A 50,397-nucleotide genomic window follows, 5' to 3' on the forward strand; every position below is an offset into this window, starting at 1 on the left:
GCGCGCGGGCCGCCACGACCTGGTGGTCTCGACCGTGCGGCCGCGCGGCCGCACCCTGACCGCCGTACCGCTGGGCGACGAGGAGTTCGTGCTCGTCGCCGCGCCGCAGTGGGCGCGGCGGATCGGCGCCGGGCACGTCGCCGCGGACGGCCCGGCCGCGCTGACCGGCGTGCCGCTGGTGACGTACGCCGAGGACCTGCCGATCGCCCGCCGCTACTGGCGCCACGTCTTCGGCCGCCGCCTCACCGGTGAGGCCGCGCTCACCGTCCCCGACCTGCGCGGGGTCCTGGCCGCCGTGACGGCGGGCGCGGGCTTCACCGTGCTGCCCCGCTACCTGTGCCGCGCCGACCTCGACGCGGGCCGCCTGGTCGCCCTCCTCGAACCCGAGGACCCGCCGATCAACACCGCGTACCTCGTCCAGCGCCCCGGCACCCCCGACAACCTCCAAGTCACCCGCGTACGCGACCACCTGCTGGCCGCCGCACGTCACTGGTGAGGGGACGCGGATAAATCAGTTGGCCGGGCTCGGAGCCCGGCGTTATGGTGACTGCGTTCCGTACGGCGGCCGTTGGCCGGCGTACTCCAGCCGTGAGACCGATCCGGGAGGTGTGAGCGATGGCTGTCATTGCGATGGGCGCTGCCCTCATCCAGAAGTGCATCAATTCCACTCCCGTGGCCACCGGCTGAACCCAACGCACCGCCGGGGCCGCCCTTGTGAAGGGTCACCCCTTGTCTTCCTCTTCTGCTTCGCAGCAGTCGTCCTCGCACCAGTCCTCCACCTCGCACGCCCTGTCTCCCTACGGCTGGGACGACGCCTGGGCCGCCGACTTCGCGCCCTACGCCGACCAGGGCCTGCTGCCCGGCCGGGTCGTCCGCGTCGACCGGGGCCAGTGCGACATCGTCACCGCCGACGGTCTGCTGCGCGCCGACACCGCCTTCGTCACCCCGCACGACCCGATGCGGGTCGTCTGCACCGGTGACTGGGCCGCCGTCGAACCCGTCGGCGACCCCCGGTTCGTCCGCGCGTATCTGCCGCGCCGCACCGCCTTCGTACGCAACACCTCCTCCAACCGGTCCGAGGGGCAGATCCTCGCGGCCAACGTGGACCACGCGATCATCGCGGTCTCGCTCGCCGTCGAGCTGGACCTCGGGCGGATCGAGCGGTTCCTGGCCCTGGCGTGGGAGTCGGGCGCACAGCCGCTCGTCGTCCTCACCAAGGCCGACCTGGTGCCCGACCCGGTCGGGCTGTCCTACCTCGTCCAGGACGTGGAGACCGCCGCGCCCGGCGTCCAGGTCCTGTCCGTCAGCTCGGCGACCGGCGATGGCGTCGAGGTGCTGCGCGCGATCGTGTCGGGCGGCACCAGCGTGCTGCTCGGCCAGTCCGGCGCGGGCAAGTCGACGCTGGCCAACGCGCTGCTCGGCGCGGACGTGATGGAGGTGCAGGCCATCCGGGACGTCGACGGCAAGGGCCGGCACACCACCACGACCCGCAATCTGCTCGTCCTGCCCGGCGGTGGCGTCCTCATCGACACTCCGGGGCTGCGCGGGGTCGGCCTGTGGGACGCCGAGAGCGGTGTCGGGCAGGTCTTCGCGGAGATCGAGGAGCTGTCCGGGCAGTGCCGCTTCCACGACTGCGCCCACGAGGCGGAGCCGGGGTGCGCGGTGATCGCGGCGATCGAGGACGGCTCGCTGGCCGAGCGGCGCCTGGAGAGCTACCGCAAGCTGATCCGCGAGAACCGGCGGATCGTCGCCAAGACCGACGCGCGCCTGCGCAACGAGATCCGCCGCGACTGGCGCATCAAGTCGGCCGAAGGCCGGGCGAACTACGCGGCCAAGCGGAGCGGCACCCGCTGACAGCCCCCGGGGATCCGGGCACGGCGCTCCGAGCGTCGTGTCCGAATCCCGCGAGTCGAACTGCCCGGCCTCGCGCACACTGGACGTGTGACCACGTACGAAGAGACCGACGAGACCCGGTACGAAGCCGTCAGCAGCCGTGACGCCCGCTTCGACGGCGAGTTCTTCTTCGCCGTGTCGACCACCGGCATCTACTGCCGCCCCAGCTGCCCGGCCGTGACGCCCAAGCGCAAGAACGTCCGCTTCTTCCCGACGGCGGCGGCCGCCCAGGGCCACGGCTTCCGTGCCTGCCGCCGCTGCCGCCCCGACGCGGTGCCCGGCTCGGCGGAGTGGAACGTGCGCGCCGACGTCGTGGGCCGGGCCGTCCGGCTGATCGGCGACGGCGTGGTGGACCGGGAGGGCGTCCCCGGTCTCGCGGTGCGCCTCGGCTACAGCACCCGGCAGGTCCAGCGCCAGCTCACCGCCGAGCTCGGCGCGGGCCCGGTCGCCCTCGCCCGTGCCCAGCGCGCCCACACGGCCCGGGTGCTGCTCCAGACCACCGGGCTACCGGTCACCGACATCGCCTTCGCGGCCGGGTTCGCCAGCGTGCGGCAGTTCAACGACACCATCCGGCAGATCTACGCCCGTACGCCCAGCGCCCTGCGCGGGGAGTCCGGGACGAAGACCGGCCGGGGCTCGGCCGCCTTCGCGGCCGGGATCCCGCTGCGGCTCGCGCACCGGGGCCCGTACGCGGCGCGCGCCGTCTTCGATCTGCTCGCCGAGGAGGCCGTCGCCGGGGTCGAGGAGATGACGGGCGAGCCGGGTGCGCGCACCTACCGCCGCACGCTGCGCCTGCCGTACGGCACGGGCATCGTGGCCGTCGACGAGGCGCGCCCGCGCCGGGGCGGCTGGCTGGAGGCCCGTATCCACCTCACCGACCTGCGCGACCTCACCACCGCCGTCCAGCGGCTGCGCCGCCTCTTCGACCTGGACGCCGATCCCTACGCGGTGGACGAGCGGCTCGCGGCCGACCCCCGGCTCGCCCCCCTGGTCGAGGCCCGGCCCGGGGTGCGCTCGCCGGGGGCCGCCGACCCCGACGAGTACGCGGTACGGGCGCTGGTGGGGCGGGCCGTCGCGGGGGAGCTGACCGAGGAGTACGGGAAGCGGCTCGACGTGCCGTGCGGCGCGCTCACCCACCTCTTCCCGGAGCCCGGCACGCTCGCCTCGCACCCGGATCCGGCCCTGGCGCAGCTCGCCGCCGCGCTCGCCGACGGCAGGCTACGCCTCGACGCGGGCGCCGACCGCGAGGAGGCGGTACGGGTCCTGCGCACCCTGCCCGGCCTCGACGCCCACACCGTGGCGCTGATCCGCGTGCGGGCGCTCGGCGAACCGGACGTGGGGTTCGACGCCGAGACGCGTCCCGCGGACAGCTCCGGCGACAGCGACGGCGAACTCTGGCGGCCCTGGCGCTCGTACGCCCACCGGCACCTGAGCGCGGCCGCCGCGCACGGCGCCGCCGCGTAGCCCGCGGACGGCGTCGGCCGACGGGCGCCCCCGCCGCCGTCTGGGAACGTCGGTACATGATCCGTCTCGCCCGCGTCCCCCTGGACCTGCTGGCGCGCGCCGGCCACCCCGTCTTCCAACTCGTCGGCCCAGGACGCCTGTCGGCCGCCGTGCGCGAGGCCCCGCAGACCACTCCGGCCTCCCGCAGCGGTCTTGAGCACGCCCTCGACCTCGCCGTCTGGTTCGACATGTACGCGCCGGGGATTACACTCGCCTGACCTGAATTCGGTGCGGGGGGCGGCGGACGGGCGATGATCATCGATGACGATGCGGCGCTGCAACTGGTGATCTCGCTCCACCGGCTGCTGCGCAGTCTGCGCCGGGCCGCCCCGGCCGACGGGATCCAGCCCACCCAGACAGTGGTGCTCTCGCTGCTCGCCGAGAGCGGGCCCGCCCGCATCGGTGAGCTCGCGGCCCGGGTGCCGTGCTCCCAGCCCACCGCCACCTCGGCCGTCGCGGGCCTGGAGGCGACCGGGCTCGTGCTGCGCGAGAGCGACCCCACGGACGGCCGGGCCGCCCGGATCGTCCTCACCGAACGCGGCGCTCGCGCCCTGGTGGACGCCGCCCGCGCCGAGGCCGAGGTGCTGGCCTGGCGCCTCGGCGCGCTCGGCGCCGAGGAGGCCGGAGCGGTCGTCGCGCTCGGCCCGCTGCTGCGCCGCCTCGCCGAGGCGGCCCACGACGGCTCCGATCCGGCGAGCCGGGCGTAGGGCCTCCGCCGGGGCGGGCCCCGGCCGCCGTCACTCCTCGTCAAGCCCCCAGCTGTGGATCTTTTCCGGGCGGATCCGGATCAGCTCCTCGCTGAAGTGCGGCCCCAACTCGTGCGGCCCGGTCAGCAGTTCGGCCTCGCCCCGGATCTCCACGCCCCGTACCCGCCAGGGCCGTACGCTCACCACGTCGTCCACGACCAGCGCGAGCCGCGGATTAGCCAGCAGGTTGCGCCACTTCTTCGTGGTGCCGAGCGCGTAGCCGCCGATCAGGATCGTGCCGTCGTCCTGCGGGAAGAACCCGACCGGGTTCGCCTGCGGCTGGCCCTTGGGGTCGACGGTCGCCAGCCGTCCCAGCCGCTGGGACCTCAGGTACGCGCGCTCGGCCGCGCTGAATTCGTTCATGGCCCCAGCCTCACACGCGGACCCGCCGAAGGTCATCGGCTCCGGGGACCAGTGCGCCCGGGTCGCGCGACCTACGTCCCCACCGGCCCGGGCCCGCCGGCTCAGGCCCAGATCACCACGCCCGCCCACAAGCCCACCGCCAGCAGACACGCGAACAGCTCGACCAGGACCGAGTACCCGCCGGATCGCAGCACCGTGCGGGCCGACGACCAGCCCGCCCCATGGCTGCCGAGCCGCATCCGCTCCGCCCCGTACAGCCCGCCCAGGAAGCCCACGATCCCGCCGACCACCGGGAGCAGGAAGAAGCCGGCGATCGCCGCGACGCCGCCGGTCAGCAGGGAGCGCCGGGGCGCGCCGGCCGTCTTCAGACGCCGGGGCGGCAGCACCAGCTTGACGGCCTGGGCGAGCAGGAGCAGGCCCGTCGCCCCGGCCAGGACCGCCCAGGCCGTGCCGGTGGCGTCGCTGAGGGCCCACCACGCCACGGCGGCCCAGACGATCGCCTGCCCGGGCACCCCGGGGACCAGCACACCGAGCAGCCCGAGGAGCATCACCAGGCCCATCACCAAGAGCAGCCACACGCCCACCTGCCCAGCGTGCGCCAAACGGAACGTTTCCGCAGGTCCGGGCCCGGCCCCCCGGGCCGGATTCCACCCCCCTGCCGTCCGCCCGCTACCGGGCCACCCAGCCGCGCTCGTACGCGTGCCACCCCAGCTGGAGCCGGGTGGTGACGCCGGTCAGCTCCATCAGCCCCTTCACCCGGCGCTGTACGGTCCGCAGCCCCAGGTCGAGCTGTTTGGCCACGCTCGCGTCGGTCATCCCGGCCAGCAGCAGCGACAGGACCTCCAGGTCCGTGGCGTCGGGGCCGGACGACTCCTCCCGTACCGCCGCGCCCGCGAGCCGCAGCGGCAGCGCGTCCCGCCACACCGCCTCGAAGAGGCCCATCAGGGACTCCAGGAGGCCGCTCGCGTGCACCACCAGGGCGGCGGGCTCCGCGTCCCGGCCGGTCAGCGGCACCATCGCCAGGCTGCGGTCGGCCACCACCAGCTTGGTGGGCACCCGCTCGACCGTGCGGACCTGCTCGTCGCGGCCGAGCGCCGCCGTGACCTCGACGATCCCGGCGGGCAGGGCGAGCACCTCGCGCTCGATGACCACCCGGTAGGCGACGCCCCGGGTCGCGGCCCGCTCCTCGGACTCGTTGTCCATGCCGGTCACGGCGATCGGATTGCCGGTGACCAGCGCGCACACCTCCTCGGCCGCGCCGAGCTGGAGCTGGTGGAAGCGGTGGGCGACGGCGGACGCGCCGGTCACCACCTCCACCAGGTCGTGCACGGCGGGCTCGGCGGCCTCCCTCCGGTACTCCTCGGCGAGCAGCGCGGCAGCCAGCTCCGCCTGCTCCAGCTCGTGGCGCTGCCGGGTGAGCAGGGCGCCGAGCGCGACGCCGGGCGGGGCCGCCACCCACCGCCCGGTCCGGGCCGAGGACTGGGCGGCCAGGCCCTGGCGCTCCAGGCGCCGCAGCGCCCGTTCCGTGTCGGGCTCGGGCAGCGCGAGCCGGTGCGCCAGGTCCGCGACCTCGGCCGCGCCCAGCGCCACCAGCGTCCGGTACGCCGACTCCTGCATCTCGTCCAGGCCTATCGCTCCGAGCACCCTCGTCCGCCCCTCTTGCGCCCGCTGTCCACGCGTGGCGGGAAACGGCCACGGCGCAAACCCGCCTCACAACATCATCCCCGCACCTTCCGTCGCTCTGCGAAGGTGGCGCAACCGCAGTACCAACAACCTTCGGCAACAAGGCATTTGTGCGCTTTGCGCGCGGAGTTTTTTGTTCCGGATTCGCCTGGGGAGAGCGATGCGTCCGATATCGCGCACGGCTCCGGGGGTGGCGAACGCCGCCGTCCTCGCCGTCACCGCCCTCTCGCCGTGCGTGGCCGCACCACCGGCCGCCGCGACCGCGAAGAGACGGATCACCGGCGGCGAGGCCGCCGCCCGGCAGCAGGGGCGGCCGGTCACCGTCACGGACGGGGTCGTCGCCCCGGTCGCCCCGCGCGACACCGAGGGCAAGGAGGTCCTCACCGCCGAACGGCAGGGCAACCTGATCGGCTTCGCAGCCGCGATGTGGGGCGACGGCGGGCACTACGCACAGCCCGGCTCGTTCGGTGACATCGGCGGCCTGGTCCTGCGCCGCGACGTCGAGGTGGTCGGTGAGAGCGGCCGGCCGTCCGGGGTCTTCGAAGTCCCGGCCCGGGACAGCGCGTACGAGCTGGAGCAGCGCATCGAGAAGATCGGCGGCCCGGCGAAGGTCCGGCAGCGGTCCACGAGCGTCCAGACGGTGTGGAAGTTCCGCTCGAAGCTCGACGAGAACGCCTACTCGCAGGGCCTCGGCATCCTCTTCCCGCGCTACTCCCTGCCGGAGGACGGCCTCAAGACCCTCCCGGCGGCGAACGGGCAGCGGATCGGCCTCTCCGTGGCGGGCCACGCGGGGTACATCCCGGCGGCCCTCACCTCGGCCCGCCTGTCGTACTCGTACGACGACGGCGCCACCTGGACCGAGGCCGCCGTCACCCACCGGGGCGACTCCTGGTCCGCCCTGGTCGACCACGCGGGCGCGGTCGGCAAGCAGGTCGCCCTGAAGGCCGAACTGACGGACGCCCGCGGCAGTTCCGTCACCCAGACCGTGACGCGCGCGTACGACGTGCGCTGAGCGCTCCGCTGGAAGTGCGGTGGTTCGGCTGCGGGCCGTCCGTGGCTGGTCGCGCAGTTCCCCGCGCCCCTTACGGGGCTGTGGCGCACCGGACTTCGACAAGACCGGTCAGTCACCGGCAGCTCGCCGGGCGGCCCTCTCGTGGGGGGGGGGAAGGGCCGCCCGGCGGAGGCACGTCCGCTCGCGTCCGCGTACGGGGTGCGGATCTGTGTGCTGACCACTTTTACCCGTTGCACCGTTTTCGTACGGCCCTTGCGGTGGACAATAAGGGCATGAGTCAGCAGGGGGAGAGGCGCACCTCGGACGACGACTGGTGGGCTCGCCTGTACGACGAGCCCGCCCCGGACAACTCGCCCGCAGCAGCGGGCGACACCCTCGACGACCGCTTCGAGTCCGTTGCGGAGGCGGTGAGTCCGCCCGTGCCGGACTCCAGGTCCGGGCCGCGGCCTCCGCGCCGCGCGCCGCGCGTGCCGGAGCAGTCGGCGCCGCAGGACCGAATCGATCCTGAGGGCACGGCCGGGCCCGTCGATGCACGGGCCGAGCCCGTGGACGTACGGGGTGATCCCATGGACGTGCCGCTCGAACCCGAGGAGATGCCGGGTGCGGTGCGGCCGCCCGCCCCCGCCGGGATCCCGCCCCGGGCGCCCTGGCAGCCGCGCGGCACCACGGCGCCACCCGGCTCCGGCCGCACGTCCGGGTGGTGGGAGCCCGCCGACTCCCTTGCGCCGCCGGCCCCGCCGCCGCCCGGGTACGAACCAGCCGTTCCCGCGCCGCCGGCGCAGCCGCCCGCAGCCCGGACCGCGGCCGGGCCGCCGGAGCCCCGGCCCGCCCAGCCGCCACCGGGCCCGCCCGATCCACCCGCCTCCGTCGCCGCCCCGCCCGGGACGGCCCCCGAACCGCCGCCGCCCCCCTCACCCCGGCCCCATGTCGGCCATGTGGGGGACCGGCCGCCCACCTACGACGCCGAGCCCACCGCGCTGCCGAACGCACGGCCCGACAGCCTGGACGAACTCGTCGCGGACACGGTCCTCGACGGCGCCCGGTACGGGGCGTACGTGCTGCGCGCCGCCTCCGTACGCGGCGACTCGGCCCGCTACCGGGGCGAGCCCCGGCGTGACGCCCTGCTCACCGCCCGGTTCGGGAACGGCGAGAACGCGCTGGTCCTGGTGGCCGTCGCCAGCGGTATGCGGGCCTTCGAGGGCGCGCACCTCGCCGCCGCCGACGCGTGCCGCTGGATCGGCGGCGCCATCGGGCGCAGCCACGCCCGGCTCGCCGACGACATCAGGGCCGGGCGCCGGGGCGACCTCAAGTCCGGGCTGCACCGGCTCACCGACCGCAGCTACGGCAGACTGCGCGCCCGCGCCGCCGAGCTGGGCGCGGAGCCCGAGGAGTACACGGCGGGCCTGCGCTGTCTGCTGCTCTCCACCGACCCCGGCTGCCGCACCCGGGTCTTCTTCGGGGTCGGGCCCGGCGGCCTGTTCCGGCTGCGCGCGGGCGTCTGGCAGGACATCGAGCCCGCCCCGCCCGAGCCGGGCGAGGTCAGCGGCGAGCCCGTCGTCGGGTTCGGCTCGCCGCCCTCCGAGACCCGGGAGGGCGACCGGCTCACCATGGACCTGCAGACCGTGGAGCCCGCCCGCCCGTACATCGACCCGCCGCCCCCGCCCGCCGAACCGTTCCGCTTCCGTGCCTCGGTCGCCCGCCCGGGCGACACCCTGCTGCTGTGCAGCGGCGGGCTCGCCGAGCCGCTGCGGGGCGAGCCCGCGCTGGCGAAGGAGCTGGCCGAGCGGTGGGCCGGGGGCGAGCCGCCCGGGCTCGCCGCGTTCCTCGCGGACGCCCAGCTGAGGGTGAAGGGGTACGCCGACGACCGTACGGCGATCGCCGTCTGGGAGGCGTGACGCGGCGGCCCGTGGATGAATGGGAGCCATGGCCAAACAGAACGTGGCGGAGCAGTTCGTGGACATCCTCGCCCGCGCCGGGGTGCGGCGGATGTACGGCGTCGTCGGCGACAGCCTCAACCCCGTCGTCGACGCCATCCGCCGCACCCCGGCCATCGACTGGATCCAGGTCCGCCACGAGGAGGTCGCCGCCTTCGCGGCCGGCGCCGAGGCCCAGCTCACCGGCACCCTCGCGGCGTGCGCCGGATCCTGCGGCCCGGGCAACCTCCATCTGATCAACGGCCTCTACGACGCCCACCGCTCGATGGCCCCCGTCCTCGCCCTCGCCTCCCACATCCCCTCGTCCGAGATCGGCCTGGGCTACTTCCAGGAGACCCACCCCGACCAGCTCTTCCGCGAGTGCTCGCACTACTGCGAGCTCATCTCCAGCCCGAAGCAGATGCCCCGGCTGCTCCAGACGGCCATCCAGCACGCGATCGGCCGGGGCGGCGTCAGCGTGGTCGCGCTCCCCGGCGACGTGGCCTCCGAGCCTGCCCCGGACAAGGCCGTCGAGCACGCGCTGGTCACCGCGCTGCCGTCGGTGCGCCCGGGCGACGCGGAGATCGAGAAGCTCGCCCGTCTGGTGGACGAGGCCAAACGCGTCACCCTCTTCTGCGGCAGCGGCACCGCGGGCGCCCACGCCGAGGTGATGGAGTTCGCCGAGCGGGTCAAGGCGCCGGTGGGGCACGCGCTGCGCGGCAAGGAGTGGATCCAGTACGACAACCCGTACGACGTCGGCATGAGCGGGCTGCTCGGCTACGGCGCCGCCTACGAGGCCACCCACGAGTGCGATCTGCTGATCCTCATCGGCACCGACTTCCCGTACAACGCCTTCTTGCCCGACGACGTCAAGATCGTGCAGATCGACGTCCGCCCCGAGCACCTCGGGCGGCGCTCCCAGCTCGATCTGGCCGTGTGGGGCGATGCCAAGGAGACCCTGCGCTGTCTGACCCCGCGCGTGAAGGCCAAGACCGACCGCCGCTTCCTCGACAAGATGCTGAAGAAGCACGCCGACGCGCTGGAGGGCGTCGTCAGGGCGTACACCCGCAAGGTCGAGAAGCACGTGCCGATCCACCCCGAGTACGTGGCCTCCGTACTCGACGAACTCGCCGACGACGACGCGGTGTTCACCGTCGACACCGGTATGTGCAACGTCTGGGCCGCCCGGTACATCTCGCCCAACGGCAGGCGCCGGATCATCGGCTCGTTCAGCCACGGCTCGATGGCGAACGCGCTTCCGCAGGCGATCGGCGCCCAGTTCACCGACCGGCGCCGCCAGGTGATCTCCATGTCCGGCGACGGCGGGTTCTCCATGCTGATGGGCGACTTCCTGACCCTGGTCCAGTACGACCTGCCGGTGAAGATCGTCCTCTTCGACAACTCCTCGCTCGGCATGGTGGAGCTGGAGATGCTGGTGGCCGGGCTGCCGTCGTACGGGACGAGCAACCTCAACCCCGACTTCGCGGCGATCGCCCGCGCGGCCGGTGCGTACGGTGTGCGCGTCGAGAAGCCCAAGCAGCTCGCGGGCGCCCTCAAGGACGCGTTCAAGCACAAGGGGCCCGCCCTGGTCGATGTGGTCACCGACCCCAACGCGCTCTCCATCCCGCCGAAGATCAGCGCCGAGATGGTGACCGGCTTCGCGCTCTCCGCGAGCAAGATCGTGCTGGACGGCGGGGTCGGCCGGATGCTCCAGATGGCCCGTTCCAACCTGCGCAACGTGCCTCGCCCGTAAGGCGGTTCAGAGAACCGTAGGGCAGATGTCCACCCGGTTGTCTGGCGATGGGGTGATCCTCCATGGTCAGCGCGTCTCCCGGCCCGGTGGTCGGAAGGCGGGCGCGACCGCGGGCGCGTCCGGCTGCGCCCGCGAGAATCCAGGGCCGGTGGCCCGCTCCACCCTGTGACTCACGTGTGGGTAAGGGGCGCTGCCATGGAGTGCCCCCCCCTCGCCCGCGATCGCCCCGCAGCCGGTCCGCGAGCCGTGGAACCGCTCCCGCCGCGAATTCCGTCGGTCGTTGAGGAATCACCATGCGTGACGGGGGGGCTGTGGGGCATGCATCCCGTGAGGGTGTTCGAGACGGAAAGGGACGTGACGACGTGCGGGTGGGGGTTATGACTGAGCGTCAGGGAGGGGGCGGGCCGGAGACGACCGGGGCGTTCCGCGGAACGGGAGCGCGTGCGGTGCTCCATGGGCAGCTGCGGCGCAGGGTGGGGCGGTCGGACCTCACGGCGGTTCCGGAAGTGCGGCGCGCGCTGCGGGAGTTGCTGGGGCACTGGAAGCACCGGGGGCAGGCCGACGTGGCCGAGCTGCTCACCTGCGAGCTGGTGACCAACGCGCTCATACACACGGACCAGGGGGCGGTGGTGACGGCCACGCTCACTCCGGCCGGACTCCGCGTCGAGGTGCACGACTTCACCCCGATGCTGCCCGGACCGTACGTACCGTCCGCCGACGACGGTACACACGGCCGGGGGCTCCTGCTGGTGCAGGTGCTCGCGGACGCCTGGGGCATGCGCGCGCACGAGGCGGGCAAGGTCGTCTGGTTCGAGCTCGGCAGCGGGACGGCGCAGAGCCTCTGACGCCGTCCGCACTCAGCCGAACTGCTGCTCCAGATCCTTGAGTTTGCGCTCCAGGTGGTCCAGGCGCGGCAGCGTCTGGGTGTCGTCCTCGGCCGTGAGGTCGACGGTCCTGGACGCCGTCAGGGACTCAGCGTCCGTGACGGCCTGAAGGGCGAGCCGGTTGCGAAGAGGCAGTGGTCCCGGCTCTGCTATGGCGGGCTCCGCGACAGCTTTCGGCTGCCCGGAGCCCGTACTCGGCGCCATGGACTGGACGTCGGCCTGGCGGCCGCCGGGCCGCCCCCGGCCCAGGTTCCGGCCCTGGCGGCTGAGCGCCTTCAGATGCGCCCGCTCCAGCTTCTCCTGCTCGCGCCGGCGCAGCCGGTTCTGCTCCTTGGCGCGCCGGTCCTCGCGTACCTCCTCGACCGCCTCGTCCAGCGTCCGCACCCCCTCCAGGAGCATCAGCGACCAGGCGCCGAACGTCTCCCGGGGGGCCCGCAGCCACCGTACGATCCGGATCTGCGGCAGCGGACGGGGCACCAGGCCCTGTTCGCGCAGCGCCGCCACGCGGGTCTGCTTCAGCGCGCGGTCGAAGAGCACCGCCGCCGAGAGCGACATCCCGGCGAAGAACTGCGGGGCGCCCGCGTGGGCCATGCCGCGCGGCGCGTGCACCCAGTTGAACCAGGCGGCCGCGCCCGCGAACGTCCACACCAGCAGACGTGAGCCGAGCGCCGCGTCGCCGTGGCTGGCCTCGCGCACGGCGAGCACCGAGCAGAACATGGCGGCGCCGTCGAGGCCGAACGGGACGAGGTACTCCCAGCCGTCCGTGAGGCCGAGGTTCTGCCGGCCGAAGCCGACCAGACCGTGGAAGGAGAGCGCGGCGGCGACGGCCGCGCAGCAGAACAGCAGCACATAGGAGGCGGTGCCGTAGATGGCTTCCTTCCGGCGGCGGCGTTCCTCGCTGCGTTCCCAGGTGTCGTCGCCGGAAGCGCTGTCACCGGAGCGCTTGCCGCGCGTGAGGACGACCAACGCCACGACGACCCCCACGATCATCACGCAGCCCGGAAGCAGCCAGTCCAGAGATATGTCGGTCAGTCGCATGCGGTGTCCCTTGAATCACGTAAGGCGTTCCGGGCGCCATAGTGCTCCTGCCGCACGGAGCCGCAGGCGTTTTCGGGGCAAGAGACCGCCATTGGCGGTCAGTGGCATACAAATAGGTGCGATGTGCTCGAACTGGCGTGGCACTGAACCGAGTTGGGTTCGAATCCGGCTCACCCGGACGAGTGGCGTGGATTCAGGACGCGGCACTCAGCTTGGCCACCCGGTCGGCGTCGTGGGTACGCGGACAGGTGACACAGGTGTCCTCGGGGCGCAGGGTGTAGAAGAGGCAGCAGCTGGCCCGGTCGCGGGTCGGCAGCGGCTCGCCCGCCGGACCGCTCAGCTCACGGAAGCCGGCGGCGCCGACGTACGGCTTGGTCGAGCCCGGCAGCAGCAGCTCCAGCTCGCCCATCGCCCGCCGCTCCTCGCCGAGCAGCGCCGCCACGTACCAGAGCCCCTCGACGACCTCGTCGGTCGCCATGCCCCACAGCGCCCGCCTGCCGCGCCGCATCCGGGGTCCGAAGCCGTCCAGCACCGGGCCCAGGTGTTCGGCGACGGCCGCGCGGACCTCGGCGCGCAGCGCCTCCTCGTCCGGGACGACCCGTGCGCCGGGCAGCGCGGCCGCGGGGTCCCCGGGCAGGCACGCGAACTCCCGCACCCGCACGGCCAGCCGTCCCAGCGTGCGCTGGAAGGAGACGTCCTCGACGGGTACGCGCGGCACCCGGCGGTGCAGAAACCACGGCACCGTGATGAGCAGACAGGCGGGCCAGGCGTAGCGGTGGAAGCCGAAGGAGGCGATGACGTCGGGGCGGGCCCGCTGCCCGTAGTCGCGCAGGACCTGCTCGTCGTCCCAGCCGAGGAAGGCGTCCAGGGCGTCCCCGCCGGTGGCGAGCTGGTCCGCGCCCACCCAGCCGGGGGAGCCTGGGACCTGCTCGCCGTCCGCGAGCTCGTGGACCCGTACGCCGGGGTAGACGTCGGCGAGGCGCGCGTAGGACGCGGCCAGGGGGCTCGGGAGCAGCGTGGACACAGTCATCCAGGGACCACCGAATCACGATCGTTTGCAGGTAAGGCTTACCTTAGCGGATGCGTGCGATGTTTGAACTGTCGCTTTGTCCGCCTATGGTGCTGGGGGAATACCGAGCGGTAGGAGGGCCTGGGGTGGAGCAGGGCAGAGCACGCGAGACGGCGGCGCCGCCGTTCGGGTCTCCCCGTGTGCCCGCACAGGCCCGGGTGGAGGATGATCCCTTCACGGTCGTACGGGACCGGGCGCCGGAGGCCGTACGGGGTGAGCACACCCACAGTGAGCCGCCCGCGCCCCAGGTCCGGCAGGTCCGCCGGCATTCCGTACGCGGCCAGATCCTGGAGGCGCTGCGGGCCGCGCTGGTCGACGGTGAGCTGGTGCCGGGCGAGGTGTACTCCGCGCCGGTGCTCGGCGAGCGGTTCGGCGTCTCGGCCACCCCGGTGCGCGAGGCGATGCAGCGGCTGGCCTCCGAGGGCGCCGTCGAGGTCGTCCCGAACCGGGGCTTCCGGGTCACCGAGCGCGGTCCGCGCGAGCTGGCCGAGCTGGCCGAGGTGCGCGCCCTGATCGAGGTGCCGGTGATGCTGAGGCTCGCCCGGTCCGTGCCCGCCGCCCGCTGGGCCGAGCTACGGCCGCTCGCCGAGGCGACCACCCAGGCGGCGGCGGTCGGCGACCGGGCGGGCTACGCCGAGTCGGACCGCGCGTTCCACCGCGCGGTCCTCGCGCTCGCCGGGAACCAGCAGCTGCTCCAGGTGGCCGAGGACCTCCACCGGCGCTCCCAGTGGCCGCTGACGGCTGCGCCGGTCGCCCGTCAGGGCGAGCTGGTCGCGGATGCGGCGGAGCACTTGGCTTTGCTGGATGCGTTGATCGCCCAGGACTTGACGGTGGTTCAGTCCTTGGTGCGGGAGCACTTCACGGGGTCTGCGCTGTAACGCTGCGTGGCGGGTGCGGGCCGGTGGGGGCTGATCGCGCAGTTCCCCGCGCCCCTGAGATGCGCCCCTTCGGGCCGCCCCCAAGGATGCCGCGCAGCGGCTATAAGGGGCGCGGGGGGCTGCGCGATCAGCCCAAGGTAGGCCGCAGACAACAACGCACCCTTTTCGGGGCGCGGGGAACCGCGCGATCAACCCCCACCGGCCCGCAGGCGAACACTCGGCGCCGTCAGGTAGCCGCCGGGGACGGGGTGAGGTGGCTCGCCAGCCACGTCGGCACCCCGCCCAGCAGCCGGAAGAGCCGCGCGGCCTCCGTGCGCAGGCGGGCCGCCTCCGGCTCCGGCTCCGCCTCGGCCAGGGCCGCGAGGGCCGGCGCCGTGCCGACCAGGTAGCCCAGCTCCTCGCGGATCCTCAGCGACTCCGCGAAGCCGTGCCGTGCCTCCGCCAACTCCCCGTCGCGCAGGGCGAGTCCGGCCAGATGGCGCCAGGTGAAGGAGAGCAGCAGCGTGTCGCCGTGCGCGGTGGCGCCCGCGTGGGCGCGGCGGTAGGCGGCGCGGGCCGCCTGCGGCGCGTCCGCCACGTTCTCGGCGAGCAGGCCCCGGCGGAAGTCGAGCAGCGCGCGGCCCCGCGCGGCCGGGGCGATCAGCGCGGCCGCCCGGCCCAGCGCCGAACGGGCCTCGTCGGCGCGGTCGCGCACCCCGAGCAGCGTGGACGCGTACGCGAGCTGGCCGCGCTCGCACGCGGCCGCGCCGCGCTCCTCGTCGTCCCCGGCCACCGCCTCGGCGCCGCGCAGCGCCTCCTCGGCCTCGGCCCAGCCGTCCCCGGTGTACAGACAGCGCTCGGTGAGCAGCGCGGCCCGCTGGAGCGCCGCGGCGGGCTCGGCGCCGTGCGGTTCGAGCAGGGCGGCCGCGTCCGTCCAGCATCCGCGTGAGCGCAGCCGCCATACCGCGGTCTGGAGCGGATCCCCGTTCTCTGCAGTCGTTCCGGAATCAGACATGGCGGAGTACGCCACGTTGCCCTCCCCGAGCGCGCCATTGAGCCGTTGAGTCCGAGCTGTTGAGTCGTGGGCGAATCTCAGCACGGATTGGCACGCCGGGCCAAGGGCCACGCGTGAATTCCTTCACAAACGGCGAATTGCGGCGCGTCGAGGTGGTGTTCCGGCCTGGTCGCGCCGCCCGCGCGCCCCCTCAGCTCATCCGCAGGGCCAGGAAGAAGTCCAGTTTGTCCTCCAGGCGCGAAAGATCACGACCCGTCAGTTGCTCGATCCGGCCGACCCGGTAGCGCAAGGTGTTGACGTGCAGATGCAGTCGCGTGGCGCAGCGGGTCCAGGAGCCGTCGCAGTCGAGGAACGCCTCCAGGGTCGGGATGAGCTCGGCCCGGTGCCGCTGGTCGTAGTCGCGCAGCGGATCGAGCAGCCGGGCCGTGAAGGCGCGGCGCACGTCGTCCGGGACGAACGGCAGCAGCAGGACGTGCGAGGCCAGCTCGTGGTGGCCGGCCGCGCAGACCCGGCCCGGGCGGGCGGCGGCGACCCGGCGGGCGTGCCGGGCCTCCTCCAGGGCGCCGCGCAGCCCCTCCGCCGAGTGCACGGCTGCGCTGACACCGAGTGTCAGGCGCCCGTCGTCGGCGAGGCCCGCCGAGAGCGGCGCCTGGACCGCGGCGAGCAGCGCGTCCGCGTGCAGCCCGGCGTCCGGGCCCTCGCCGACCGAGGGCAGCGGCACCAGCGCGATCGCCTCGTCGCCCGCGTGGGCGACCGCGATCCGGTCCGAGGAGTCGGGGCCCGACACGGCAGGGTCGACCAGTATTTCCTCCAGGAGCGCCTGGGCGACCGGGCCGCCCGCGACCTCCGCGGCGGTGGCCGCCGACTGGCTCCAGTCGACCCGGGCCACGATCACCTGCCAGTGCGGCGCCGAGCCGAGGCCGGGCAGCAGCACGGGGGCGGCGACCCGCAGCCGGGCCGCGATCTCGGCGGGGGCGGCGCCGGTCTGCACCAGCTCCAGGACCTCCTGGGCGAGCCGGCGGCGTACCGTACGGGCCGCGTCGCGGCGGTCGCGCTCCACGGCGATGAGCTGGGTGACGCCCTGGAGCAGATCGAGCCGGGCGGCGGGCCAGTCGGCCGCGTCCGCCTCCACGGCCAGCAGCCAGTCCGACAGGACCGTCTCGCGCACATCACGGGCGGCCGGGGCGGCCCCGCGCCCGCTGTGGCGGATCGGGAACAGCGAGTACGTGGTGCCGTGGACCACGGCCCGGTGCGGGCCCCGGCGGCCGGTGCGGGTCGCGCCGAGGTGTTCACCCGCCAGAGTGGCGCCGACGGCCGCGGGGAGCGGCTCGCCCGCGCCCGCGATCTGCCGGCCGGTGGGGGAGAGCACCCAGGCCCGCAGGTCCAGGTCGGAGCCGAGCAGGTCCAGGACGACCTCGGGGCCGCCGCCCGCCGGGCCGGAGGTCATCAGGCGCCGGTGCCGGTCGACCACGGCAGCCAGGTCCCCGGCCCGCTCGCCGGAGACCTGGCGCACCACGTGCTCGGTGATGGTGGCGAAGGCGACCGACTCGTTCACCGCGAACAGCGGCAGCCGGTGCTGTGTACACGCACGGATCAGGTCATCCGGGATCGCGCCCAGCTCGGCCTCGCCGGCCGCCAGGCCGACCACCCCGGCTCCGGCCAGGATCCGTACGAACGGCTCGGAATCGTCGGCGTCGCGGCGCCAGGCGAGGCCGGTGAGGACCAGCTCGCCGCCGGAGAGATAGCGGCTCGGATCGCGCAGGTCAGTGGTCATCACACCGCGTACGGTGCGGTCCAGCTCGTCCTCGCCGCCGAGCAGCCGCAGCCCCAGCGCGTCGGTCTCCAGAAGTGCGCGAAGCCGCATCGCGTGTCGCCGCCGATCTGTCTTGTTGTTGCCGGTGGAAAGCGGTGGGGTAACTGAGCACCGCCTTTCATACGAATCTACAAGACGTGGATGGAGACCAGCCAACTCCTTCATGGTTTCGGTGACTGCACCCCGCGGAGTGAGGCTTGTGTACTGGGGCCACACAGCGTCAACAGCACATGAACGACTTCATAGCCGAGGGCCGGCCGTCTCCGGGACCCGCGCGAACGACCCCGATTGAGAAGAAGAGAGCCACTCATGGACTTCCTTCGCCCCGCCAGCTGGGAGGAGGCGCTCGCCGCCAAGGCCGAGCACCCCACGGCTGTGCCCATTGCGGGTGGCACCGATGTGATGGTCGAGATCAACTTCGACCACCGCCGGCCCGAGTACCTTCTGGACCTGAACCGCATCGAGCTGCTGCGCGCGTGGGAGACCGGCGAGGAGACCGTACGGCTCGGCGCGTCCGTGTCGTACACCGAGATCATGGAGAACCTGCGGGCGGAGCTGCCGGGCCTGGCGCTCGCCTCGCACACCGTCGCCTCCCCGCAGATCCGCAACCGCGGCGGCGTCGGCGGCAACCTCGGCACGGCCTCGCCCGCCGGTGACGCCCACCCGGCGCTGCTCGCCGCCGGCGCCGAGGTCGAGGTGGAGTCGGTGCGCGGGTCCCGGCTCATCCCGATCGACGAGTTCTACACCGGTGTGAAGCGCAACGCGATGGCGCCGGACGAGCTCATCAAGACCGTCCACATCAAGAAGGCGGACGGCCCCCAGCAGTACTCCAAGGTCGGCACCCGCAACGCGATGGTCATCGCGGTCTGCGCCTTCGGCCTGGCGCTGCACCCGGAGACCCGCACGGTCCGCACCGGCATCGGCTCGGCCGCCCCGACCCCGGTGCGCGCCACCGCCGCCGAGGAGTTCCTGAACGCCGCGCTCGACGAGGGCGGCTTCTGGGAGAGCGGCAAGATCATCACCCCTTCGATCGCCAAGCAGTTCGCGGAGCTCGCCTCCGCCTCCTGCAACCCGATCGACGACGTACGAGGCACTGCCAAGTACCGCCGGCACGCCGTGGGCATCATGGCCCGCCGCACGCTCGGCTGGACCTGGGAGCAGTACCGCGGCACCGGCCGCTCGCTTGAAGGAGCTGCATAACCATGCGCGTCAATTTCACGGTCAATGGCCGCAAGCAGGAAGCCGACGACGTCTGGGAGGGCGAGAGCCTTCTCTACGTGCTGCGCGAGCGCATGGGTCTTCCGGGTTCGAAGAACGCCTGTGAGCAGGGCGAGTGCGGCTCCTGCACGGTCCGCCTCGACGGAGTGCCGGTCTGTTCGTGTCTGGTCGCGGCCGGTCAGGTCGAGGGCCGCGAGGTCGTCACCGTCGAGGGCCTGGCCGACTACGCCAGGCATCGGGAAGCCGCCCACCCGGGCGGCGCCTGCGCCGCCGGCTCCTGCGGCACCTCCGTCGACACCGCCCAGCGCTGGCAGGCCAAGCCGCCGGACGGCCGGACTGCAGAGGCGGGCGCCCTTTCCCCGATCCAGCAGGCGTTCATCGACGCCGGCGCCGTCCAGTGCGGTTTCTGCACCCCGGGCCTGCTCGTCGCCGCCGACGAGCTCCTGGAGCGCAACGCCTCCCCGTCCGACCAGGACATCCGCGAGGCCCTCTCCGGCAACCTCTGCCGCTGCACCGGTTACGAGAAGATCCTCGACGCGGTCCGCCTCGCGGCCGCCCGTCAGGAAGAGGCGGTCTGACGATCATGGCCACCACTGGTACTCCCACCAACATCACCCAGGGTTCCAGGACCAAGGGCGGCATCGGCGAGTCGACGCTGCGCCCGGACGGCACCCTCAAGGTCACCGGTGAGTTCGCGTACTCCTCGGACATGTGGCACGAGGACATGCTCTGGGGCCAGACGCTCCGCTCCACGGTCGCCCACGCCGAGATCAGGTCCATCGACATCTCCGAGGCCGTCGCGATGCCCGGCGTCTACGCCGTGCTGACCTACGACGACCTGCCGGCCGCGATGAAGAACTACGGCCTGGAGATCCAGGACACCCCGGTCCTGGCCCACGGCAAGGTCCGCCACCACGGCGAGCCGGTGGCCCTGGTCGCCGCCGACCACCCGGAGACCGCCCGCCGCGCCGCCGCCAAGATCAAGATCGAGTACGTGGAGCTGCCGGTCATCACGGACGAGGCGTCCGCGACGGCCCCCGACGCGATCCTGGTCCACGAGGGCCGCGACGACCACCACATCGGCCACGTCCCGCACCCCAACATCGTGCACCGCCAGCCGATAGTGCGCGGCGACGCCGACGAGGCCGCCAAGCGCGCCGACGTCATCGTCAGGGGCGAGTACACCTTCGGCATGCAGGACCAGGCCTTCCTCGGCCCGGAGTCCGGCCTCGCCGTGCCGTCCGAGGACGGCGGCGTCGAGCTGTACGTGGCCACCCAGTGGCTGCACTCGGACCTCAGGCAGATCGCCCCGGTCCTCGGCCTGCCCGAGGAGAAGGTCCGTATGACCCTCTCCGGCGTCGGCGGTGCCTTCGGCGGCCGCGAGGACATCTCGATGCAGATCCACGCCTGTCTGCTGGCGCTGCGCACCGGCAAGCCGGTCAAGATCGTCTACAACCGGTTCGAGTCCTTCTTCGGCCACGTCCACCGGCACCCGGCGAAGCTCTACTACGAGCACGGCGCCACCAACGACGGCAAGCTCACGCATATGAAGTGCAGGATCGTCCTGGACGGCGGCGCCTACGCGTCGGCCTCCCCGGCGGTCGTCGGCAACGCCTCCTCGCTCTCGGTCGGCCCATACGTCATCGACGACGTCGACATCGAGGCCATCGCGCTCTACACCAACAACCCGCCCTGCGGCGCCATGCGCGGCTTCGGCGCGGTCCAGGCGTGCTTCGCGTACGAGGCGCAGATGGACAAGCTGGCGGCGAAGCTGGGCATCGACCCGGTCGAGTTCCGCCAGCTGAACGCCATGGAGCAGGGCACCCTGCTGCCGACCGGGCAGCCGGTCGACTCCCCGGCCCCGGTGGCCGAGCTGCTGCGCCGCGTCAAGGCCCGTCCGCTGCCGCCCGAGCAGCAGTGGGTGACCGCCGGCGAGCAGGCCGACGTGCGCGCCCTGCCCGGCGGCCTGTCCAACACCACGCACGGCGAGGGTGTCGTACGGGGCGTCGGCTACGCGGTCGGCATAAAGAACGTCGGCTTCTCCGAGGGCTTCGACGACTACTCCACCGCCAAGGTGCGCATGGAGGTCGTGGGCGGCGAGCCGGTCGCGACCGTGCACACCGCGATGGCGGAGGTCGGCCAGGGCGGTGTCACCGTCCACGCGCAGATCGCCCGTACCGAGCTCGGCGTCACGCAGGTGACCATCCACCCGGCCGACACCCAGGTCGGCTCCGCCGGCTCCACGTCGGCCTCGCGCCAGACGTACGTCACCGGCGGCGCGGTCAAGAACACCTGCGAGCACGTCCGCGAGGCCGTCCTGGAGATCGGCCGCCGCAAGTTCGGTTCCTACCACCCGGCCTGGGCCACCGCCGAGCTCCTCCTGGAGGGCGGCAAGGTCGTCACCGACGGCGGCGAGGTCCTCGCGGACCTGGCCGACGTGCTGGAGGACGAGGCGGTGGAGCTGGAGCTGGAGTGGCGCCACCGTCCCACCGAGGCGTTCGACCTGCGCACCGGCCAGGGCAACGGCCACGTCCAGTACTCGTTCGCCGCGCACCGCGCGGTCGTCGAGGTGGACACCGAGCTCGGCCTGGTCAAGGTCGTCGAGCTCTCGGTCGCCCAGGACGTCGGCAAGGCGCTCAACCCGCTGTCCGTCGTCGGCCAGATCCAGGGTGGCACCATCCAGGGCCTGGGCGTGGCGGTCATGGAGGAGATCATCGTCGACCCGAAGACCGCGAAGGTGCGCAACCCCTCCTTCACGGACTACCTCATCCCCACCATCCTCGACACGCCGACCATCCCGGTCGACGTGCTCGAACTGGCCGACGCGCACGCCCCGTACGGGCTGCGCGGCGTCGGCGAGGCCCCGACCCTCTCGTCCACCCCGGCCGTCCTCGCGGCGATCCGGAACGCGACGGGTCTGGAGCTGAACAGGACCCCGGTCCGCCCCGAGCACCTGACGGGCACCGAGTCGTCCTGACCCCCTGAACCCTCCGGGCGGTGCGTGCCTTCCCAGGAACGTCACACTTCCGAACCGCCCGCACCGCCCGGAGCACAGAAGTACCGCACCGCTCGCGGTCCTTCACCACCGCACCACCGGCACCACCAGGCAGTACCGAACGAGCAGTACCCGAATGACCAGCACCATCCCGTACCGCGGTACCGGAACCGGTACCCCCGCAGTACGCGGAAACGTTCGTCTCGGGCCGTCCCCCGGGTCGTGCAGCCCACGCACCATCCCAAATCCCGCAGCTTGTCTGACTGAGATCTCAAGTCTTATGCGGGTGCCCCTGTGAACCTTGGGAGTAGGCACCATGACCCAGCAGTCTGTGGAGCCCAAGACCACCGCCGAGGAGGCGGGTTCCGGCTCGCGCGTCCCCGCCGGCAGGTCTTGGCTCGACCGGTACTTTCACATAACGGACAGAGGATCCACGGTCGCGCAAGAGGTGCGCGGCGGCATCACCACCTTCATGGCGATGTGCTACATCCTCCTGCTCAACCCGCTGATCCTCTCGACGCCCGACGTCGACAAGCACACGCTGGGCCATGCGGGCCTGGTGACGGCCACCGCCCTCGCGGCCGCGGTCAGCACGCTGCTGATGGGCTTCATCGGCAAGGTCCCGCTCGCGCTCGCCGCAGGACTGAACGTTTCCGCGGCCCTGACCACCCAGGTGGTCCCCAACATGACCTGGCCGCAGGCCATGGGTATGTGCGTCATGTACGGCGTGGTCATCATGCTGCTGGTCGTCACCGGCCTCCGTGAGATGATCATGAACGCCATCCCGCTGGCGCTCAAGCACGCGATCACCATGGGCATCGGCATGTTCGTCGCCCTGCTCGGCCTGGTGAAAGCCGGATTCGTCGGCAAGGGCCAGGGCGGCCCCGTCACCCTCGGCGCCACCGGCGAGCTGGTCGGCTGGCCGGTCCTCTTCTTCGCGGTGACCCTGCTCCTGATCTTCGCCCTCCAGGCGCGCAACGTACCCGGCGCGATCCTGATCGGCATTCTGACCGGCACGGTCCTCTCGCTCGTCGTCACCAAGGTGGGCGGTCTGACCGACAAGGACTGGGGCGGAGCCGCCCCCGGCCTCGACGGCAGCGCGGTCGCCAAGCCCGACTTCGGACTCTTCGGCCACGTCGAGTTCGGCGGCTGGGAGCAGATCGGCGCCATCGGCGTGGGCATGATCGTCTTCACCCTCGTCCTGGCCGGGTTCTTCGACGCGATGGCCACCATCATCGGCGTCGGCCAGGAGGCCGGGCTCGCCGACGACAAGGGCCGGATGCCGGGCCTGTCCAAGGCGCTGTTCATCGACGGCGCGGGCGGCGCGATCGGCGGCGTCTCCGGTGCCTCCGGCCAGACCGTCTTCATCGAGTCCGCGACCGGCGCCGGCGAGGGTGCCCGTACCGGCCTCTCCTCGGTCGTCACCGGTCTCTTCTTCGCGGCCTGCCTCTTCTTCACCCCGCTCACCCAGCTGGTCCCGGCCCAGGTGGCCGCGGCGGCCCTGGTCGTGATCGGCTCGATGATGATGAGCGCGGCGCGGCACGTGGACTGGAACGACCGCTCGGTGTCGATCCCGGTGTTCCTCACCGTGTCCCTGATGCCGTTCACGTACAACATCACCGCCGGTGTCGGCGCGGGCGTCATCGCCTACACCGTCATCAAGGCGTCGCAGGGCAAGTGGCGGGAGATCGGCGGGTTCATGTGGGCCCTGTCCGGCATCTTCCTCGTCTACTTCGCGCTCAGCCCCATCGAGAGCTGGCTGGGCGTCAAGTAGGCCACGATCAGGGCGTACGACCGACGCCCTCCACTCATCCGTTCCGTAAGGAGACCGAACATGCTGGACATCGCCGAAGAGCTCAACCGGTGGGTCGAGCAGGGCCGTGACTTCGCCGTCGCCACCGTGGTGGCGGTCGGCGGCAGCGCGCCCCGGCAGCCGGGTGCCGCCCTCGCCGTCGACGGCGAGGGCACGGCGATCGGGTCGGTCTCGGGCGGATGCGTGGAGGGCGCGGTCTACGACCTGTGCCAACAGGCGCTGGCGGACGGCGAGCCCGTCCTGGAACGCTTCGGCTACAGCGACGAGGACGCGTTCGCGGTCGGCCTGACGTGCGGCGGCATCATCGACATCCTGGTGACCCCGGTGCCCGCGGACTCACCCTCCCGGGCGGTGTTCGCCGCGGCACTGGCCACGGCGGCGCGCGGCGAGGCGGCAGCGATCGCCCGGATCACCGAGGGCCCGTCCGACCTGGTGGCCCGCCCGCTCCTCGTCCGTCCCGACGGTACGTACGTGGGCGCCCTCGGCGGCCACCCCGAGCTGGACCGGACGGTGGCGGGCGAGGCGCGGGCCATGCTGGACGCGGGTCGCACGGGCACGCTGACACTCGGCGCCGACGGCCGCCTGTGCGGGCAGCCGCTCACGGTCCTGGTCGAGTCGAGCGTCCCGCCGCCGCGGATGATCGTCTTCGGCGCGATCGACTTCGCGTCGGCGCTGGTACGGGTGGGCAAGTTCCTCGGCTACCGCGTCACGGTGTGCGACGCGCGCCCCGTGTTCGCCACGGCGACGCGGTTCCCGGAGGCGGACGAGATCGTGGTGGAGTGGCCGCACCGGTACCTGGAGTCGACGGAGGTGGACGCGCGCACGGTGCTGTGCGTCCTGACGCACGACGCCAAGTTCGACGTGCCGCTGCTGGAGCTGGCGCTGCGGCTGCCGGTCTCGTACGTGGGCGCGATGGGTTCGCGCCGCACGCACGAGGACCGCAACGCGCGCCTGCGCGAAGTCGGCGTCACCGACCTCGACCTCGCCCGCCTGCGCTCCCCGATCGGCCTCGACCTGGGCGCGCGCACGCCCGAGGAGACGGCGCTGTCGATCGCGGCGGAGATCGTGGCGAACCGGCGGGGAGGGACGGGTGTGTCGCTCACGGGCGCCCATACCCCGATCCACCATGACGGTCCGGAGGAGCCGCTGGGCCGGATCGGGTCGGTGGCCTGACTTCTCGGGGGCGTCGCCCCCGACCCCGCGTTTCGGCCGCGGCCCGAGGATCGTTTCCGGGGCTTCGCCCCTGGACACCATGCTTGTCTGCGGGTCCGGTGGGGGCTGGGCGCGCAGTTCCCCGCGCCCCTTTTGGGCCCGGGGTTTGGCTGCGGGTGGGCTGTGGTTGCTCGCGCAGTTCCCCGCGCCCCTGAAGGTGGAAGGGGCCCGGCCAAATTCAGCCCCGGCGGCGGGAAATTCAGCCCCTCCGGCGTTTGAGGAGCGGGGTCCGGGGCGGAGCCCCGAAAGCGGGGTGCAGGGGTCGCAGGCCCCGCAGCGGGTCCGGGGGCGCAGCCCCCGGGAACGAGCCTCCACCCCCACCCACCCCCGGAGGGTTCAGGGAAGGGGTGGGGAGGGGCTCACTCCTCCGGGGACGCGAGCGCATCCCCCACCCCCGTCCGGGCATACAGCACCACCCTCCCCGCCCGAGCCCGGCTCACCAGCCCCGTCCGATGCAGCACGGACAGGTGATGGGAGACCGCGCTCGGCGTGACGGCCAGTCGGCGGGCCAGTTCCGTCGTCGACGCCGGCCCGTCGAGGCAGCGGAGCAACGTCGCCTTGGGCGCCCCGACCAGCGACGCCAGCGCACCCGGCGGACGCGGGGGACGGGCTTCCCACAGCGTCCCGACCCCCCGCGCCGGATACGCGATGGTCGGCGGCTCCTCAGCCCCCACCGGACTGATCGTGTGCTGCGCGAACAGCGTCGGCACCAGCCAGAACCCCCGCCCGTCCACCGACGCGCCCAACTCCAGGTCCCGGTGGACGAACAGCGTCAGCTCCCCGCCCTGCCACACCGCCGTGGGATCCAGTGACGTGAGCAGCACCGCCGCGCCGTCGCGGGCCAGCAGCCGCGCCCGCCACACCATGTCCGCCTCCAGGACGGCCCGCATCCGAGGCCAGTGCGGCGCAATCGCCAGCTCCCAGTAGGCCTCCAGCACATCCGCCGTCGCGTCCCGCAACACGCGTGGATCCGGGGCAAGTTCGGCCAGGCGCGGCGGCAGTGCGCGCCCCGCGTACGCCGTCCGTACGTCCGCCAGCGCCTTCGACGGCGACGTCGCCCGCACCCGCCGCAGCTCGTCCCGTACCTCCGGCAGCGGCGAGTCGGGGCGAGGCGTGATGAAGTCCGGGATCCAGCCGCTGCCGCGCACCGTCAGCTCGCCGAGCAACTCCTTGTCCAGCCCGTCGGCAGCCTCCAGCGCCGCCCGCGTCCGCCGCACCCACGGCAGGTGCAGCGCGTACTTGTCGGCGCGCCGCAGCGCCCACAGGCTGGTCGCGGTCTCCAGGAGCGGCGAGCAGGCGAAGCGCATGTCGGCGAGGTCGTCGACGCCGAGTCGGTAGCTGAGCATTGAGCCCCAGCCTAAATGTCTGCCGCTGCGCGGCGGAAGGCCGTTGGCTGGGGGCATGTCCTCCGCCTCCTCCGGGGTGGCAGCCGTGCTGCCACCCCGCGGCCCGCTGCGCGCGTACGCCCTCACCACCCTCGTCGACTGGATTGGCAACGGCCTCTTCCACACCGGCGCCGCCCTCTTCTTCACCCGGGTCGTCGGGCTCGGCGCCACCCAGGTCGGCCTCGGACTGACGGTCGCCGCCCTGCTCGGACCCGCTGTGGCCGTCCCGGCCGGGCGGCTGGGCGACCGGTTCGGCCACCGCCGGGTCTATCTGGCCACCGTGCTCGTAAGGGCCGTCGCCTTCGCGGGATATCTGCTCGTCGACGGGTTCGCCGGCTTCCTCGCCGTCGTCTGTGCGATCGCCCTGGCCGAGAGCGCGTCGCGACCGGTCCGCAGCGCCTACCTCGCCCGTATCGCGGACGCCTCGGCGCTGGTCGCGGCCAGCGCGTACACCCGCGTGATGCTCAACATCGGCTTCTCGCTGGGCAGTCTGGGCGCGGGCGCCGCCCTGGCCGTCGACTCCCGTACCGGATACGCGGCCCTCGTCCTGGGCAACTGCGTCTCGTACGCGATCGTCGCCGCCATCGTGACCCGGATGCCGGACGACCGCCCGAGGCCCGTGCCGGAGGCCGCCGCTCAGCCCGCGAGCCGTCTCGGCGCCCTGCGCGACCGCCGCTTCCTCGCCCTCGCCGCGCTCTCCGGGCTGCTCTACGTCAACGCCGACGTCCTCAGCCTCGGCCTCCCGCTGTGGATTTCGGCCCGTACGCAGGCGCCCACCTGGTCGGTCGCGGTGCTGATGCTGCTCAACACCGCGCTGGCGATCCTGCTCCAGGTACGGGCGGCGCGCGGCAGCGACACCGTCGCCGGGGCGGCGGTCGCGGGTCGGCGCGCCGGCTGGGCGCTGCTCGCCGCCTGCGCGGTGACGGCCACGACGGCCGCGCTCCCGCCGGTGGCCGCCGTGCTGGTGCTCGCGGTGGGCGTGGCCCTGCTGACGGCGGGCGAGCTGCTCTCCTCGGCGAGCGGCTGGGGCATCTCGTACGGTCTCGCCGACCCGCACCGCCAGGGCGAGTTCCTGGGCGCCTGGAGCCTCGGCTCCGACCTGGCGAGGGCGGGCGGCCCGCTCCTGGTCGCGGCCCTGGTCACCCACGGGGGAGCCCCGGGCTGGCTCCTCCTGGGCACCCTGTTCCTGGCGGCGGGGACGGTCACCGTGCCGCTGGCGGCGCGCGCGGAACGCGGGGCGGCCGACCGCAGCCGGGTGACGGCCGGTTCGCCCGGCTGAGCCGCTCCCCCCGAAATACGGATGACTGTCCGATTCGGCGGGGTTAGTGTCGAAGAATGGATCAACTGCGCTTCCGTGATGTACCCGAAGCCCATGTCGACCGCGCGCTCGAACTCGGATACCTCGTCTTCCACGAACGCCCCGAGGACGAGGAGGTCCGCAAGTACCACCGCGAGGCACTCCTCGACTGCGACCGCGTGGGCGCCTACGACGGTGACGTCCTCGTCGGCTTCCTCGCCGCCTTCCGGTTCACGATCTCGATCCCCGGCGGTGAACTCCCCTGCCCCGGGCTCACGTTCGTCTCCGTGGCCCCCACCCACCGCCGCCGTGGCGTCCTCACCGGCATGATGGCCGAGCTCTTCCGCCGCAGCGCCCGCGAGGGGCGGCCGGTCGCCGCGCTCTGGGCCTCCGAGGCCGCCATCTACGGCCGCTTCGGCTTCGGTTCGGCCACCCACGGTGCCTCCGTGGAGATCGACTCCAGCCGTCCGCTCGCCCTGCGCGTCGCCCCCGACGAGCGCCCGCTGCGGCTGGTCGACCCGCTGGACGCCCCGGCGCTCCTCGGGCCGTACTACGACGCGACCCGCGCCCGCAGGCCCGGCCGGATCGCCCGCGACGCGGTCCGCTGGCGCAAGGAGTGGCTGGCCGACAAGGACGAGGACGACGACGAGCTGAGCCCGCCGAGGATCGTCGCGCTCGGCGCCCCGGACGAGCCGCTCGGCGGGTACGCGGTGTACCGCACCAAGGGCGGTGACGACGACGCGGGTACGCCCGGTCTGGTCCGCGTCGACGAGCTGGAGGCCGACACCCCGGCCGGCGCGGCCGCGCTCTGGCGTTATCTGGCCGCGATCGACCTGACCGGCCGGGTCCGTCACTGGGGCGGCGCCCCGGACGACCCGCTGCACCACTTCGCCGCCGACCGCGACCAGGTCCGCGTCACCCAGAGCTTCCCTGCGCTGTGGCTGCGCCTGCTCGATGTGCGCGCCGCGCTCACCGCGCGTTCCTGGGCGGCCCCGGCGGACCTGGTCGTCGAGGTGCGCGACGAGCGCGTACCGGCCAACGCGGGCCGCTTCCGGCTCACGGTCGCACCGGGACCGGACGCCGACGCGTACACCGCCTCGTACGAACCGACGGACGCCCGGCCCGACCTGGCCCTGGACGTGCGCGACCTCGGCGCCTGCTACCTCGGCGGCACCGACCCGCGGCACCTCGCGGCGGCGGGGCTGATCACCGAGCACACCCCGGGCGCGGCGGCGGCTCTGGGCGCGGCGCTCCGCACCGGCCGGCTCCCGCACACCGCCGACGAGTTCTGACCTCCAGATCCCTGCCTAGTCGGACTCGGGCGGGGTGTCGGACGTCGGTGAATACGGCTTGATATCGAGCACCGGTGTGCCATCGACCAGGTCCACGCCGTCGAAGTGGAGCACGTTGCCCTTCACCTCGCGCACGCGCACCAGGCTCAGGCCGATGCGGTTGTGCCGGTTGGGCGTACGGGTGGCGTAGACGCCGGTTGTGCGCCCGCTCCGCTCCCAGCCGCGCGGCACCACCTGGAGCGGTGCGGTCTCCTCCTCGGTCTGGTCGTGCAGCCAGGTCAGCAGCCATACGTACCAGCCGTCGGAGATGCCGTCGAGGCCCCCCGCGAACGGCTCGAAGACCACGACCTGGCCCTGGTCCCCGTAGGCCAGAGTCGCCTGCGGCGGCGCCTCCTGGGGGCGGGCGTACTCCGTCACTACATAGCCGATCGGCGACAGCGGCACGACCGCGTCGGCGCCGAGAGGGGCGGGCGGATGGGACACCACGTATCTCCTCACACTGGGGAACCACGTCAACCATGCAGAACGACGGTCCATGCTGAACGACACCCCCCTGCAGCCCTGGCGCGGACCGCCTGAAACACGCCGTATGTGCGCCAAATGAGAGACAGATGCCTGACAATCAATAACACTGACAATATAGTGGGCAGCCGGGAGGTACGGCCCGAGTCGACGGGCCGGTCCGAGGAGGCAGCCCCGTGAGACTGAGTCCGCCGTTACCCGAACCACCGGGCATAGCCGCCGCCGCGCTCTGGCTCCCGTCCCGCCGCATGGACACCGCGAGGGCGGTGGCGGCCGGGCGGCTCGACCAGGAGACCGCCGACCGGCTCGGCTACCGCGCGCTGAGCGAGAGCCCCGACCGGGCGGCTCCCGAAATGGCCGTGCTCGCGGCCCAGAAGGCGCTCGCCGACGCGGGCTGGTCGGGCGACGACCTCGGTCTGGTCGTCCACTCCTGGATCTACCACCAGGGCCACGACTTCTGGTCCGCGCCGCACTACGTGGCCCACGGCATCGGCGCCCGCCACGCCACCCCGATCGGGGTGCAGCAGACCTCCAACGGGGGTGTGGCCGCCCTGGAGGTCGCCGCCGCCCGCCTCGCCCTGGACCCCACGGTCAACCGGTGCCTGGTGACCACCGCCGACCGGTTCGTGGGGCCCGGTTTCGACCGCTGGGTCGGCGACATCGACGTGGCGTACGGGGACGCGGCCACCGCGCTGCTCCTCGACCGCGACGCGGGCCCCTACCGGCTGCTCGCCATCGCCTCCGTGAGCGTCCCCGAGTACGAGGTGCTCTACCGGGGTGACGACGCCTTCACCCCGGCGCCGCGCAGCGCGTACGACACGATCAGCGCCCGGCGCACCAAGCTGTCCTTCCGGGCGGGCGGCGGCTGGCCCAAGTTCGTCGCCGTACTGCGCCGGTCCGTGCAGCGCGTGGTGCTCGACGCCATCGCGGACGCCGGGCTCACCCCGGCCGACCCCCGGCTGCGCTACCTCGTCCTGCCGCGCCTGAGCACCGGCGCGCTCACCCAGTTCTACGCGCCGTCCGTCCAGGAACTCGCCCTGCCCCACACCGAGCTGCTCGACCTGGGCCGCGACACCGGACACCTCGGTGCCGGGGACCCCGTGGCCAACCTCGCCACCCTCCAGGCCGACGACCGGCTCGCGCCGGGCGAGGTGGCGCTGTTCCTGAGCGTCGGCAACGGCTTCACCTGGTCCTGCGTCGCGATATCCCACGAGTAGACCGGCGGGTGTCACACCCGGCGGCCGAGGAACGTCTTTCCGGTGCGGCATCCCCGTACGGCTCTCCTGAACATCTTCCACGACATCTTCCCCATGAAGAGGTGCAGTCCCATGACAGAGCGAAACGAGGCCCTGGTCATCGGCGCCGGTGTGGCCGGACTGACCACGGCGGTGTGCCTGGCCGAGCGCGGTTTCACGGTCCGGGTCGTCGCCGAGCGCGGGCCACGGCAGACCACGTCGGCCGTGGCCGGGGCGATCATCGGCGGCCCGGCGATCGCCGACGAGACCGAGGCGGAGGCCAAGTTCGCGCCGACGGCGATCACCCGGCCCTGGCACCAGTCGAGCCTGGCCGAGTTCGCCGCGCTGGCCAAGCAGCCGGACAGCGGCGTCCATCTGACCCGTGGCCGCCTGGTCAACCGGCAGGCCGCCGGCGGCCACGAGTGGGCCTCCCATCTGCCCGGCTACACGCCGTGCGGCGAGGACGAGAGCGGCGGGTTCCCGGTGGCGTTCCGCGTGGACCTGCCGACCGTGGACATGCCCGTATACCTGGAGTACCTGGCCTCCCGGGTCACCGCCGCCGGGGGCAGCGTCGAGGTGGGCGTGGTGGACTCCCTGGAGGCGGCGGCCGCCCAGGCGCCGCTCGTCGTCAACTGCACGGGCGTGGGGGCGCGCGCCCTCGCCAACGACCCGAAGGTCTTCCCGGTGCGCGGCCAGCACGTGATCGTGGAGAACCCGGGCATCGACGAGTTCTTCTTCGAGCAGAACCCCGGCCCGGTCTCGACGAGCTACTTCCCGCACGGGCGCCGTCTGGTGTGCGGCGGCACCGCCGAGCGCGAGGTGTGGAGCATGGAGCCGGACCCGGCGCAGACCGAGGAGATCCTGGCGCGCTGCATCGCCGTGGAGCCCCGGATCGCCGGGGCCGAGGTCATCGGCGTCGAGATCGGCCTGCGGGCCTCGCGGCCGCAGACCCGCCTCGAAGTGGAGCCGCTCGGCTCCGCGCGGGTGATCCACAACTACGGCCACGGCGGCATCGCGGTCGGCCTCTCCTGGGGCTGCGCCCAGGACGTACTGCGGCTGGCGCTCGGCGGCGCCACCGCCGAAGTCGTCTCATGACACCGGCCCCGGTGGACGGCCCGGGTCTGCAGGCTCTCTCGCCGGGCGCGACCGTCCTGCTGAAGCGGCTCGACGCGCTCCTGGAGGGCTGGGGGACCGGCAGCGGGGCGACCCCCATGATCATGCCGCCGCTGCTGCCGGTCGCCGCGCTCTCCCGCCTCGATGTGTACGACAACTTTCCGCACCAGGCGCTCGTGGTGAGCACACTGGACCTGACGCACCATCAAGAAGGCGCATCACGTGAGGAGTTCGCCCCGGGCACCCTCGAACCCGCGCTCTTCGGGCTGCCCTCGGCCGCGTGCTTCGCCGTCTACCTCCACCACGAGGGCCGCGCCCTTCCCGACGGTACGACGGTGACCGTGCTCGGGCGCTGCTTCCGCCGCGAGGAGCACTACGACGGGCTGCGGCGCCTCCTCGGCTTCCATATGCGCGAGATCGTGGCGCTCGGCTCGCACGACTTCACCCAGGAGCACCTGCGGCGGTTCGAGGAGCGGATCACCGCCCTCGCGGACGCGCTCGGCCTCACCCTGCGCAAGGAGGCGGCGACCGACCCCTTCTACGACCGGGGCGGCCAGCGCGCGCTGCTCCAGCGGCTCTCGCCCGTCAAGCACGAGTTCCTCGCCGACGACCTGGCGATAGCCTCGCTCAACGTCCACCGCAACTTCTTCGGCGAGCGGTGCGGGATCACCCTCGACGCCACCGGCCAGGCCGTGCACACCAGTTGCGTGGCCTTCGGCCTGGAGCGCTGGCTGTCGGTGCTGTACGCCAGGTACGGAAGCTGGGAGGCGGCGACGGAGGCCGTGGAGAAGGCGGCCGTGGTGTTCGGCGGCGCGGCCCCGACCGGCGGGGCCGCGCGGTGAGGGCGGCTGCCGCCGAGCTGGCGGAGGTCGTCGCCTGGATCGGCAGGCGCCACCCGGAGGCGGCCGGGCTCGGCCCGGACGACGACCTGATCGAGAGCCGGCTCATCGACTCGCTGGGCTTTCTGGAGTTCATCGTGCTGATCGAGCGGCTCAGCGGGCGGCCCGTCGACGTCGAGACCCTCGACCTCGACGACTTCCGCTCGCTGAACCGGATCGAGCGGGCGTTCTTCAGTGGGCCGGGCCCTCGGCCGTCGGATCGTAGCTCGGCGGGCTGATCAGCGGATACACCTCGAAGTCCAGGTGCAGTCCGGCGGGGCTGCGGTACAGCAGCTGCATCAGCTGCTCGTGCGACTCTACGTCGTAGATGTTGAGCCCCGCCGAGGCGCCGACCAGGATCCAGCGGTCCCTGATGAGCCCCTTCTCCTCCAACTCCTGGGTGTACCGGAAGCCCTCGGACAGCTTCTGCTGGAACTCCTCGATGCTGATGCCGACCGGGGCCCGCTTGGCTATCACCGCGAACAGCGCCATGGATGTCTCTCCTTCAGTTGAGTGTGTGGGGGGCTTCCTGGTCCACGGGCGGCCCGGCGGGCATCCGCATGGCACGGTCGGAGCGGGCGAAGCGCGCCCGTGCGAGGGTGCCGACGATCGACACCGGTACGGTCGCGGCGGCCGCGATGCCGAACAGCAACCCGAAGTCGCCGCGCCCCGCGAGCGGGCCGACGGCGGCCGTGCTGATGGCGGCGCCGGTGAAGACCGAGCAGGCGATGAGCGCGGTGGCGCTGCCGCGCACCTCGGGCGCGGCCGCCTCCAGGATCCACGCCTGGAGCGCGGACTGGCCGACGGCGAGGGCGAGTCCGGCCAGCGCGCTGGCGATCAGGATGCCCGCGACCGACTGGGTGAACGCGGCCGTGAGATAGCCGGTGAAGAGCAGCCCGGTGCCCCAGCCGAACATGCCCGCACCGGTCGCCCGGGCGTCGACGGCCCGGACCACCACACTGCCGCCGATGGCCGCCACGCCGTACGCGCTGGTCACCAGGCCCGACATCAGGACGCTGCTGCCGTGCTTCTGGAGGGCCGCGTTGAAGAAGTTGAACAGGCCCATCATCGCCGCGCCCTCGACGAAGGCGAACGGGATGAAGAACCGGAACCAGCCGTCCCCGAGCACCTGGGCGAACCGCTCCCGTACGCTCGGCCCCTCGACGTCCCCGACCCGGGGCGCCTCCGGCAGCCGGGTGTACACCAGGGCGAGCACCGGCGCCGCCACGGCCGGGATGAGCAGCGCCGAGCGCCAGTCGAGCAGTTCGGTGAGCGCCCCCGCGACGACGGTCGCGGTGGCGGCGCCGACCGCGCTGGAGGACATGATGGCCGCCATCGTGCGCTGGCGGCGCTCCATCGGGATGTGGTCGCCCACGTACGCGACGGTCACCGGGATCAGCGCGGCGGCGAAGCCGCCGGCGATCGCGCGGCCCGCGATCAGCAGCGCCGCATTGGGCGCCAGGGCCGCCGCCAGGTCCGCGAGGCCCAGCCCGAGGAGCGCGGTCCGCAGCACCCGCACCCGGCCCACCCGGTCCGAGAGCGCGCCGTGCACCGGCTGCATGATGCCGACCATCGCCAGATAGCCGGTGAGGGCGAGCGTGCTGGTGCCCAGACTGACGTCGAAGTCCTTGGACACGGGGACCAGGATCGGGTTGATGACGACGAGGTCGAAGTCGAGCAGGAAGAACCCGGCGCACAGGACGGCCACGACCGCGCGGTCGGTGAGCTTGCCGCCCACCGGCTGCGACGCTCTCATCGGGTCACCGCCCGGACCGCGACGCAGGACCAGCTGAACCCGCCGCCCAGGCTGAGCAGCAGCGCCACCTCGCCCCCGGCGAGCCGCTTCTCGGTGTGCAGGGTCGCCAGGTTGGCGGCGGAGTCCCCGGCGCCCAAGTGCCCCGTTCCGCCACCCAGGTTGAGGATCTCGGCGTGGCGCAGCCCGAGGCGTTCGACGGCCGGGTGGAAGAACTCCCGAAGCGGTCCGGCGCCGAGCCGGGGGAGCGTCAGGAACCGCACCCGTGGATCGTCCGGGGCGAGCCCCGCCTCGGTGAGGGCGGTGCTCACCACCTCGACCACGGCCTCGACGAGCGCCGCGTCGAACCCGGGCTCGGCCCCGGAGGCGACGAACGCGCGCTTGGTGCGGCGCACGTCGACCTGGGGCAGGGTGCGCGGCATCGAGCTGAACTCGTCGTCGCCGCGGTGCATCGTCTCGTACTCCGAACGGGCCACGGTGGCCACCGAGAGCAGCTCGTACGGGCCCTGGGTGCGGTCCAGGAGCAGGGCGGTCCCGGCGTCGCCGTAGACGAGTTCGTAGTCGCCGAGCCAGCGGTCGAAGGCGGGCGGCAGGAAGCGGTCGCCGGTGGTGACCGCGGCGCGCGCCACACCCGGGTCCGCGATCATGCGGGCGGCGGCGGCTTCGAGTGCGGCGGCTCCGCCGTTGCACATCTGCTGGACGCCGACGGCGTTGGCGGTCGAGGCGCCGATCCGGTGGGCGACGTAGTTGGCGGGCGCCCAAAAGTCGTGGCCCTGGTGGTAGGTCCAGGCGTGCGCCACCATGCCCAGGTCCGCGCCGTTCCACCCGGCGGCCGCCAGTGCTTCGGTGGCGGCGAGGACCGCCATCTCCGGCGCCGCGTGGTCGGGGCTGACGGCGACTTCGCGGTAGCCGAGCCGGGTCGCCGTCTCCTCGTCGACCCGGCCGGCCGCCAGCGCGGCCTCGGTGGTCTCGCGCCGGTCCGGGAGCCAGAGCGTCGCGGCCGCGATCCGCAGCGGCGTGGATAAGGGCGGGGACAGACGCACTGGGTCCTCCCGGAAAGGGCCCCGGAGGGCATCGTCAGTGATGCGGATTATCAGCGAGAGTCTTGTCCACCTCGGGATGCCGCGTCAAGGGCCGAAAGGCGCAAGTCGCGCACCCTCGGGGGCCGTCGAGCACTCCGCCGGAGCCCCGTGGAAACACAGCGTGTGCGCAGGGCGGGCACCCCTCGATTCCGGGTGCCGGTAGCGCACCCCTTTTGGTCGCCTATGCAACCATACGCCCGAAGCCCTCGCGCGCGGCCGATTGTGCGCGGTCCCGGCGGGCCGCGCCGCCCGGCCTGCCGCCCGCCCATGCCTGACCCGTACAACGATCCAATGGCTCCCATGCCCCGCCACCCGCACGATGTCCACCGCCGTGCGATCGCTGTGCAACTCCGGGGAATAGAAGCGTCCGGAGGAGGTCGTGTGTTAAACAGGGCACAACTCGCCCTCTGCTGGCGAGAGTTGACCGGAACAGCACGCATTTACCCGTCCGCTGTCGCAGCGGAGTGTCGCTTACACAGAGGTGATGCATGGACGACCTGGCCGGCACCACGAGCACCGAGTTCTCCCTGAGCGCGCGGGAGATCGAGCAGTTCCACCGGGACGGCTACATCGGCCCGTTCGACATGTACGAACCCGCCGAGATGGAGAAGAACCTCCGCGCCCTGCGCCCCAAGCTGCTCAACACCAAGCGGGCGATCTACGGGCAGGAGAAGGCGGTCTCCGGCGTCACCAACCTCGCCAACTACGACCGCCACCTCGACGTCGACTTCCTCGCCGACCACATCACGCGCCCCGAGATCACCCACCGGGCGCATCCCTCCTCGGGCCAGATGTGCTCTGCTGGCGCACCGAGTTCTTCCCCAAGTACCCCGGCGACGAGGGCACCGACTGGCACCAGGCCGACAACTTCTCCAACGTGGCCGGCTCCAAGCACCCCCAGATCGTCTGGCCCGAGGACTCCGAGTTCGGCGGCACCATCACCGTCTGGTCGGCCTTCACCGACGCCAGCGTGGAGATGGGCTGCCTCCAGTTCATCCCCGGCTCGCACCGGACCATGAACTACGACGAGTCCAAGGTCATGACGTACGACGCGGACTCCATCGGCAAGGTGGAGAAGGACGGCGTGCGGCGCGGCTTCTTCGGCTACGACTACCGCCAGCTCCAGAAGGACCCGAACTGGAGCCCGGACGAGTCCAAGGCCAAGTCGATGGTGCTCAAGCAGGGCCAGTTCATCGTCTTCTGGTCGACCCTGATGCACGCCTCGCACCCGCACGCGGGCCTCACCGAGAACATGCGCCTGGGGTACGCGGCCCGCTATCTGCCGACCCAGGTGCAGGTCTACCCGTTCTCGGACGCCCTCCAGGAGTTCGGCGGCGAGGCCAGCCTGGACAAGTTCGGCTGCGTGCTGGTCTCCGGCGAGGACACGTACAAGCACAACCGCTTCGTCGAGCAGACCGTCAACGGCACGCCCTTCCGGACGGCTCGCTGACCCTCCTCCGACGACCACCACTTCGACGTCGCCACATCCCGAGGGGTGTCTGCGCTGGAAAGACTGACGGGGACCCAACTCACCGGCGCCCAGGAGGCGTTCGCCCTCCACCGCCGGATCAACCGGACCGCCTCCGACTATCCGCGGGACAGCTCGGTGCCCGCGCTCTTCGCCGCGAGCGTCGCCCGCCACCCGGACGCGCCCGCGGTCGTGCAGGGCGGGCGCGCGTACACCTACGGCGAGCTCGACCGGCTCTCCAACGGGCTCGCCCGGCGCCTGCTCGCCGAGGGCTGCACGCCCGGGTCGACCGTAGGGGTCTGCCTGACGCGCTCGCCCGAGCTGATCGTGGCGCTGCTCGCGGTACTGAAATGCGGGGCCGCGTATCTGCCGTTCGACGTGGGCTGGCCCGACGAGCGCGTGCACGGCCTGTTCGCGGACGCCGACTGCCGATGGGTGCTGACCGACCGTCACGAACAGCTCTCGCGACGGCTGTCGAAATGTCAAGTGCTCCCTGTCGAGGGCGCGTTGGAGGAAGTCACGACTGCCCCGGCAGTCCACATGACCGGCGGCTCCCTCGCGTACATCAACTTCACCTCTGGCTCCACGGGCCGCCCCAAGGGCGTGGCCATCCGTCACCGCAGCATCGCCCGGCTCGTCCTCGGCGCACGCTTCGCCCGGCTGGACGAGGACAGCCGACTGCTCCAGCTCGCGCCGGTCACCTTCGATGCCGCGACCTTCGAGATCTGGGGTGCGCTGCTCAACGGCGGTACGTGCGTGCTCTACCCGGACGGCCTGGTGCGGCTCTCCCGGCTCGGGCGGGTCATCGACGAACACCGTGTCACCGTCGTCTTCCTCACCACGGCGCTGTTCAACGCCGTGATCGACGAGGCGCCGGAGGCCATCGAGGGAACCGAGACCGTTCTGATGGGAGGCGAGCTCCACTCGATCCCGCATGTGGCCGCGGCGCTGCGGCGGTACGGGCCGGGCCGTCTGGTCCATGTGTACGGACCCACCGAAGCCACCACCTTCGCCACCTACCACCCCGTCGACCGGCTGCTCCCCGACTCGGGGCTGCTGCCGATCGGGAAACCCATCCAGAACACCCGGCTCTACGTGATCGACGGCGACACCCTGTGCGAGCCGGGCCGGACCGGTGAGATCTGCCTGGCGGGCGACGGGCTCTCGCCCGGCTATGTGGGCATGCCGGAGCTCACCGCGGAGCGCTTCGTCGAGCTGTTGGTCGACGGTGTGACCGAACGGCTCTACCGGACCGGCGACCACGGAACCCTGCTCCCCGACGGCTCGCTCGTCTTCCAGGGCCGCGAGGACGACCAGGTCAAGATCAACGGCTTCCGCGTCGAGCTGGGCGAGGTCGCCCACCACCTCGACCACCACCCCGCCGTACGGCGCAGCCATGTGACGGTGAGCACCGTTCGCGGCGAACGGTCCCTGGTGGCCTTCGTGGTGACGGACGACCAGTCCGTCACGCCCACTTCTCTGCGCCACCATCTGCGGACCCGGCTCCCCGCGTATCTGGTCCCGGCCCGCATCCACCTGTGCGAGGCGCTGCCGCTGACGGCGACCGGCAAGGTCGACGGCCGCGCGCTGCTCGCCGCGCACGACAGCCACACCCCACCACCCGCCGCCCCGGCCGCACAGCCGGTGGCCTCGCGGGACTGACGGACGGAGGAGAGACCATGACTTCCCAGGACTCGCAGGCGGCGCTCGGCACGCCGCCCATGAACGCTACCGAGGAGGCGATCGCCGAGATCTGGCGCGGTCTGTTCGGGATCACCGAAGTGGCCGTCGGCGACGACTTCTTCGAGCTCGGCGGCAACTCGCTCACCGCCATCAAGTTCCTGTCCCGGGTGGAGGAGCGCTTCGCCGTCGATGTGCTGCTGCCCGAGACGCTCTACGAGGACGCAAGGCTGAGCAGTCTGGCCAAGGCCGTCGACGAGGCGATGGCGTAGGCCCGCCGTGCGCCCCCCACCCCGCGCCGCCGCGCCTCCCGGGACCGCGACGGGCGGCCCGTTCGCCCGGTTCTCCGGCGACGCCGCGGTCACCACCCGGCTGTTCTGCTTCCCGTACGCGGGCGGCGGAACCCAGGTCTTCCGCGGCTGGCAGGAGCGGGTGCCGCCGGGCGTCGGGGTGACCGGCATCCGGCTGCCCGGGCGCGAACAGCGCTTCCGCGAGCGGCCCTTCGACTCGTGGCCGCAGGCGCTCGGCGCACTGTCCGAGGCCCTGGCCCCGGAGACCGAGCGCGGGCCGTACGCCTTCTTCGGCCACAGCCTGGGCGCCCGGCTCGCGTACGAACTCACCCACCGGCTCACCGCCGACGGCCACCGCCCGCCCGAGCTCCTGGTCGTCTCGGCGTGCCGCGCGCCGGGCGTGGCACCGCGCACCCCGCCCATGCACACCATGGACGGGCCCACGCTGCACCGAAGGCTGCGCGAGATGAACGGCGTCCCGCCCGAAGTCCTGGCCAGCCGAGCACTGATGACCCTCCTTGAGCCGGTGCTCCGGGCCGATCTGCGGCTCGCCGAGACCTGGGAGCCGTCACCCGGGCGGATCGTGGCGCCGGTCCTGGCGCTCTGCGGCGATGACGACGACATCGACCCGTACGAGGACATGCTGGCCTGGAAGCACCACACCACGGCGGAGTCCACGATCCAGGTGTTTCCCGCCGGGCACTTCTTCCTGCGCGACGAGGAGGAGGCCGTGCTCGCGGCCATCTGCGGGCGGCTGGGGACGGGGGGTGCGCGGTGACGGACCCGCTGAGCAGTCCCTCGCCCCATTTCACCGCCGAACACGAGGAGTTCCGTACCTCGGTCCGTACGTTCTTCCGCAAGGAGGTCGTGCCGTACGCGGCGGAGTGGGAGCGGCGGCGCGCGATGCCCCGCTCGGCGTGGCACGCATTCGCCGCCGAGGGGCTCCTCGGGCTCAACCACCCCACCTCGGTGGGCGGCGCCGGTCTCGACTTCTTCCACTCGGTGGTCTTTCTGGAGGAGCTGGGCCGGACCGGCTTCGGGGGAGTGCGGTTCGCGGTGGCGCTCCACGCCTACATGGGCACCAGCTACCTCGCCACCAACGGCTCGCCCGAGCTTCAACAGCGCTATCTGCGCCCCGCCGTCGCGGGCGATCTGATCGCCGCCCTCGCGATCACCGAACCGCAGGCGGGCTCGGACCTCGCCCGGCTGGAGGCGACGGCCGTCGAGGACGGCGACCATCTGGTGGTCGACGCCGAGAAGCGCTTCATCGTCAACGGCGGCTTCGCGGACTTCTTCGTGACGGCGGTACGCACGGGGGATCGCACCGGGGAGCGCCAACTGCGCTCAAGCCAGGGCGATTTGTCACTCCTGGTCGTGGACCGCACCACCGAGGGCGTCCACGTACTCCCCAACGACTCGATCGCCTGGCGGGCCTCGGGCATGGCCGACATCAGCATGCGCGGGGTGCGGGTGCCCAAGGCGAACGTGATCGGCCGCCGCAACTCCGGCTTCATGCAGATCATGAAGAACATGCAGCTGGAGCGGCTGGCGGCGGGGATCTCGGCGGTCGGGGACGCGGCCAACTGCCTTGACACCACCTGGAGGTACCTGAAGAGGCGCGGCATGTTCGAGTCGACGCTCAGCGCCAAGCAGGCCGTCCGCCACAAGATGGCCGATCTGCTCACCGAGGTCGAGGCCGCTCGGCAGCTGACCCACCACGCGGCCTGGAGTCATGCCCGCGACCCACTGTCGATCACCGCCTGCTCGATGGCTAAGCTCAAGGCCACCGAAGTGGCCCGGACCGTCGCCGAGGAATGCCGCCATCTGCACGGCTCCGAGGGCTTCCGCGAGGGCGCGCCGATCGTCCAGACCGTGCATGACGCCCAAGCCGCCACCGTCGCCGCCGGAGCGAGCGAGGTCATGCGCGACATCGTCGTACAGAGCGGATACGAGGAGTTGCCTTGACCACGTCGGAGACGGAGACGGCCGGCGCCGGCGGTCCACCAGGCCCGAAGCCGGATCCCCAGCAGGGCCCGAGCTCGGTGTCCGACCTGTTCAGGGCCGGGACGGTCGGGCTGATCGCCGCGTTCGTCGGGTTCTCCAGCTCGTTTGCGATCGTCCTCGAAGGCCTCACGCGGGTCGGCGCGAGCCGCGCCGAGGCGGCGTCCGGCCTGATGGCCCTCTCGGTCTCGATGGGCGCCTGCGCGATCTTCCTCAGCCTCCGGCTGAAGATGCCGATCAGCGTCGCCTGGTCGACTCCGGGGGCGGCGCTGCTGGCCGGCGCGGCCTCGGTCGACGGCGGATTCGGCGCGGCCGTCGGCGCGTTCCTGGTGACCGCCGTGCTGATCGTGGTCACCGGACTGTGGAAGCCGCTCGGCCGCTGGGTCTCGGCCATCCCGAAACCGCTGGCCAACGCCATGCTCGCGGGAATCCTGCTGCCCCTGTGCCTGGCCCCCGCCAAGGCGGTCCAGGAGAAACCGGCGCTGGGCCTGGCGATCGTCGTCGCCTGGGCGGTCGTCGGCACCTTCAAGAAGCTGTACGCGGTACCGGCCGCGGTCGTCGTCGCGGTGGTCCTGATCACCGCGACCACCCACATCTCCGCCGCCGACCTCGGACCGCTGTGGCCCAGGCCGGTCCTGATCACCCCCGACTTCACCGCGGCGGCCGTGATCGGCATCGCCCTGCCGCTGTACGTGGTGACGATGGCGTCGCAGAACATCCCGGGCATCGCGGTCCTGAACGTCAACGGCTACGAGCCCGAGCCGGGCCCGCTGTTCGGCTGGACCGGCGCGTTCGGCCTGGCCTCGGCGCCCTTCGGCGGTCATGCGGTCAACCTCGCCGCGATCACCGCCGCGCTGTGCGCCGACGAGAACGCGGGCCCCGACCCGCGCAAGCGCTACCGCGCGGCGGCGATCGGCGGCGGCACCTACATACTGCTCGGCCTGGGCGCGGGCGCGGCGGTCGCGTTCGTCGGCGCGGCCCCGCCCACCCTGATCGAAGCGGTGGCGGGCCTGGCGCTGCTGGGCGCGCTGGGCAACTCGCTGGTGGGAGCGGTGACCGACCCGGGCGACCGCGAGGCTGCGGTGGTCACGCTGGTGGTGACGGTGTCGGGGGTGCAGTTCTTCGGGGTCGGCGGCGCGTTCTGGGGGCTGCTGGCCGGGGGCGCGCTGTACGCGGCGAAGCGGCGGCTGCCGGCGAAGTGAGGCGGGGGGTGCGGTGACGGTGGAGGTCACCCTTCTCCTGCTTCTCCTGCTTCTCCTGCTTCTCCGAAAAGGTGCGCCTCGATGGTCTCGTTGTACTTCTGGAGCGCGAACTCCTGCGTACCAAAGCAGTGTTCGTCGTTGGCCCCGCTCGTCAGACCGATCTGGATCTCACGGTAGATTTCGAGGTCCTCGTACTGCACCTGATAGGTCAGCTGCCGGTTTTCCTCCCACTGCTCGACGCTGCCTTCCCGCACCGATCCCTTCGGCACGATGAGGCGCAGCTTCACGAGCGTACGGGTCGGGCCCAGCGGGTGACTGGTAATCCACAGGAAGTGGTCCGACTGGTGGAGCACCGTCTCGTTGGGAAAGACGGTGTGGATCACGTTCGCGACGGCCAGAAGACGCCGTTCGCTGCGCTCGGTCCTGGTGATGAAGTTTATCGAGCGCTTCGGCAGGATCGAGCGCAGATGGGGCCCGAACGAGTCGAAGAAGAACGTGCTGTTCTCGAAGAGCGGGTTCGCACTCTTCGCATGCAGGAACGGGAAGTGGTAACCCTCCAGGGTGCCTTCGACGACCAGCTTCCAATTGATCTCCCACTCCTGGCTCTCGGCGCCGTAGATCTCGTACGAGGAGAGATCGAGATCTGCGATGTCGGGAAGGAAGTCACCCAGGAACGCGTCGAGGTCGGCCCGGCCCGGATTCTCCTCGGGCATCAGCCAGACGAACCCGTACGCCTCCACCGCCGGGAGCGCCACCAGGTTGCGTTTTCCCCGCTCGACGCCGGGGAAGCAGTGCGGGCTCGGGATCGCGGCGAGGGTGCCGTCCAGGTCGTAACGCCAGGCGTGATAACCGCAGGTGAACTGCTTGCGCTCACCGGACGGCTCCTTTTCCAGGCGTGCCCCGCGATGCCGGCAGGCGTTGAGGAGGACATGCGCCGCGCCGTCCTGGTCGCGGCTGACGATCAACGGCCTGCCGAAATGCTCCAGGGTCGCGAAGGTGCCCGGAGACGGAATCTCGGAGCTGTGCACCAGCATCGATGGCAACTTGGAGAAAATACGGTCGAGTTCCGCCTGGTACCACTCCGGTGACTGATAGCGGTCGACGCTGACCCGGGTGTCCGAGTCGGTCAGCGGGAGTCGCTTGTCGCGAAGGTGCTCCAGGGCGCGGTCAAGGATCCGGAGTTCCTCATCGCGATCCATCCGCCAACTCCCTCCAAGGCCCGCCGGGCACACGGTGATCAGCGGGTTCAAGGCTCAGGTTTCGGGGTTCGGGTCCGCCGAAATTCTATAGCGATTCCTTTGGGGTGACGAGACCTGTTCAATGTCAAAAAAAGCGCGGTTGAACGGGGTGTTGAACGGGAGTTGTGCCATTCCGTGAATCACCGGTAGAACAGCGGAACACCCTGCGGCCCGACAGGAGTGAGCCGACGTGCAGACGCATCTCCTACTCGCCGGATCCACCGCGCCCCCCACCGGACGGTTTCTCCTCGCCCTCGCCGTCATCCTCGCGGTGGCCTTCGTACTGGCCCGTCTGGCACAGCGGGTGCGGCAGCCCGCCGTGATGGGCGAGATCACCGGAGGCATCCTGCTGGGCCCGAGCCTCCTCTCCCTCTTCCCGGGCGACCTGGAGACCCGGCTGGTCCCGCCGTCGGCACTGCCCTACCTCCAGCTCCTCTCCCAACTGGGCCTGGTGCTCTTCATGTTCGGTGTGGGCTATCAGTTCGACATCGGGCATCTGCGCACGCCCACCGCGAAACGGCAGGTGGCGGCGGTCTCGCTGAGCTCGGTGGCGCTGCCGTTCGCGCTGGGGGCGGGCCTCGCGTACGGGCTCTACCCCTGGCTGAGCAAGTCCGAGCTGAAGACGGACGGGCCACTCGGCCCGGCGCTCTTCCTCGGTGCGGCGATGTCCATCACCGCCTTTCCGGTCCTCGCCCGCATCCTGGCCGAACGCGGCCTTTACAAGGACCCCTTGGGCTCGATCTCGCTCGCCTGCGCGGCCGTCCAGGACTTCCTGGCGTGGTGCATCCTGGCGGCGGTGGTCGTGGTGGTCCGCGCGAGCGGGCCGTGGCCGCTGGCCCGGATGGCCCTGGAGTCGGCACTGCTGCTCGCCGCGCTCGTCCTGCTCGTACGGCCGGGCCTCGCCTGGCTCCTCGCCCCGGCCAGACCGTGGACGGGCGGCACCGCGCTCACCCACGCCGTCCTCGTCGTCGGTGTCCTGCTGACCGCGGCGGTCACCGACGAGATCGGCCTGCACGCGGTCTTCGGCGCGTTCGCGTTCGGCGCGGTGGTCCCGCGCGCCCGGATCGACGAGACGGCCCCGCAGGTCCCCGAACGCATCGAACAGACCAGCCTGCTGCTCCTGCCGGTCTTCTTCACCGTCACCGGAATGTCCGTGAACATCTCCGGCCTGGGCACCCGGGGTCTGGCCATGACGGCGGCGGTCCTGGCGGCGGCCTGCGTCGGCAAGTTCACCGGCGCGTTCGGCGCGGCCCGCATGACCGGCTCGACCCCGCGCGAGGCGACGGCCCTCGGGGTGCTCCTGAACGCCCGCGGCCTGACCGAACTGGTCATTCTCAACGTGGGCCTGGGCCTGGGCGTCATCGACACGCGTTTGTTCACGGCGATGGTGCTGATGGCGGTGGTGACGACACTGATGACGGGGCCGCTGCTGGACCGGGCGCGTCCGGCACGCGCCTCAGGGGCCAGGGATGCGGCTGTCGAGCGTCCGGTGCACGGGGCGGCGTGACGCGGCGGTGGTCGGGGCTTCGGTCCGTTCGGCGGCCGGGATGCGTCTGCCCGATACCGGGACGGCAAGGCCGTCAACACTTCGGCGCTTCGCGAGTGGGGCGGCTTCAGGAGGCGCGGTGCGGCTGCCGTGGACCCGGCCCGCGGCCTCGCTCCCCATGGGGCCGCAGGCCGGGTCGCCTCGACCGAGCCGCTGGGCGCGGGAGGATGCCCCGGCGACGGGAGGCACACAGTCGACCGGGGTCCGGGGCCGCTTGGTGAGCGTAGCTGCGCCGGGGGAGCGGGCGCAGGGTGGTTTCACGTCGGTCAGGCCGCTGCCTGCGGTGGAAGGAGCACGGGCAGCTGGTCCAGGATGTCGAAGTCCAGCTGAAGTGCTGGATGGTTGAGCAAGTGCAGGGTTGCGCGGCGGGTGCAGATCAGGCGCAGGCGTCCGTGTCGGCCGCTGGTCCGGGCTCGGGCGCGGTCGAGGAGCCGTACGCCGGCGACGTCGATGAACTCGACCGGGCACAGGTCGATCAACAGGTCGACATCACCGGTGTGGGTGAGGGCGTCGAGGCGCCAGGTGATGCCCGGGGCGGTGTGGATGTCGATTTCGCCGCACAGGACTACCAGGGTGCAGTCTCCGTGGGAGCGGACTTCTTGGACGCAGACCATTGCAGGGGGCGGGGTCATGATGACCCTCTTCTCCGGAGGCGGATGTCCAACAGGACCAGTCACCAACGGGATCTGGGTCGGCAACCCAAAGTAGCGGGCTGTGCCCGTCCGCTGACGGGTTGCACCGAAGGGCTGCGGGCGTGAGGGGCTTGCTGCTATGCGGTGAGCCTTGCTGCTGCATGGCGGCAGGACCGGACATCCTGGCGGGCGGGTTTCTCGGGCGGGCACTGCCCCCGGGTACGTCAGGGCGAGTCGTCTCCGTCGGCGTCCAGGCGCAGTTGGCGGGCCAGCGCCTCACGGGCGACGTCCAGGAGCGGTCGGTCGTGGCTGAAGTGGAGTTCGTCCGAGACCGCCACGTCCTGGGCATGCTCTTGCTGGCCGACGCCCACCTCCACCGCGGCGACCGCTCTCGTCCTTCATACACCTGCCAGGACGCCACAAGCCGCACCAGCCGACGACCGATCAGTGACGCGGGATCGATGCTGATGAGGCTCTTCGAATTTCCCCACCCGCCGCTCAGGTGCCGGCCAGACATGCCCACTTGGATTCCCCACGCTGGAACAGGCGGTGGGTACACCGATGGCGAGAGCGGAGGTCGCCGCTGAGCGGGTTGGGGAGGAGAGCAGCTGCCTATGGCCTACCTGACAAATGATCATCTGGCGGGTTCATGGGACCAGGGGCGCGGCCAGGGGCGCGGCGCAGAACCGCCGGCTCGCTGGATACGGAGAGCGAGCCGGTCGGCGGTTGCCCGGCTGTCGATGTACTCGTCTCTGATCGTGCGGAGGTGGTGAGTTCGAGCTCTGACCAGGTAGACGGTCGGCTTGGTGACGCCCCGAGGCCGCCTCGCGGGTTTGAGCCCGGTGCCGCGACTGACGAACCTGGTGAGGAGTCGTGTCCTACCGGCTCGTAGCCCGGCCAACCGCCCCCGCTACCTCCTACTCCTCCGGCTCCCAGGCGCGGAGCAGGTCCCACAGCCCTGAGTCTCCGTCAACGTGCAAGGAGTCGGCCGGGATACGGTCGTACAAGGAGAGGACCAACTCACTGGCCGTGCCATGGATGGAGATGCCTGCTGCGTCCGAGTCCTCGCCGGTCGCGGCAGTGGGCGCGGGGATGCGGGTGGAGCGTGCGCCGTCGCCGTCGACCGTGAGGCGCCAGGAGCGGCCCTCGGCGGTGTGGAAGTCGAAGGCCGTGGGCTTGTGCGGCCAGGCGCTGGGCGTCGCGACGCAGGTGAACAGGAACTCCTCGACACCGTCGAGGGCGACCTCGGCCGGCAGCGGCTGCGGGGCGCCCGCGGCGAGCTGGGCGTCGTAGGTGTGCACCGCGCTCTCCTGGACCCGGTGCCGGGCGACTCCGCCGGAGGTCCGCGGCGTCTGCAGGGCACTCCACCACGCCCAGCAGCCGGCGTCCGGGCCCGCCTCGCGCAGGGTGCTCAGCAGAAGCTGCGTCGACGCGGCCAGCCAGGCCAGCAGGGCCTCACGCTCCCGCGGCACTTCCAGAGCTGCGCGCGCAGCGGCGGCCTCGGCCGGGGGAGCGTCGGCAGGCCCCGCGCCGACGATGGCGGCCCAGAAACGGTCTCCCCCACCCAGGTGCTTCACCAGATCGAACAGCGTCCACCCGGGGCAGGTCGGCACCTGTGCGTCGAGACTGGGCGCGGCGACGACCGCGGCGCGGAAGGCGGTCGACCGTTCATCGATCAGTCGCAGCAGGTCAGGGAACTCAAGATTCTTTTCCACGCCGGATGTCTATCATCGTGCTCCGGTGATCGGACAGCGATTTTCACAGTCGCCGCCGGTTGGCCATTGCGGACGTCCTCGCCTCCCACCGCTCGGGTGACAAGCAGCGCACTGCTGCGAGGACGCTGGTGGTGGCGGTACGCCAGGCGTCGTGCCTGTGGGTGCTCCGGCCTCGCCGCGCGGCCGGGCACCTCGGCGACGTGACGCCCACCCGGTGCGCGCGGTCATGCTGCCGTTCGATGTGATGGACGCGGAGGTCACGACGGCGGGGGGAGGATCGGTCGGGTCGGGAGTTCATGTCGCGCCAGGAGAACCGGCCGGGCAGCGGCGAGGCGCATTCCCCAACTCGGCGTCGTGGTTGTCAAGGCGGTTGGGTTCTAGGCGCTGAGGGCGCGCCTACAGCCAGCAGGGTCGCCTCGGCGGCCGACGCCGCACGCCATGCCGCAGTCGGCTCGCCCGCCCTCACCACCATCGCTCCCGGGATTCTCGGCGAACTGGCGGCACGGGCCAAGGTTCCCGTCGCCGCCACGACCGCCAACATCTCCGGCGATGCCGGACCGGACGATCGCGGCCCCGCCGTGACCCTCGACCAGGTCCACGCCCTTCTCGCGGACTGCGGCCTCGCGGTGTCCGTCGTCGTCGACGGAGGGGTATGCCCTGCGGTCAACCACATGACGATCGAGGACTGCTTCACATCGGAGGCGAAGCTCGTACGCACCCGACTCGTTCACCAGCGAGCTGTCACTGCGGCTGTTGGACGGGAAGTGCGACCCTCCTGATGGAGAGGGCGAGCCGCGCTGCGCGCAGACGCCTGCAGGGCCCGGTAGGAGACGCTCAGTGACGGTTGGCTGAAGCCGCTCGGCGGAGCCGCGTCGTACGGCAGGTGCGGAACAGCGGGTGAGGAGAGTGATGGCCCGCTCCCCAAGGCCGCGCATTCTCCCCAGATTCTCCCCAGGACTCCGAAGCGGGCCCTCATGAGCATTCGCGGGCGCGAAGTTGATCATCTGGTCCGGCTTGGCGCCTACAACCAATGCCGCCGCTTGAAGATGAAGTACAGACTCACGCACACCCCCGCCATCAGCAGGATCGCGAATGGATACCCAGCCGCCCACTTCAGCTCCGGCATGCTCTCGAAGTTCATGCCGTAGATGGTCCCGACCAGTGTCGGAGCAAACAGAATGGCGGCCCACGAAGAGATCTTCTTGATCTCCTCGTTCTGTTCGAAGCCCGCCTCCGCCAACGCCCGCATTTCCGCGTTCTGTTGTTGGGTTACCAGGGTCGCGTTGACCGTGAGGATCTCCGTGAGGGCCTGGCGGAAGCCGTCTACGCGTTCGCTGGTGTGGGTGACGTGGTCGGCGACGTCGCGGAGGTAGCGCTGGAGTTCCTCGTCCGTGCCGTACTTGGCGAATCCGGCCATCAGGCCGTGCAGCATGCCGACGAGTGGGCGGGTGGCGCGCTGGAACTCGACGATTTCGCGGGAGAGTTCGTAGATGCGGCGGGACACCTCGGGGTCGCCGCGGAAGACTTCTGTCTCGATCTCGTCGATGTCGTTCTGGACGCCGGAGACGACGGGTACGTAGCCGTCCACCACCGCGTCCAGGATCGCGTACAGCACCGCCTCCGGGCCCAGGGCCATCAGCTCGGGCGTCTCCTCCATGCGGCGGCGCACTGCCGACAGGTCGGGGGCGGCGCCGTGGCGGACGGTGATGAGGAAGTCGCGGCCGATGAAGACGTGCAGCTCGCCGAAGTCGACCTCCTCCGGGGCGTCCAGATAGCGGGCCGCGCGCAGGACGACGAAGAGGGTCTCGCCGTACCGTTCCAGCTTCGGGCGCTGGTGGGCCTCCAAAGCGTCCTCCACCGCCAGCGGGTGGAGGTCGAACTCCTCGGCCAGCGAGAGCAGTTCGGCCTCGGACGGGCGGTGCAGGCCGATCCAGGCCATGCCGTCGGGGGTCTCGCGCAGCCGGCGGAAGGTCTCGGCGAGGGTGCCGGGGGACGAGACGCGGCGGCCGTCCCGGTACAGCGCGGACTCCACGACGCTGCGGTGGTCGTGCCGTACGGGCCCGGGGGAGGCCGGTGCGGCGGACGCCGGGGGCGTGGACGCGGGCGGGTTCGGCGGCGGGGCGATCTGGCGCCGCCAGGAGTGTTTCTTCGATGGCGGCGGAGACTGGTTTGGACGCGCACCCCGCTCGCTCATGGCGTCACCAGGCCCGGGCCGGCTCCTCGCTCGGTCATGGCTTCACCTCCCGCGCGCGACCGCTTCCGGCGGTGTTCCGCAGCGGGCCGGGGTGCGCCCGCCTGGTCTCGGTGCAGGATATACGGCTCAAATGTCACAGGCTCGGCGTCGTTCCGGACGTCATCCAGGTCTTTGGCATACGCCGGACGTGCCTGACACCACTGGGGTATCCCGTTGTATCCCGTTGTCCCGTTGCGGACGCCGCTCCCCCCGGCTCCCCCGGCACGCCCCCCGGCGCGCCCCGCCGCCCCCGCTGCGCCCCGGCACCCCCGCGTATCCCCATCGCGGCCAGAACCTGTCCTAAATCCGCACTACCGTGCCCCCATGGCCCCGCAGAAGACGCGCTCCTCACGCCCCGCTTCCGCCCACTCCGCCCACTCCGCCCCCCTCCTCACCCTCCGCGCCCTCAACCGCGCCACCCTCGACCGTCAGCACCTGCTGAGCCGGACCTCCGCGCTCGGGCCGAAGGACGCGGTCGCGCACCTCGTCGGGCTGCAGGCGCAGAACGTGAAGCCGCCGTACTTCGCGCTGTGGTCCCGGCTCACCGGCTTCCGGCCCGAGCAGCTCTCCGCGCTGATCGAGGCGCGCGAGCTCGTACGGATCGTGACCATGCGCTCCACCATCCACCTCCACACCGCCGACGACGTCCTCACCTTGCGCCCGCTCGTCCAAGCGGCCCGGGACCGCGAGCTCAAGCAGTTCCGAGGGCAGCTGGAGGGTGTGGACCTGGAGCGGCTCGCCGCGACCGTGCGTGGGCTGGTGGAGGAGCGGCCGTACACCATGAAGGAGATCCGGGACGTGCTGAGCGAGCAGTGGCCCCACGCCACGCCCTTCGCGCTGTCCCTCGCCGCGCGCTGCGCCCTGCCGCTCGTGCAGGTCACGCCGCGCGGGCTGTGGGGGCGCAGCGGGCGGGTGGCGCTGACCACCGCCGAGAACTGGCTGGGTCGGGGGCCGGGGGAGGGCCCGGCGCCCCCCAACACCCCGCTGCGTTGCCTCTGCGCGTTTTGGGCCCCCCCCTCTCAGGAAACGCAAGACCGGAAAAGCGTCGTTTGGGG

47 protein-coding genes and 1 pseudogene (2 of these 48 only partly in view) are annotated in these 50,397 nt (G+C 72.2%); 30 read left to right on the forward strand and 18 right to left on the reverse strand.

The window, feature by feature from the left end; genetic code table 11:
• From ACZ499_RS06650 to ACZ499_RS06670, 5 genes are all read left to right on the forward strand, one after another.
• Positions 1–496: the 3' portion of a LysR family transcriptional regulator gene (locus tag ACZ499_RS06650; RefSeq protein ID WP_468673318.1), read on the forward strand. Its footprint begins 461 nt before the window's first position; only the last 496 of its 957 coding nucleotides appear in the window; its start codon lies off the left edge, out of view; it ends in the stop codon at positions 494–496.
• 233 nt (positions 497–729) lie between these two features.
• Complete coding sequence (gene rsgA / locus ACZ499_RS06655; protein WP_468672965.1) at positions 730–1,854, forward strand: ribosome small subunit-dependent GTPase A; 1,125 nt, start codon at positions 730–732, stop codon at positions 1,852–1,854.
• Between the two features lie 87 nt (positions 1,855–1,941).
• Positions 1,942–3,357 carry a DNA-3-methyladenine glycosylase 2 family protein gene (locus tag ACZ499_RS06660; protein ID WP_468672967.1) on the forward strand — a complete coding sequence of 472 codons (1,416 nt, stop codon included), beginning with the start codon at positions 1,942–1,944 and terminating at the stop codon, positions 3,355–3,357.
• A 56-nt stretch (positions 3,358–3,413) separates the two neighbouring features.
• Positions 3,414–3,614 (forward strand): hypothetical protein, encoded by a 201-nt coding sequence (locus ACZ499_RS06665; protein WP_468672969.1) that lies wholly within the window; start codon positions 3,414–3,416, stop codon positions 3,612–3,614.
• 33 nt (positions 3,615–3,647) lie between these two features.
• The gene (locus ACZ499_RS06670) at positions 3,648–4,103 is read left to right on the forward strand and encodes a MarR family winged helix-turn-helix transcriptional regulator (protein ID WP_468672971.1); all 456 of its coding nucleotides are present in this window, start codon (positions 3,648–3,650) and stop codon (positions 4,101–4,103) included.
• Between the two features lie 30 nt (positions 4,104–4,133).
• On the opposite strand, the gene ACZ499_RS06675 is transcribed toward ACZ499_RS06670, so the two are convergent.
• The 3 genes from ACZ499_RS06675 to ACZ499_RS06685 form a co-directional block, all read right to left on the reverse strand.
• Positions 4,134–4,505 carry a PPOX class F420-dependent oxidoreductase gene (locus tag ACZ499_RS06675; RefSeq protein WP_468672973.1) on the reverse strand — a complete coding sequence of 124 codons (372 nt, stop codon included), beginning with the start codon at positions 4,503–4,505 and terminating at the stop codon, positions 4,134–4,136.
• A gap of 101 nt (positions 4,506–4,606) precedes the next feature.
• Complete coding sequence (locus ACZ499_RS06680) at positions 4,607–5,089, reverse strand: DUF456 domain-containing protein (RefSeq protein ID WP_468672975.1); 483 nt, start codon at positions 5,087–5,089, stop codon at positions 4,607–4,609.
• Between the two features lie 85 nt (positions 5,090–5,174).
• On the reverse strand, positions 5,175–6,149 hold the full coding sequence (locus tag ACZ499_RS06685; protein WP_468672977.1) for a helix-turn-helix domain-containing protein: 975 nt from the start codon (positions 6,147–6,149) through the stop codon (positions 5,175–5,177).
• A gap of 199 nt (positions 6,150–6,348) precedes the next feature.
• Between ACZ499_RS06685 and ACZ499_RS06690 the strand changes: the two genes are divergently transcribed.
• The 4 genes from ACZ499_RS06690 to ACZ499_RS06705 all read left to right on the forward strand — a co-directional run bounded on the left by ACZ499_RS06690 (position 6,349) and on the right by ACZ499_RS06705 (position 11,711).
• On the forward strand, positions 6,349–7,200 hold the full coding sequence (locus tag ACZ499_RS06690) for a hypothetical protein (RefSeq protein ID WP_468672979.1): 852 nt from the start codon (positions 6,349–6,351) through the stop codon (positions 7,198–7,200).
• A gap of 272 nt (positions 7,201–7,472) precedes the next feature.
• Positions 7,473–9,095 (forward strand): protein phosphatase 2C domain-containing protein, encoded by a 1,623-nt coding sequence (locus tag ACZ499_RS06695; RefSeq protein WP_468672981.1) that lies wholly within the window; start codon positions 7,473–7,475, stop codon positions 9,093–9,095.
• 28 nt (positions 9,096–9,123) lie between these two features.
• Positions 9,124–10,866, forward strand: coding sequence for a pyruvate dehydrogenase (locus ACZ499_RS06700; protein ID WP_468672984.1), 1,743 nt, complete (start codon positions 9,124–9,126; stop codon positions 10,864–10,866).
• 377 nt (positions 10,867–11,243) lie between these two features.
• Positions 11,244–11,711 carry an ATP-binding protein gene (locus ACZ499_RS06705; protein ID WP_468672986.1) on the forward strand — a complete coding sequence of 156 codons (468 nt, stop codon included), beginning with the start codon at positions 11,244–11,246 and terminating at the stop codon, positions 11,709–11,711.
• Between the two features lie 12 nt (positions 11,712–11,723).
• Here the strand turns inward: ACZ499_RS06705 and ACZ499_RS06710 are convergent, their stop codons facing one another.
• Complete coding sequence (locus ACZ499_RS06710; protein ID WP_468672988.1) at positions 11,724–12,788, reverse strand: DUF2637 domain-containing protein; 1,065 nt, start codon at positions 12,786–12,788, stop codon at positions 11,724–11,726.
• A 193-nt stretch (positions 12,789–12,981) separates the two neighbouring features.
• Positions 12,982–13,818: a (2Fe-2S)-binding protein gene (locus ACZ499_RS06715; RefSeq protein ID WP_468672990.1), complete on the reverse strand. Its 837-nt coding sequence runs from the start codon at positions 13,816–13,818 to the stop codon at positions 12,982–12,984.
• 125 nt (positions 13,819–13,943) lie between these two features.
• Here ACZ499_RS06715 and ACZ499_RS06720 point away from each other — a divergent pair, with 125 nt between their 5' ends.
• Positions 13,944–14,735: a GntR family transcriptional regulator gene (locus ACZ499_RS06720; protein WP_468672992.1), complete on the forward strand. Its 792-nt coding sequence runs from the start codon at positions 13,944–13,946 to the stop codon at positions 14,733–14,735.
• A gap of 226 nt (positions 14,736–14,961) precedes the next feature.
• Here ACZ499_RS06720 and ACZ499_RS06725 read toward each other — a convergent pair whose 3' ends face one another.
• Positions 14,962–15,729, reverse strand: coding sequence for a hypothetical protein (locus ACZ499_RS06725; protein ID WP_468672994.1), 768 nt, complete (start codon positions 15,727–15,729; stop codon positions 14,962–14,964).
• A 190-nt stretch (positions 15,730–15,919) separates the two neighbouring features.
• Positions 15,920–17,593, reverse strand: coding sequence for a PucR family transcriptional regulator (locus tag ACZ499_RS06730; RefSeq protein ID WP_468672996.1), 1,674 nt, complete (start codon positions 17,591–17,593; stop codon positions 15,920–15,922).
• 258 nt (positions 17,594–17,851) lie between these two features.
• Between ACZ499_RS06730 and ACZ499_RS06735 the strand changes: the two genes are divergently transcribed.
• From ACZ499_RS06735 to ACZ499_RS06755, 5 genes are all read left to right on the forward strand, one after another.
• Positions 17,852–18,742: an FAD binding domain-containing protein gene (locus ACZ499_RS06735; RefSeq protein ID WP_385539428.1), complete on the forward strand. Its 891-nt coding sequence runs from the start codon at positions 17,852–17,854 to the stop codon at positions 18,740–18,742.
• Between the two features lie 2 nt (positions 18,743–18,744).
• Positions 18,745–19,338, forward strand: a complete 594-nt coding sequence (locus tag ACZ499_RS06740) for a (2Fe-2S)-binding protein (protein WP_468672998.1) — start codon at positions 18,745–18,747, stop codon at positions 19,336–19,338.
• A 5-nt stretch (positions 19,339–19,343) separates the two neighbouring features.
• Positions 19,344–21,737 carry a xanthine dehydrogenase family protein molybdopterin-binding subunit gene (locus ACZ499_RS06745; protein WP_468673000.1) on the forward strand — a complete coding sequence of 798 codons (2,394 nt, stop codon included), beginning with the start codon at positions 19,344–19,346 and terminating at the stop codon, positions 21,735–21,737.
• Between the two features lie 334 nt (positions 21,738–22,071).
• Entirely contained in the window at positions 22,072–23,529 is a 1,458-nt protein-coding gene (locus ACZ499_RS06750) for an NCS2 family permease (RefSeq protein WP_468673003.1), read from the forward strand.
• A gap of 60 nt (positions 23,530–23,589) precedes the next feature.
• Positions 23,590–24,741: an XdhC family protein gene (locus tag ACZ499_RS06755; RefSeq protein ID WP_468673005.1), complete on the forward strand. Its 1,152-nt coding sequence runs from the start codon at positions 23,590–23,592 to the stop codon at positions 24,739–24,741.
• 398 nt (positions 24,742–25,139) lie between these two features.
• Here the strand turns inward: ACZ499_RS06755 and ACZ499_RS06760 are convergent, their stop codons facing one another.
• Complete coding sequence (locus ACZ499_RS06760) at positions 25,140–26,126, reverse strand: ArsR/SmtB family transcription factor (RefSeq protein ID WP_468673008.1); 987 nt, start codon at positions 26,124–26,126, stop codon at positions 25,140–25,142.
• A 55-nt stretch (positions 26,127–26,181) separates the two neighbouring features.
• Between ACZ499_RS06760 and ACZ499_RS06765 the strand changes: the two genes are divergently transcribed.
• Both ACZ499_RS06765 and ACZ499_RS06770 read left to right on the forward strand, forming a co-directional pair.
• A complete protein-coding gene (locus ACZ499_RS06765) occupies positions 26,182–27,444 on the forward strand; it encodes an MFS transporter (protein ID WP_468673011.1) in 1,263 nt (420 codons plus the stop codon).
• A gap of 56 nt (positions 27,445–27,500) precedes the next feature.
• A complete protein-coding gene (locus ACZ499_RS06770; protein ID WP_468673014.1) occupies positions 27,501–28,754 on the forward strand; it encodes a GNAT family N-acetyltransferase in 1,254 nt (417 codons plus the stop codon).
• A gap of 15 nt (positions 28,755–28,769) precedes the next feature.
• Here the strand turns inward: ACZ499_RS06770 and tsaA are convergent, their stop codons facing one another.
• The gene (gene tsaA / locus ACZ499_RS06775; protein ID WP_468673016.1) at positions 28,770–29,237 is read right to left on the reverse strand and encodes a tRNA (N6-threonylcarbamoyladenosine(37)-N6)-methyltransferase TrmO; all 468 of its coding nucleotides are present in this window, start codon (positions 29,235–29,237) and stop codon (positions 28,770–28,772) included.
• Between the two features lie 215 nt (positions 29,238–29,452).
• On the opposite strand from tsaA, the gene ACZ499_RS06780 reads away from it, so the two are divergent.
• The 4 genes from ACZ499_RS06780 to ACZ499_RS06795 all read left to right on the forward strand — a co-directional run bounded on the left by ACZ499_RS06780 (position 29,453) and on the right by ACZ499_RS06795 (position 32,741).
• Complete coding sequence (locus ACZ499_RS06780; protein ID WP_468673017.1) at positions 29,453–30,493, forward strand: ketoacyl-ACP synthase III family protein; 1,041 nt, start codon at positions 29,453–29,455, stop codon at positions 30,491–30,493.
• A 111-nt stretch (positions 30,494–30,604) separates the two neighbouring features.
• A complete protein-coding gene (locus ACZ499_RS06785) occupies positions 30,605–31,606 on the forward strand; it encodes an FAD-dependent oxidoreductase (protein WP_468673019.1) in 1,002 nt (333 codons plus the stop codon).
• Positions 31,603–32,466: a class-II aminoacyl-tRNA synthetase family protein gene (locus ACZ499_RS06790; RefSeq protein WP_468673021.1), complete on the forward strand. Its 864-nt coding sequence runs from the start codon at positions 31,603–31,605 to the stop codon at positions 32,464–32,466. Before ACZ499_RS06785 ends, ACZ499_RS06790 begins: the two co-directional genes overlap by 4 nt.
• Complete coding sequence (locus ACZ499_RS06795) at positions 32,463–32,741, forward strand: acyl carrier protein (RefSeq protein WP_468673023.1); 279 nt, start codon at positions 32,463–32,465, stop codon at positions 32,739–32,741. The genes ACZ499_RS06790 and ACZ499_RS06795 overlap by 4 nt, the downstream gene beginning before the upstream one ends.
• On the opposite strand, the gene ACZ499_RS06800 is transcribed toward ACZ499_RS06795, so the two are convergent.
• From ACZ499_RS06800 to ACZ499_RS06815, 4 genes are all read right to left on the reverse strand, one after another.
• Positions 32,695–32,994, reverse strand: coding sequence for a muconolactone Delta-isomerase family protein (locus ACZ499_RS06800; protein WP_385539402.1), 300 nt, complete (start codon positions 32,992–32,994; stop codon positions 32,695–32,697). The two genes, ACZ499_RS06795 and ACZ499_RS06800, sit on opposite strands and share 47 nt — an antisense overlap.
• 13 nt (positions 32,995–33,007) lie before the next feature.
• A complete protein-coding gene (locus ACZ499_RS06805) occupies positions 33,008–34,258 on the reverse strand; it encodes an MFS transporter (RefSeq protein WP_468673026.1) in 1,251 nt (416 codons plus the stop codon).
• Positions 34,255–35,298: a 3-oxoacyl-[acyl-carrier-protein] synthase III C-terminal domain-containing protein gene (locus ACZ499_RS06810; protein WP_468673027.1), complete on the reverse strand. Its 1,044-nt coding sequence runs from the start codon at positions 35,296–35,298 to the stop codon at positions 34,255–34,257. Before ACZ499_RS06810 ends, ACZ499_RS06805 begins: the two co-directional genes overlap by 4 nt.
• Positions 35,299–35,777: 479 nt before the next feature.
• Positions 35,778–36,104, reverse strand: coding sequence for a hypothetical protein (locus ACZ499_RS06815; protein WP_468673029.1), 327 nt, complete (start codon positions 36,102–36,104; stop codon positions 35,778–35,780).
• A 26-nt stretch (positions 36,105–36,130) separates the two neighbouring features.
• On the opposite strand from ACZ499_RS06815, the gene ACZ499_RS06820 reads away from it, so the two are divergent.
• Genes ACZ499_RS06820 through ACZ499_RS06845 form a run of 6 tightly spaced genes read left to right on the forward strand, consistent with a single transcriptional unit; the run spans position 36,131 to position 41,978 of the window.
• The gene (locus ACZ499_RS06820; RefSeq protein WP_468673031.1) at positions 36,131–36,787 is read left to right on the forward strand and encodes a chlorinating enzyme; all 657 of its coding nucleotides are present in this window, start codon (positions 36,131–36,133) and stop codon (positions 36,785–36,787) included.
• A gap of 45 nt (positions 36,788–36,832) precedes the next feature.
• Positions 36,833–38,467 (forward strand): amino acid adenylation domain-containing protein, encoded by a 1,635-nt coding sequence (locus tag ACZ499_RS06825; RefSeq protein ID WP_468673033.1) that lies wholly within the window; start codon positions 36,833–36,835, stop codon positions 38,465–38,467.
• Between the two features lie 17 nt (positions 38,468–38,484).
• The gene (locus ACZ499_RS06830; RefSeq protein WP_385539392.1) at positions 38,485–38,757 is read left to right on the forward strand and encodes a phosphopantetheine-binding protein; all 273 of its coding nucleotides are present in this window, start codon (positions 38,485–38,487) and stop codon (positions 38,755–38,757) included.
• 7 nt (positions 38,758–38,764) lie between these two features.
• Complete coding sequence (locus tag ACZ499_RS06835) at positions 38,765–39,553, forward strand: thioesterase II family protein (RefSeq protein ID WP_468673037.1); 789 nt, start codon at positions 38,765–38,767, stop codon at positions 39,551–39,553.
• On the forward strand, positions 39,550–40,740 hold the full coding sequence (locus tag ACZ499_RS06840; protein ID WP_468673039.1) for an acyl-CoA dehydrogenase family protein: 1,191 nt from the start codon (positions 39,550–39,552) through the stop codon (positions 40,738–40,740). Before ACZ499_RS06835 ends, ACZ499_RS06840 begins: the two co-directional genes overlap by 4 nt.
• Positions 40,737–41,978 carry a benzoate/H(+) symporter BenE family transporter gene (locus ACZ499_RS06845; RefSeq protein WP_468673041.1) on the forward strand — a complete coding sequence of 414 codons (1,242 nt, stop codon included), beginning with the start codon at positions 40,737–40,739 and terminating at the stop codon, positions 41,976–41,978. The genes ACZ499_RS06840 and ACZ499_RS06845 overlap by 4 nt, the downstream gene beginning before the upstream one ends.
• A gap of 26 nt (positions 41,979–42,004) precedes the next feature.
• Here ACZ499_RS06845 and ACZ499_RS06850 read toward each other — a convergent pair whose 3' ends face one another.
• The gene (locus ACZ499_RS06850; protein WP_468673043.1) at positions 42,005–43,228 is read right to left on the reverse strand and encodes an aromatic ring-hydroxylating oxygenase subunit alpha; all 1,224 of its coding nucleotides are present in this window, start codon (positions 43,226–43,228) and stop codon (positions 42,005–42,007) included.
• A gap of 178 nt (positions 43,229–43,406) precedes the next feature.
• Here ACZ499_RS06850 and ACZ499_RS06855 point away from each other — a divergent pair, with 178 nt between their 5' ends.
• Positions 43,407–44,723: a cation:proton antiporter gene (locus tag ACZ499_RS06855; RefSeq protein ID WP_468673045.1), complete on the forward strand. Its 1,317-nt coding sequence runs from the start codon at positions 43,407–43,409 to the stop codon at positions 44,721–44,723.
• 305 nt (positions 44,724–45,028) lie between these two features.
• On the opposite strand, the gene ACZ499_RS06860 is transcribed toward ACZ499_RS06855, so the two are convergent.
• The 4 genes from ACZ499_RS06860 to ACZ499_RS06875 all read right to left on the reverse strand — a co-directional run bounded on the left by ACZ499_RS06860 (position 45,029) and on the right by ACZ499_RS06875 (position 49,303).
• Entirely contained in the window at positions 45,029–45,394 is a 366-nt protein-coding gene (locus tag ACZ499_RS06860) for an STAS domain-containing protein (RefSeq protein WP_468673047.1), read from the reverse strand.
• Between the two features lie 224 nt (positions 45,395–45,618).
• Positions 45,619–45,771, reverse strand: a complete 153-nt coding sequence (locus ACZ499_RS06865; protein WP_468673049.1) for a hypothetical protein — start codon at positions 45,769–45,771, stop codon at positions 45,619–45,621.
• A 540-nt stretch (positions 45,772–46,311) separates the two neighbouring features.
• On the reverse strand, positions 46,312–47,109 hold the full coding sequence (locus tag ACZ499_RS06870) for a maleylpyruvate isomerase family mycothiol-dependent enzyme (protein WP_468673051.1): 798 nt from the start codon (positions 47,107–47,109) through the stop codon (positions 46,312–46,314).
• 1,021 nt (positions 47,110–48,130) lie between these two features.
• Positions 48,131–49,303, reverse strand: coding sequence for a magnesium and cobalt transport protein CorA (locus ACZ499_RS06875; protein WP_468673053.1), 1,173 nt, complete (start codon positions 49,301–49,303; stop codon positions 48,131–48,133).
• 363 nt (positions 49,304–49,666) lie between these two features.
• Between ACZ499_RS06875 and ACZ499_RS06880 the strand changes: the two are divergent.
• A pseudogene (locus tag ACZ499_RS06880) lies at positions 49,667–49,927 on the forward strand (DNA glycosylase AlkZ-like family protein); the annotation flags it as partial.
• Between the two features lie 227 nt (positions 49,928–50,154).
• A protein-coding gene (locus ACZ499_RS06885) for a DNA glycosylase AlkZ-like family protein (RefSeq protein ID WP_468673319.1) crosses the window boundary here: on the forward strand, positions 50,155–50,397 show its 5' end (the start). 639 nt of this gene lie beyond the right edge of the window; the window shows 243 of its 882 coding nt (coding positions 1–243); it begins with the start codon at positions 50,155–50,157; the stop codon falls past the right edge of the window.

The organism is Streptomyces sp. NPDC031265, from assembly GCF_055570295.1.

Coding starts and splice junctions, on each gene's coding strand:
- ACZ499_RS06665 (WP_468672969.1), top strand. CDS start 3,414: ATGATCCGTCTCGCCCGCGTCCCCCTGGACCTGCTGGCGCGCGCCGGC.
- ACZ499_RS06670 (WP_468672971.1), top strand. CDS start 3,648: ATGATCATCGATGACGATGCGGCGCTGCAACTGGTGATCTCGCTCCAC.
- ACZ499_RS06675 (WP_468672973.1), bottom strand. CDS start 4,505: ATGAACGAATTCAGCGCGGCCGAGCGCGCGTACCTGAGGTCCCAGCGG.
- ACZ499_RS06690 (WP_468672979.1), top strand. CDS start 6,349: ATGCGTCCGATATCGCGCACGGCTCCGGGGGTGGCGAACGCCGCCGTC.
- ACZ499_RS06695 (WP_468672981.1), top strand. CDS start 7,473: ATGAGTCAGCAGGGGGAGAGGCGCACCTCGGACGACGACTGGTGGGCT.
- ACZ499_RS06700 (WP_468672984.1), top strand. CDS start 9,124: ATGGCCAAACAGAACGTGGCGGAGCAGTTCGTGGACATCCTCGCCCGC.
- ACZ499_RS06705 (WP_468672986.1), top strand. CDS start 11,244: ATGACTGAGCGTCAGGGAGGGGGCGGGCCGGAGACGACCGGGGCGTTC.
- ACZ499_RS06710 (WP_468672988.1), bottom strand. CDS start 12,788: ATGCGACTGACCGACATATCTCTGGACTGGCTGCTTCCGGGCTGCGTG.
- ACZ499_RS06715 (WP_468672990.1), bottom strand. CDS start 13,818: ATGACTGTGTCCACGCTGCTCCCGAGCCCCCTGGCCGCGTCCTACGCG.
- ACZ499_RS06725 (WP_468672994.1), bottom strand. CDS start 15,729: ATGTCTGATTCCGGAACGACTGCAGAGAACGGGGATCCGCTCCAGACC.
- ACZ499_RS06730 (WP_468672996.1), bottom strand. CDS start 17,593: ATGCGGCTTCGCGCACTTCTGGAGACCGACGCGCTGGGGCTGCGGCTG.
- ACZ499_RS06735 (WP_385539428.1), top strand. CDS start 17,852: ATGGACTTCCTTCGCCCCGCCAGCTGGGAGGAGGCGCTCGCCGCCAAG.
- ACZ499_RS06740 (WP_468672998.1), top strand. CDS start 18,745: ATGCGCGTCAATTTCACGGTCAATGGCCGCAAGCAGGAAGCCGACGAC.
- ACZ499_RS06745 (WP_468673000.1), top strand. CDS start 19,344: ATGGCCACCACTGGTACTCCCACCAACATCACCCAGGGTTCCAGGACC.
- ACZ499_RS06750 (WP_468673003.1), top strand. CDS start 22,072: ATGACCCAGCAGTCTGTGGAGCCCAAGACCACCGCCGAGGAGGCGGGT.
- ACZ499_RS06755 (WP_468673005.1), top strand. CDS start 23,590: ATGCTGGACATCGCCGAAGAGCTCAACCGGTGGGTCGAGCAGGGCCGT.
- ACZ499_RS06760 (WP_468673008.1), bottom strand. CDS start 26,126: ATGCTCAGCTACCGACTCGGCGTCGACGACCTCGCCGACATGCGCTTC.
- ACZ499_RS06765 (WP_468673011.1), top strand. CDS start 26,182: ATGTCCTCCGCCTCCTCCGGGGTGGCAGCCGTGCTGCCACCCCGCGGC.
- ACZ499_RS06770 (WP_468673014.1), top strand. CDS start 27,501: ATGGATCAACTGCGCTTCCGTGATGTACCCGAAGCCCATGTCGACCGC.
- ACZ499_RS06785 (WP_468673019.1), top strand. CDS start 30,605: ATGACAGAGCGAAACGAGGCCCTGGTCATCGGCGCCGGTGTGGCCGGA.
- ACZ499_RS06790 (WP_468673021.1), top strand. CDS start 31,603: ATGACACCGGCCCCGGTGGACGGCCCGGGTCTGCAGGCTCTCTCGCCG.
- ACZ499_RS06800 (WP_385539402.1), bottom strand. CDS start 32,994: ATGGCGCTGTTCGCGGTGATAGCCAAGCGGGCCCCGGTCGGCATCAGC.
- ACZ499_RS06805 (WP_468673026.1), bottom strand. CDS start 34,258: ATGAGAGCGTCGCAGCCGGTGGGCGGCAAGCTCACCGACCGCGCGGTC.
- ACZ499_RS06830 (WP_385539392.1), top strand. CDS start 38,485: ATGACTTCCCAGGACTCGCAGGCGGCGCTCGGCACGCCGCCCATGAAC.
- ACZ499_RS06860 (WP_468673047.1), bottom strand. CDS start 45,394: ATGACCCCGCCCCCTGCAATGGTCTGCGTCCAAGAAGTCCGCTCCCAC.
- ACZ499_RS06875 (WP_468673053.1), bottom strand. CDS start 49,303: ATGAGCGAGCGGGGTGCGCGTCCAAACCAGTCTCCGCCGCCATCGAAG.